43 protein-coding genes and 2 pseudogenes (1 of these 45 only partly in view) are annotated in these 57,671 nt (G+C 64.5%); 27 read left to right on the forward strand and 18 right to left on the reverse strand.

The window, feature by feature from the left end:
- The 4 genes from ACCQ05_RS05445 to ACCQ05_RS05460 form a co-directional block, all read right to left on the reverse strand.
- On the reverse strand, window positions 1-2,710 hold the 5' portion of the coding sequence (locus tag ACCQ05_RS05445) for a DUF4329 domain-containing protein (protein ID WP_372393156.1). 1,847 nt of this gene lie to the left of the window's left edge; 2,710 of the gene's 4,557 nt are visible here — the first part of the coding sequence; the start codon lies at window positions 2,708-2,710; its stop codon lies off the left edge, out of view.
- 218 nt (window positions 2,711-2,928) lie between these two features.
- Entirely contained in the window at window positions 2,929-3,570 is a 642-nt protein-coding gene (gene coaE, locus ACCQ05_RS05450) for a dephospho-CoA kinase (RefSeq protein ID WP_228963906.1), read from the reverse strand.
- 13 nt (window positions 3,571-3,583) lie between these two features.
- Window positions 3,584-4,447: a prepilin peptidase gene (locus ACCQ05_RS05455; protein WP_338339698.1), complete on the reverse strand. Its 864-nt coding sequence runs from the start codon at window positions 4,445-4,447 to the stop codon at window positions 3,584-3,586.
- Window positions 4,448-4,453: 6 nt separating this feature from the next.
- Complete coding sequence (locus ACCQ05_RS05460) at window positions 4,454-5,710, reverse strand: type II secretion system F family protein (protein ID WP_372393157.1); 1,257 nt, start codon at window positions 5,708-5,710, stop codon at window positions 4,454-4,456.
- A 431-nt stretch (window positions 5,711-6,141) separates the two neighbouring features.
- Between ACCQ05_RS05460 and ACCQ05_RS05465 the strand changes: the two genes are divergently transcribed.
- The 6 genes and pseudogenes from ACCQ05_RS05465 to ACCQ05_RS05490 all read left to right on the forward strand — a co-directional run.
- Window positions 6,142-6,603 (forward strand): pilin, encoded by a 462-nt coding sequence (locus tag ACCQ05_RS05465; protein ID WP_372393158.1) that lies wholly within the window; start codon window positions 6,142-6,144, stop codon window positions 6,601-6,603.
- A 74-nt stretch (window positions 6,604-6,677) separates the two neighbouring features.
- Window positions 6,678-7,307: a methyltransferase family protein gene (locus tag ACCQ05_RS05470; RefSeq protein WP_372393159.1), complete on the forward strand. Its 630-nt coding sequence runs from the start codon at window positions 6,678-6,680 to the stop codon at window positions 7,305-7,307.
- Window positions 7,308-7,345: 38 nt separating this feature from the next.
- The gene (locus tag ACCQ05_RS05475) at window positions 7,346-8,437 is read left to right on the forward strand and encodes a hypothetical protein (RefSeq protein ID WP_372393160.1); all 1,092 of its coding nucleotides are present in this window, start codon (window positions 7,346-7,348) and stop codon (window positions 8,435-8,437) included.
- Between the two features lie 53 nt (window positions 8,438-8,490).
- On the forward strand, window positions 8,491-10,227 hold the full coding sequence (pilB, locus tag ACCQ05_RS05480; RefSeq protein ID WP_506191542.1) for a type IV-A pilus assembly ATPase PilB: 1,737 nt from the start codon (window positions 8,491-8,493) through the stop codon (window positions 10,225-10,227).
- Window positions 10,228-10,292: 65 nt separating this feature from the next.
- Window positions 10,293-10,412 (forward strand): pilus assembly protein, encoded by a 120-nt coding sequence (locus ACCQ05_RS05485; RefSeq protein WP_372393161.1) that lies wholly within the window; start codon window positions 10,293-10,295, stop codon window positions 10,410-10,412.
- A gap of 1,408 nt (window positions 10,413-11,820) precedes the next feature.
- A pseudogene (locus ACCQ05_RS05490) lies at window positions 11,821-12,182 on the forward strand (transposase); the annotation flags it as partial.
- A gap of 55 nt (window positions 12,183-12,237) precedes the next feature.
- Here the strand turns inward: ACCQ05_RS05490 and ACCQ05_RS05495 are convergent.
- A complete protein-coding gene (locus ACCQ05_RS05495; RefSeq protein WP_228962908.1) occupies window positions 12,238-13,632 on the reverse strand; it encodes a sigma-54-dependent transcriptional regulator in 1,395 nt (464 codons plus the stop codon).
- A gap of 324 nt (window positions 13,633-13,956) precedes the next feature.
- Complete coding sequence (locus tag ACCQ05_RS05500; RefSeq protein WP_372360354.1) at window positions 13,957-15,570, reverse strand: sensor histidine kinase; 1,614 nt, start codon at window positions 15,568-15,570, stop codon at window positions 13,957-13,959.
- A 231-nt stretch (window positions 15,571-15,801) separates the two neighbouring features.
- Between ACCQ05_RS05500 and sucC the strand changes: the two genes are divergently transcribed.
- Both sucC and sucD read left to right on the forward strand, forming a co-directional pair.
- A complete protein-coding gene (gene sucC / locus ACCQ05_RS05505; RefSeq protein ID WP_104539102.1) occupies window positions 15,802-16,971 on the forward strand; it encodes an ADP-forming succinate--CoA ligase subunit beta in 1,170 nt (389 codons plus the stop codon).
- 24 nt (window positions 16,972-16,995) lie between these two features.
- Entirely contained in the window at window positions 16,996-17,871 is an 876-nt protein-coding gene (sucD, locus tag ACCQ05_RS05510) for a succinate--CoA ligase subunit alpha (RefSeq protein WP_104539103.1), read from the forward strand.
- A gap of 92 nt (window positions 17,872-17,963) precedes the next feature.
- On the opposite strand, the gene ACCQ05_RS05515 is transcribed toward sucD, so the two are convergent.
- Complete coding sequence (locus ACCQ05_RS05515) at window positions 17,964-18,134, reverse strand: hypothetical protein (RefSeq protein ID WP_372393162.1); 171 nt, start codon at window positions 18,132-18,134, stop codon at window positions 17,964-17,966.
- 147 nt (window positions 18,135-18,281) lie between these two features.
- Window positions 18,282-19,202: an IS110 family transposase gene (locus tag ACCQ05_RS05520; RefSeq protein ID WP_372360273.1), complete on the reverse strand. Its 921-nt coding sequence runs from the start codon at window positions 19,200-19,202 to the stop codon at window positions 18,282-18,284.
- 325 nt (window positions 19,203-19,527) lie between these two features.
- On the opposite strand from ACCQ05_RS05520, the gene ACCQ05_RS05525 reads away from it, so the two are divergent.
- Window positions 19,528-19,920: an endonuclease domain-containing protein gene (locus tag ACCQ05_RS05525; protein ID WP_372393945.1), complete on the forward strand. Its 393-nt coding sequence runs from the start codon at window positions 19,528-19,530 to the stop codon at window positions 19,918-19,920.
- A gap of 1 nt (window position 19,921) precedes the next feature.
- Window positions 19,922-21,562: an NAD+ synthase gene (locus tag ACCQ05_RS05530; protein WP_372393163.1), complete on the forward strand. Its 1,641-nt coding sequence runs from the start codon at window positions 19,922-19,924 to the stop codon at window positions 21,560-21,562.
- An 18-nt stretch (window positions 21,563-21,580) separates the two neighbouring features.
- Here the strand turns inward: ACCQ05_RS05530 and ACCQ05_RS05535 are convergent, their stop codons facing one another.
- The gene (locus ACCQ05_RS05535; protein ID WP_372393164.1) at window positions 21,581-22,552 is read right to left on the reverse strand and encodes a hypothetical protein; all 972 of its coding nucleotides are present in this window, start codon (window positions 22,550-22,552) and stop codon (window positions 21,581-21,583) included.
- Window positions 22,553-22,874: 322 nt separating this feature from the next.
- Window positions 22,875-23,756: an outer membrane protein assembly factor BamD gene (locus tag ACCQ05_RS05540; protein ID WP_228962719.1), complete on the reverse strand. Its 882-nt coding sequence runs from the start codon at window positions 23,754-23,756 to the stop codon at window positions 22,875-22,877.
- A gap of 120 nt (window positions 23,757-23,876) precedes the next feature.
- On the opposite strand from ACCQ05_RS05540, the gene rluD reads away from it, so the two are divergent.
- The 5 genes from rluD (at window position 23,877) to ACCQ05_RS05565 (ending at window position 27,987) form a co-directional block, all read left to right on the forward strand.
- Window positions 23,877-24,872, forward strand: coding sequence for a 23S rRNA pseudouridine(1911/1915/1917) synthase RluD (gene rluD / locus ACCQ05_RS05545; RefSeq protein ID WP_228962720.1), 996 nt, complete (start codon window positions 23,877-23,879; stop codon window positions 24,870-24,872).
- A 1-nt stretch (window position 24,873) separates the two neighbouring features.
- Window positions 24,874-25,689: a peptidoglycan editing factor PgeF gene (gene pgeF, locus ACCQ05_RS05550; RefSeq protein ID WP_372393165.1), complete on the forward strand. Its 816-nt coding sequence runs from the start codon at window positions 24,874-24,876 to the stop codon at window positions 25,687-25,689.
- Window positions 25,674-26,216 carry a DUF4166 domain-containing protein gene (locus ACCQ05_RS05555; protein ID WP_372393166.1) on the forward strand — a complete coding sequence of 181 codons (543 nt, stop codon included), beginning with the start codon at window positions 25,674-25,676 and terminating at the stop codon, window positions 26,214-26,216. The genes pgeF and ACCQ05_RS05555 overlap by 16 nt, the downstream gene beginning before the upstream one ends.
- Window positions 26,203-26,637, forward strand: a complete 435-nt coding sequence (locus ACCQ05_RS05560; protein ID WP_228962723.1) for a thiol-disulfide oxidoreductase DCC family protein — start codon at window positions 26,203-26,205, stop codon at window positions 26,635-26,637. Before ACCQ05_RS05555 ends, ACCQ05_RS05560 begins: the two co-directional genes overlap by 14 nt.
- Before the next feature lie 378 nt (window positions 26,638-27,015).
- Window positions 27,016-27,987 (forward strand): IS110 family RNA-guided transposase, encoded by a 972-nt coding sequence (locus tag ACCQ05_RS05565; RefSeq protein WP_104544391.1) that lies wholly within the window; start codon window positions 27,016-27,018, stop codon window positions 27,985-27,987.
- A gap of 40 nt (window positions 27,988-28,027) precedes the next feature.
- Here the strand turns inward: ACCQ05_RS05565 and ACCQ05_RS05570 are convergent, their stop codons facing one another.
- The 6 genes from ACCQ05_RS05570 to ACCQ05_RS05595 all read right to left on the reverse strand — a co-directional run bounded on the left by ACCQ05_RS05570 (window position 28,028) and on the right by ACCQ05_RS05595 (window position 40,109).
- Window positions 28,028-29,896 carry a methyl-accepting chemotaxis protein gene (locus ACCQ05_RS05570; RefSeq protein ID WP_372393167.1) on the reverse strand — a complete coding sequence of 623 codons (1,869 nt, stop codon included), beginning with the start codon at window positions 29,894-29,896 and terminating at the stop codon, window positions 28,028-28,030.
- A 517-nt stretch (window positions 29,897-30,413) separates the two neighbouring features.
- The gene (locus ACCQ05_RS05575) at window positions 30,414-32,849 is read right to left on the reverse strand and encodes a membrane-bound PQQ-dependent dehydrogenase, glucose/quinate/shikimate family (protein ID WP_372393947.1); all 2,436 of its coding nucleotides are present in this window, start codon (window positions 32,847-32,849) and stop codon (window positions 30,414-30,416) included.
- A gap of 538 nt (window positions 32,850-33,387) precedes the next feature.
- A complete protein-coding gene (gene otsA / locus ACCQ05_RS05580; RefSeq protein WP_104539111.1) occupies window positions 33,388-34,755 on the reverse strand; it encodes an alpha,alpha-trehalose-phosphate synthase (UDP-forming) in 1,368 nt (455 codons plus the stop codon).
- The gene (locus tag ACCQ05_RS05585) at window positions 34,752-36,530 is read right to left on the reverse strand and encodes a glycoside hydrolase family 15 protein (protein ID WP_372393168.1); all 1,779 of its coding nucleotides are present in this window, start codon (window positions 36,528-36,530) and stop codon (window positions 34,752-34,754) included. The genes otsA and ACCQ05_RS05585 overlap by 4 nt, the downstream gene beginning before the upstream one ends.
- Before the next feature lie 46 nt (window positions 36,531-36,576).
- Window positions 36,577-37,335 (reverse strand): trehalose-phosphatase, encoded by a 759-nt coding sequence (gene otsB, locus ACCQ05_RS05590; protein ID WP_372393169.1) that lies wholly within the window; start codon window positions 37,333-37,335, stop codon window positions 36,577-36,579.
- Window positions 37,336-37,673: 338 nt separating this feature from the next.
- Window positions 37,674-40,109, reverse strand: coding sequence for a TonB-dependent receptor plug domain-containing protein (locus ACCQ05_RS05595; protein ID WP_372393170.1), 2,436 nt, complete (start codon window positions 40,107-40,109; stop codon window positions 37,674-37,676).
- A 209-nt stretch (window positions 40,110-40,318) separates the two neighbouring features.
- On the opposite strand from ACCQ05_RS05595, the gene ACCQ05_RS05600 reads away from it, so the two are divergent.
- The 5 genes and pseudogenes from ACCQ05_RS05600 (at window position 40,319) to ACCQ05_RS05620 (ending at window position 45,658) form a co-directional block, all read left to right on the forward strand.
- Entirely contained in the window at window positions 40,319-40,792 is a 474-nt protein-coding gene (locus tag ACCQ05_RS05600; protein WP_372393171.1) for a DUF3574 domain-containing protein, read from the forward strand.
- Window positions 40,759-41,682: an XAC2610-related protein gene (locus tag ACCQ05_RS05605; protein ID WP_372393172.1), complete on the forward strand. Its 924-nt coding sequence runs from the start codon at window positions 40,759-40,761 to the stop codon at window positions 41,680-41,682. The genes ACCQ05_RS05600 and ACCQ05_RS05605 overlap by 34 nt, the downstream gene beginning before the upstream one ends.
- A 135-nt stretch (window positions 41,683-41,817) precedes the next feature.
- The gene (locus ACCQ05_RS05610; protein ID WP_228962731.1) at window positions 41,818-43,419 is read left to right on the forward strand and encodes a hypothetical protein; all 1,602 of its coding nucleotides are present in this window, start codon (window positions 41,818-41,820) and stop codon (window positions 43,417-43,419) included.
- A pseudogene (locus ACCQ05_RS05615) lies at window positions 43,416-44,581 on the forward strand (lysozyme inhibitor LprI family protein). Before ACCQ05_RS05610 ends, ACCQ05_RS05615 begins: the two are co-directional and overlap by 4 nt.
- A 261-nt stretch (window positions 44,582-44,842) precedes the next feature.
- Window positions 44,843-45,658, forward strand: coding sequence for a DUF3014 domain-containing protein (locus ACCQ05_RS05620; RefSeq protein ID WP_228962733.1), 816 nt, complete (start codon window positions 44,843-44,845; stop codon window positions 45,656-45,658).
- Between the two features lie 216 nt (window positions 45,659-45,874).
- Here the strand turns inward: ACCQ05_RS05620 and ACCQ05_RS05625 are convergent, their stop codons facing one another.
- Together ACCQ05_RS05625 and ACCQ05_RS05630 are read right to left on the reverse strand one after the other, a co-directional pair.
- Window positions 45,875-46,582 carry a glutathione S-transferase gene (locus ACCQ05_RS05625; protein WP_372393173.1) on the reverse strand — a complete coding sequence of 236 codons (708 nt, stop codon included), beginning with the start codon at window positions 46,580-46,582 and terminating at the stop codon, window positions 45,875-45,877.
- A gap of 46 nt (window positions 46,583-46,628) precedes the next feature.
- Entirely contained in the window at window positions 46,629-46,937 is a 309-nt protein-coding gene (locus ACCQ05_RS05630) for a GIY-YIG nuclease family protein (RefSeq protein ID WP_104539118.1), read from the reverse strand.
- Between the two features lie 257 nt (window positions 46,938-47,194).
- Between ACCQ05_RS05630 and ACCQ05_RS05635 the strand changes: the two genes are divergently transcribed.
- The 7 genes from ACCQ05_RS05635 (at window position 47,195) to clpB (ending at window position 57,474) form a co-directional block, all read left to right on the forward strand.
- On the forward strand, window positions 47,195-49,450 hold the full coding sequence (locus tag ACCQ05_RS05635) for a TonB-dependent receptor (protein ID WP_372393174.1): 2,256 nt from the start codon (window positions 47,195-47,197) through the stop codon (window positions 49,448-49,450).
- A gap of 67 nt (window positions 49,451-49,517) precedes the next feature.
- A complete protein-coding gene (locus tag ACCQ05_RS05640; protein ID WP_372393175.1) occupies window positions 49,518-50,846 on the forward strand; it encodes an LLM class flavin-dependent oxidoreductase in 1,329 nt (442 codons plus the stop codon).
- Window positions 50,847-50,862: 16 nt separating this feature from the next.
- Window positions 50,863-51,903: an L-glyceraldehyde 3-phosphate reductase gene (gene mgrA / locus ACCQ05_RS05645; RefSeq protein ID WP_372393176.1), complete on the forward strand. Its 1,041-nt coding sequence runs from the start codon at window positions 50,863-50,865 to the stop codon at window positions 51,901-51,903.
- Window positions 51,904-51,914: 11 nt separating this feature from the next.
- Window positions 51,915-53,027 (forward strand): aliphatic sulfonate ABC transporter substrate-binding protein, encoded by a 1,113-nt coding sequence (locus ACCQ05_RS05650; RefSeq protein WP_372393177.1) that lies wholly within the window; start codon window positions 51,915-51,917, stop codon window positions 53,025-53,027.
- Window positions 53,028-53,073: 46 nt separating this feature from the next.
- Window positions 53,074-53,868 (forward strand): aliphatic sulfonate ABC transporter permease SsuC, encoded by a 795-nt coding sequence (gene ssuC / locus ACCQ05_RS05655; RefSeq protein WP_372393178.1) that lies wholly within the window; start codon window positions 53,074-53,076, stop codon window positions 53,866-53,868.
- A complete protein-coding gene (locus ACCQ05_RS05660) occupies window positions 53,865-54,698 on the forward strand; it encodes an ATP-binding cassette domain-containing protein (RefSeq protein WP_372393179.1) in 834 nt (277 codons plus the stop codon). Before ssuC ends, ACCQ05_RS05660 begins: the two co-directional genes overlap by 4 nt.
- 190 nt (window positions 54,699-54,888) lie before the next feature.
- Complete coding sequence (clpB, locus tag ACCQ05_RS05665) at window positions 54,889-57,474, forward strand: ATP-dependent chaperone ClpB (protein WP_372393180.1); 2,586 nt, start codon at window positions 54,889-54,891, stop codon at window positions 57,472-57,474.
- Window positions 57,475-57,671: the final 197 nt, after the last annotated feature.

The following is a 57,671-nucleotide window of genomic DNA, read 5'->3' on the forward strand; positions in this document are numbered from 1 at the left end:
TGGTATTGCTGCGCGCATCGGTCTGGGTGGCGCGGTTGCCGGCGCTGTCGTAGGTGTAGCTGGTGACGCCGGTGTCCGGGCTGGTGAGCTTCACCAGATCGCCGAAGCCGTTGTACTCGTACTTGGTGTCCAGGCCCTTGGGGTCGGTGACCTTGGTCAGGTTGTCGAGCGCGTCATAGTCGAAGGTGGTGTCGGCCTTGATACCGGCGACATCCTGCAGCGTGCGCGACAGGCGATTGAGCGGGTCGTACTCGCTCTGCGTGGCGGTTGCCAGCGCGTCGGTCACCTTGGTGGCGTTGCCGTTGGCGTCGTACTCGAAATCGGTGGGGTCGCTGGCCGCGGTAGCTTGGGTCTTGAGTTGGCCAAGCTGGTTATAGACACGCGAGAGCGTGCGCTTGAGCCTACCGGCCACGTCCTTGGTGTCTTCCTTGACGCGATTGCCGGCGTTGTCCAACGTGTAGTGGACGGTATTGCCCGCGTTATCGGTGATATCGGTCAGCCGATGCGCCGCATCGTAGGTGAAGGCAGTGAATCCGCCATCAGGCTGGGTGACCTGCTTAACCAGACCGGTGGGCCAATAATCGATGCGGGTGATGCGGTCATCGGCCTCGCTGGACGCATCGGTGCCCCGCACCTTGGTGCCGGTCAGCCAACCACGCGGGTGGTAGGTGTAGTCGGTGACGACGCCGTTGGCGTCCTTGATGGACAGCGGGCGGCCGGCGCCGTCGTAGGCGAGGTATTCGGTGACGCGGCCTAGGGTGTTGGTGACTTTCCACAAGTCGCCTTTGCGATGCGCACAGGTCGTAGGTGCTGCGGCGCAGCTCGCATCATCGCTGAGGTAGTAGCTGTAGCTCGTTCTGTCGGCAATATCGATGCGCGGGCCATCGCTGGAGAGCAGTACGCCCATCAGCGGACAGGTGCCGGTGGCGATATCGGCTTCTTCGCAATAACGTTGCGTGACGACCCGGGAGAGACTTCCAGCTGGGTCGAGTTGCGAGATGGTCAGTGCCTGGCCTCTGGCGTTGTAGGTCCAGGTTGTCCTGGCCACCAGCGCATTGGCGGCGTCATAGCTGCGGCGGTCTACAGGTTGACGCAAACTAGCGTGCCAGTCGGTTTGCACCGTGCGCTTGCGGCCGGCGGTATCGTTGGCTGCATCGATCTTGCTGGTCAGGAGGCCGCGATGGTTGTAGTTCCAGTCGGTGGAGACGCCGGCAAAATCGACCTCCAGATCGGGATAGCCATTGCCGTCATAGCTGCGGGACTGGAACGACGCACCTGTGCATTCCGGGCACAGCCCTTGGACAGCTGCCACCTTGGCCTGGCCGAGCTTGGACAGGCCAGTGCGCGTAATGGTGTTTCCTGTTGGCGTTGTGACGGTAGAAGCGGTACCTGCATAGGCAATCGTGAATTGGTCGATCGCGCCGGCCGGATTGCCATGCACGCTGCGGGTCACGCGTTTTTGCGCATCGTAACTCCATGACGCATAGACCTGGCCTTGTGCATCGCGATGTGTCGTCAGCGCATCCGGAAAGCGTGAATCGCCATATCCATAGCTGGCCACCATCGAGGAGGCCGATGCCCCTGCCGCCTGCAAGGCCACCGAACTCAAGCGTCCTTGGGTGTCATAGCCATAACCGAGGGTTGCACCATCGGGTAGCGTGACCTGGGCGATCCTGCCGGCTTGGTAGGTAAATACGATCTGCCGGCCGCGCAGGTCCCGCACCGACTGCAATTGCGCGCCGGTATAGGTCAGCGTCAGGCGCTCGCCATCCGGATAGGCCATGCCGGTCAGTTTGCCGTCGGGGCCAAAGGTTTCTTGCGTATCGTCTGCAGCGGTAACTTGCCAGCCGGTCCGCACGCCGTTGTCGAGGAGTTCGGTCAGTACTTCGCGCACGTCCCAGTCGGGTGTCCAGGTCCCGCTGGCAGACTTCTTGAAGGTGTAGAAATTGCCGTTGGGACGGGTCAGGAGCACGGTTTCTGCATCGGCCACCGTCAACGCACGTGCGTAGCTATGCCGCCATGTGGAACCGAGTGCGGTAACGGGTTGCAAGCCAGCGGCGCTACTGTAATAGCGTACGAACTCCAGATGTCCAATCGGGGCGCGGTAATCGACTGCGGTTTCGAGTTTTGCCCCGGTGAATACGTTAGCGGGGTTGCCGGCCGTGGTCGGCCCGGTGGTGGCATCGCAGCAGCCGTTGTTCTTGCCGGGATCGATCGGTGGAGGGGAGGAGCAGACTGCGCCGTTGGGCGTGGCGACTGGCTGGCTGCCGTTGGTGCCGACGCTGTACTCGCAGCCTTGCTGGCAGACCTTGCCGGTGCTGCCTGTTGCGGGGTTGATGGAGGGCCGAGCGGTGCAGGTGGAGGCGTAAAAGCTGCTGTCTAAATAGGAAACCCAAGTGTAGTTGTCAAATGCGCGATAGCATTCGACGACGGCTTCGTAGCGCTGATCAAATGTCCGGTCATTTACTTTTCCACTATGCGTGTTTATTGCCCCGAATCCACACACTGCTTCATCGCCTTCGCGCAATGCGTTCAGATATGCTTGCCCTTGGTCACATAGTCTGGTGCCCGCATTGCAAAGAACCGAGTCAACAGCGTAGGCCTTGTGGATTGGGATTGCATAACAAAGCATCGCAACGAGCCCAAGCAGAAGTCCAAACAAAGTGCCGCGAGGACTTTTTCCGGGCATCCAACGCTCAAGATTCTTCATCGCCTCAACTCTCCGTGTCGTGTGTTCTTTGTCAAGCCGCGGTAGCGGTGCATGTGTGGGCAAAGCATACCGAAAAAGAATTGCTCTCAATCGAGTATGCAGACCCTTTAATCCAGCCGTTGGTCGGAAGTGCTGCATGCCGTTCTTGCTCTTTGCCTGGCAGCCGGAATCTGATTCCGCTCGCTGGTATGGTAAGCGGGTTATAGCGTTTTAGCAGTTCAGGAATGCTGGAAGGTGGCTGCCGTGCCCCGCTTGGCCAACGCGCGTACGCGATAGTCCGCATCCAGCTTGGTGGACGCTTCCGCCAGGTGTTCTGCATGACCCTCGTTGCTCACGACATCATCGGCAATGGCCAAGCGCTGTTCGCGCGAGGCTTGTGCGGCAATCATTTGATCGGCCAATGCTGGTGTACTGCCGTCACGCTGAATCAGTCGCGCGTGCTGCACCGCAACCGGGACATCGACAGCCAGGATCCGGTCCAGCCAAGGATACGTCGCCCGCCCGCCGGCCTCGGCGAGCAGTGGGATCGCGACGATGGCGTAGAGGCTATCGGCCGCCAGTGCCGCACGTTGCAACTCGGCCCGAATTGCAGGATGGGTGATCGCTTCGAGCGCCCGCCGTTGCGTTGCGTCGGCGAAGACGATCTTGCGTAGCGCCTGGCGGTCCAATGTCCCATCCGGTAACAGGATCCCTTGGCCGAATCGCTCGGTGATGGCATCGAGAATGGGACCTGGCGCCACCACCTGCCGCGCAACGACATCGGCATCGATGACCGGCACACTCAGTTTCTCGAACTCGGCGGCGAGGGCGCTCTTGCCGGAAGCAATGCCGCCAGTGAGACCGACGATGAAGTCGCTCATCGTCTTGCCCCGGTCAACGCAGGCCTGCGAAGTGCAGGTAGCCGTCCACCAGATCGTTGCCCCAGAAGAACACCACCCAGCCGGCGATGGCGAGGTAGGGGCCGAACGGGATCGGGGTGGCGCGGTCGCGGCCCTTGGCGACCAGCCAGATCGAGCCGAGGATGGCGCCGACCAGCGATGAGATCAGGATGATGGGCAGGATGCCTTTCAGCCCGCACCAGGCGCCGAGCGCGGCCAGTAGCTTGAAGTCGCCGTGGCCCATGCCTTCCTTGCCGGTGAGCTGCTTGAACAGCCACCACACCGTCCATAGCGAGACATAGCCCACCGCCGCGCCGAGCAGGGCGGGCTTGGCCGGCATGTAGAGGTTGTCCATCGAGCCGACCAGCCCGAGCCACATCAGCGGCAAGGTTAACTGGTCCGGCAACAGCTTGTGGCGCAGATCGATGCCCGACATCGCCACCAGAAAGCAGCTCAGCACGATCGCGCCGAAACCCTGCCAACCGAAGCCGAACCGCCAGACGCTGGCCACGCACAGGAAGGCCGTGAGCAGCTCCACCAATGGGTACTGGATGGAAATCGGCTGGCCGCTGTAGCGCGACTTGCCGCGCAGCATCACCCAACTCAGAACCGGGATGTTCTCCCACCACTTGAGCTTGTCGCCTGTCACCGGGTCGTGCGAGGGCTCCACCACGATGCCTGGCGGTGGCGGCTCGTAGATGTCCGGCAGCTCCAGGATCTCGCGCGCATCGCGCCGCCACTGCCACTCCATGCGCTTGGGCAAGCGCAGGATCACCACGTTCAGGAAGCTGCCGATCAGCAGTCCCAGTCCGGCCGCGGCGGGAAAGCCGAGGCCGGGATGCTGGTCGAGGAATGCCATTACGTCTTATCCAACCACTGCGCCGAGTTTGAAGATCGGAAGATACATGCCGATGACCATGCCGCCGACGATGGTACCAATAAATACCATGATCATAGGTTCAAGCAAACTGCTCAATGCGTCTACCGCATTGTTTACTTCCTGCTCGAAGTACTCAGCAACCTTGAACAGCATTGCATCCAGTGCGCCAGCTTCTTCGCCGATTGCTGTCATCTGAATAACCATGTGCGGGAAGAGATTTACTTGCTTCATTGACATATTAACTGGGTAACCCACTGAAACATCATCACGCATTTTCAAAACGGCCTCTTCATAAACTTTGTTGCCTGTAGCCCCGGCTACAATGCCAAGGGCTTCCACAAGCGGAACGCCGGCTTTGAATGTTACCGCTGTAGTTCGCGCAAATCTTGCGATTGAACTGTTATGCATGATCTGACCAATGACAGGAAATTTTAAAATTAAACGATCCATGCCATGCTGCATTCTTGGGGAGCGTTTGTATGCGAAGATGAAGCCGGCTAGTGTGCCTGCTACCACTATCAGCAAAAGCCACCAATAGCTGACCATGAATCGAGAGGCGGCGACGATCATTTGTGTAAAAGCTGGGAGTTCTGCGCCAAATCCTTTGAACACGTCTTCAAATTGCGGCACCACAAATATCAATAGAATAGCGCTAACAATGATGGCTACCGCAACCACCATTGCTGGATAAAACAGCGCTTTCTTGATTTTCCCCTTTAGTGCTTCGATATTCTCTTTATAATTTGCTATTGTGTCTAAGACTGTTTCTAGAACACCTGCGCCTTCACCAGCTCTCACCAAGTTTCGATATAGTTCATCAAATTGAACGGGATGCCTGCTAATTGCCTCATGCAGGGAAGACCCGCCTTCAATATCGGAACGGATCTGTCCGACCATTTTTTTCATTCGGGGATTTTTATGCCCCTCGCCAATGATTTCAAGAGAGCCAACAATAGGGACGCCTGACTTCATCATCGTGGCCATTTGGCGGCTAAAGAACGCAATGTCTTTAGCGCTTATTTTCTTCCCTGCAGCTCCAAACAGCGGTTTGGGTTTTGGCTTGACAACATTAGGAGATATGCCCTGACGACGAAGTTCAGCCCTTAGCATATTCATGTTACGGGCTGTCTGCTCCCCCTTCATCTTGACGCCACGCTTATCCGTTCCTTCCCAAACGAATTGCTGCAACTGCGTGCTACGGTCAACTGGTTGTTTCTTAATGACGCTTCGTACCACGGACATGTTCAACTCCCCCATCGGCCATACCCAGGCCCTAACATATCACAATAACGTTTTTTCGCGCTGGTAGGCAAGCTAGGCCGTAGGTGCGCCTAATTTTGGCAATGTGAATCTTGAGAGTGCAGGGTTGGCGCAAGTAACAGTTGATCTCGCCAGTCGGCATAGAGTTCTACTCAGTTGAGTCTGGGGGGGGTAAATGGACGTATCCTGTACCTAAGTGACGCTGCACGGCATATTGGGGTAGGTGTCGCAGATGCGAAGATTAGTTCTTCTAACATCTTTGTGGTCTGACATCATGGAGCTAGGGAAGGTGTTGTTGGTGCAGCCACACTTGGCACGGAACCTGCTTTCCTTCGCTTGGAACACGCAACTGAACTGCTCACTTAACATTCAAACATCCAGAATTTAGAACTATTACCTCTAGGGGACTTATCATGAAAAAGCAGCAAGGTTTTACTCTGATCGAACTTATGATCGTCGTGGCGATCATTGCCATTCTGGCTGCGATTGCACTTCCGGCCTACCAAGATTACACAATACGCGCGCGCGTCACCGAACTAGCTGTCATCGCCGGTGCTGCAAAAAATACTGTCGCTGAGAATATCGCGAATAATGGAGGCACTCTTCCGGCAGATGCCTGCCAGGGAGTAGATACAACCATCCCTTCGACGTCGAAGAACACCGCTTCCATGACTTGCACTGCGGCTACTGGCGCTATTCAAGTTACAGGCAATTCGACAACGACCAAGGGCACCATCCTGACCTTCACCCCCACTGTTCCGACCGGCAACTCGGCAGTCGGCACCACTTGGGCTTGCGCTGGTAGCGGAAGCAATGCTAAGTACTATCCGGCCGAGTGTCGTGCTGTGGCTGCAGCTCCTGCCCCCGGCCCGTAATAGACCGTAAAAGTTTGAGTTTGATAAAACGGGGGCCACGCGCCCCCGTTTTACTTTTATTTGAGGGGTGGGGCGTGCGCTACGTCGGTACTTGGGGGATAAGGCTCTTCACCCTTTTAGCTTTATCAACGTTTTTTTATCGTGGTGCAAAAGAGTGGATGCACGCGCCTACGCTAACGCTAGCCCTGGTGCTTGTAGGTGAATTGATCACGTTTGCAATTTATCTAACCGCGCGTCAGGTATGGGATAAGAAGTCTTTTAAGCCTGTTGCTGTTGTCAGTACTATAGTTGCAACATTTTTCTTCTTTTTCGTAGTGCTTGGCTCGGGTTATGTGCTTGTCCCGGTCTGGATAAGCGCTTCTCTTCAGGTTGCTGGTATCATTTGGCAGATATATGCAAAGATCTCGTTGGGTAGATCTTTCGGGCTACTTCCGGCAAATCGAGGTATTGTTACCCGCGGGGCATACCGTGTCGTGAGGCACCCCATTTATTTAGGTTACGCGGTTGCCCACCTTGGGTTTTTGCTGGGTAGTTTTGAATGGAGAAATTTGGGTCTATTTTCTGCGCTTTGGTTCTTTCAAGCTCTTCGCATTTTGGAGGAGGAAAAATTTCTGTGTGACGATGAAAGTTATCTACTTTATATGGAAAAAACCAGGTATCGAATCATTCCAGGGATTATTTGGGTCTTAACAAGATGGTCGTAACCTCAGATGAGTTGAAGCAGTTGGGAAGGCATTCCGCCTTGAAAGGCCGATATCTATATGGCCCACTATTGGACCTCATTCTTCTAGGTGGAGGCTCTGCAGTTGTGTTATTGGGGATGTCTCTGTTCTGGCAGCCTAGCTGGGGCATGGAGAGGGTCGCCACTGCGATGTTGTTGATTGCAAATGTGATTAATCACCCGCATTTTGCGCACTCGTATCAAATTTTTTACCAGAATTTTGGAGGGCGTGCATTCGGGCGTCATTTTTCTACTGCGCTACGGCTGAGATATCTATTTGCCGGAGTTGTGGTGCCGCTGTGGTTAATTTTTTTCTTTGCATATTGCCTGTGGTTCCATGACCTTATCTTGCTTGGATACGCCGCCAATCTAATGTTTTTTTTGGTGGGGTGGCACTATGTTAAGCAAGGTTTCGGTATGTTGATGCTTGATGCTGCATTAAAACAAAATTATTTCAGTCAGAGAGAAAGAAAGTTTCTTTTGCTGAATGGATATCTTGTCTGGTTGATGTCTTGGGTTTTGTACAATAAGGTTTTTGCGAATCAGTCGTATTGGAACATTAAATATATAACTTTTGTTGTTCCTTCAGGTCTTTTTCAGGCTTTAGTTATTGCTACTATTGCAGGAGGTGTGGGACTTTTATTTCTTTTCTTGCGGAAATATGTATTGAATCGATCTGGAATGATCCCTTATAGCGGGTTGGTGGCTTATATGGTAAGCCTCTATCTATGGTTGCTTTTGACAAGCCCAGTGATGCTATTAATAATTCCCGCCTTTCACTCGTTGCAATATCTTGCGGTCGTGTGGCGATTTAAATTGAATGGAGAGCGTGATTTGCGGATGAGCGCAAAGCCTTATATTTTTAGCGGTAAGGGGCTTGGGGTGCGGTTGTCGTTCTTTGCATTATGTGGATTTATGCTTGGTTATATCGGATTTTGGGCGATCCCTGAGGCTTTAAGTGATCTTTTTCCGGTTCAGTCTGATGGTTATGGCGGGGCATTGTTCCTGTTCATTTTCTGGGTATTTATTAATATCCATCATTTCTTCTTAGACAACGTAATTTGGCGAAAGGATAACCCCGATACGAGGCGCTACTTGTTTGGCGTCGCCTGAGTGTATGGACTAATATTAAGAACAACGCCGGCCAGCCAAGGTTGAGAGAGCTTATGAATACATCGCCGAATTTCAATCTTGTGGGCATTACTGGCATAGCACGTCGCCTTGTGCAGGACGGTGTACTCGATGAGACCAATGCTCGTGCTGCAATGGAACAGGCCGCTATTGCCAAGACACCCTTGCCGCAGTGGTTTTCTGAGAAGAAATTGGTGACTGCGTCTCAGCTCGCCGCGGCCAACGCGGTCGAGTTCGGCATGCCTCTAATGGATGTATCCGTCTTCGACGCCAACCAGAGCGCGGTTAAGCTGGTCAGTGAAGAATTGCTTCAGAAGCATCAGGTACTGCCGCTGTTTAAGCGCGGCAACCGGTTGTTCGTGGGAGTGAGCAACCCGACCCAGACCAGGGCACTGGATGACATCAAGTTTCATACGAATCTGGTGGTCGAGCCGATCCTGGTCGATGAGGACCAGATCCGTCGCACCTTGGAACAATGGCACGCCAGTAACGCCTCGCTAGGCGCGTCGCTCGGTAACGACGACGAGGATGTGGGGGATCTGGATGTGTCGGCCGGGGACGAGGACATGGGCGCCGGCGGGGATTCCGGGGTCGATGCCAAGGGGGACGACACGCCGGTGGTGAAGTTCGTCAACAAGGTGCTGGTGGATGCGATCCGGCGGGGAGCCTCCGACATCCATTTCGAGCCCTATGAAGACGAATACCGGGTGCGCTTGCGCATCGACGGGTTGCTGAAGAATGTGGCCAAGGCGCCGGTGAAGCTGAATCAGCGCATCGCGGCGCGCCTGAAGGTGATGTCGCAGTTGGACATCGCCGAGAAGCGGGTGCCGCAGGACGGGCGTATCAAGCTCAACCTGTCCAAGACCAAGCAGATCGACTTTCGTGTCAGCACCTTGCCGACCCTGTTCGGCGAGAAGGTGGTGCTGCGTATCCTGGACGGCAGTGCGGCCAAGCTGGGCATCGACAAGCTGGGCTACGAGGCGGACCAGCAGAAGTTGTTCCTGGAGGCGATCCATAAGCCGTACGGGATGGTGCTGGTGACCGGTCCGACCGGTTCGGGCAAAACGGTGTCGTTGTACACGGCGCTGGGTATCCTCAACGACGAGACGCGCAATATCTCCACGGCCGAGGATCCGGTTGAAATCCGCTTGCCCGGCGTCAACCAGGTGCAGCAGAACAACAAGCGTGGCATGACCTTCGCGGCGGCCCTGCGTTCGTTCCTGCGCCAGGACCCGGACATCATCATGGTCGGCGAAATCCGCGACCTGGAGACGGCCGAGATTGCGATCAAGGCGGCACAGACCGGTCACATGGTGCTGTCGACGCTGCATACCAACGATGCGCCGCAGACCATCGCGCGTTTGATGAACATGGGCATTGCGCCGTACAACATCACTTCGTCGGTGACCCTGGTCATCGCGCAGCGTCTGGCGCGGCGGTTGTGCAACCACTGCAAGCGCAAGTCGACGCTGCCGGATAATGCGTTGCTGGCCGAGGGTTTTACGCCTGAGCAGATCGCTAGGGGGATCGAACTGTATGAGGCGGTCGGTTGCGATGAGTGCACCGAAGGCTACAAGGGGCGTACCGGTATCTATCAGGTAATGCCGATGACCGACGAAATTGGCGCGATCGTGCTTGAGGGCGGCAACGCAATGCAGATCGCCGAGGCGGCGCAGAAGATCGGCATCCGCGATTTGCGGCAGTCGGCGTTGATGAAGGCTGCGCATGGGGTGACCAGTCTGGCCGAGATCAATCGGGTGACCAAGGACTAGGCGCCCTCATCCGCCCTTCGGGCACCTTCTCCCGCAGGCGGGAGAAGGACGACGGCGGCAATGCGATGCAGATCGCCGAGGCGGCGCAGAAGATCGGCATCCGCGATTTGCGGCAGTCGGCGTTGATGAAGGCTGCGCATGGGGTGACCAGCCTGGGCGAGATCAATCGGGTGTCCAAGGACTAGGCGCAGATTGCGTCGCACACAGCTCCTGCGCTTGCTTAACCGACGCGCCGGAAACAATTCTAGGTCAATGCCGCGTTATGAGATCACAGTGCCATCGGCAGGGCGCCCGGCAATGCGGGCAGCCGCACGTTCCTCTGCAAATGTCCTGAATTCCATCATGTTACATTGACGGGCCTACGTCATAGGGCCGTTTGTGAGTGAGCGATCACAAATAATTCCTTGCTGAGTTTTTTGCATTGACAATAGCTAAGTCGCGTTCTGATAATCCTTTCAATCGCAGCTGGTTTTGCAAGCATTTTTTTCTGATCTAAGCTTTCTTCGATTCGCGTGGTCTTGAAGGAGTTGCGTAATGATTAGGCTGAAAGTCTGTGGTTTCGTTGCCCTGGTGTGCGGATTGGCCTGTTTGGGTTCGGTGAATGCCGCAGTTCAAACCATTACGGCCAGTGCTCGCAATGGTGGTTCAACACAAGGGAGTGCGATAGCGTCAACGCTATCGGTTATAACCTGCACACAGGCAACAGGAGGTGGACAGGCAGGCACCTTTTGCTCGGTGCAAGCTCCAGGCTGGAATGGCGTTCTGTCAGTAGGTGAATCCATAGGTACCAATGCACCAGGTAACGTCGTCCTTAATTGCATTGGGTCCTATGCAGCGAGTGGCGGTGGTTTGAACTGCGCAGCAAGGATTGATGACACCACTTGCTCACCGGAGCAAACGATCTTTGGCTCTGCACGTAATGGTAGTTCGTTCCGCGGCTTGGCTCCGGTCAAATCTGCAGCCATCATCCAATGCACTCAGGCGTCGGGCAGCGTTACAGGTACCACCTGCGGTATACAGTCCCCAGGCTACAGTGGAAGTTTGACTCCTGGTCAGTCAGTTGCGTCAAATGGCCCGGGAACCGTGTCGCTATCGTGCGGCGGGCAATATTCGGCGAATGGTGGAGGTTTGTCCTGCTCTGCTCAGGTGAGCCAAGTTTGTCCTTGATCCAAGAGTGGAGCTTGCTGTAAGCGCCCTCAAGATGGTTGATTCGCCAAGGTCATCTTCATTCACTACGAATGCAGGGCGTAGTTCATAGGAGCTCAGGGCTTGTTGCGCTTGAGCTCCAATCCTTGAATTGTGCCGACATCAACTGAATCACACGATGTGGCCCGCGTGCCAGCGGTTGATCGATGGTATTGCTGGTTGGGCAGGAGTTTACTAGCCTGCATCAACGGCTCGATAGTGCTCCCCGCTGAGCAGTCTGCAGCGCCTCGTTCGTATCATGTGCAATAGACTCAAAGCGTTTTGCGCCCGAGATTCACGCGAAGGTATTGTGGTGTAACTGCTCGCCTTGTAGCTCCAGGGCCTGTCATCAGTTGTCAGAATAGGCGATGCTTGTCTCCCGTTCCTCCTTCATTTTTACCTTCCACCGATGCGCTGGGTAATCCAGTGGTCTTTCATCTGACCGCAGGCCAGGCATCGGATCTGGAAGGGGCAGATGCGTTGTTGCCGGACCTGTCAGTGGGTGCCTTGCTCGCCGATCGCGCCTACGACGCCCGGGCACGTGTCATCGAGCCGATGCAGCGGCTTGGCGCGCAGATCGTCATCCCCTCCCACCCGACCCGTAAGGTGCAGCGCGACTACGTCCGGGTGCTGTACAAGGATCGGCACCTGATCGAGAACTTCTTTGCCAAACTCAAGCAATACCGGGCCATCGCTACCCGATACGACAAGATGGCCTGCAGCTTCTTGAAGCGATCTGTTGGATCGCATCGGTCATCCTGCTCAATTGATGACGCGCCCTAGCGGCGGAATCGTTTGGAAGCAGACATCGCCATAAAGCGGCAGCTACTCCATCCCCAGCTTCTTGAGCTTGTAGCGCAGCGCCCGGAACGTGATGCCCAATTGGGCGGCAGTCTTGGTCTTGTTCCAGCGGTTTTCCTCCAGCGCTTTCTGGATCGCGGCACGCTCCAGTTGTTCGATGTAGGAGGGTAGGGCGGCCGAGGCAGGGTCGATGTCGACCACGGCTTCGCGTGGCTCGACTGCGGCGGCGCCGGGGCTGGCTGCCAGGCGGTGGCCGCCGTGGGCGGGCAGGCGCAGGTCGCTGGCGCTGATCTGGTCGTCCTCGGCCAGGGCCAGGGCGCGTTCGAGGATGTTTTCCAGCTCGCGGACGTTGCCGGGGAAGCCGTACTGGTCCAGCGCATCGAGTGCGGAGGGCGTGAGCAGGGGGATCGGGCGGCCGTGGCTATGCGCCAGCCGCGCGATGATGGCGGCGGCCAGCTGCGGCAGGTCGCCGCCGCGTTCGCGCAGCGGCGGCACGCGCAGTTCGATCACGTTGATGCGGTAGTACAGATCGTGCCGAAAGCGCCCATCGGAAACCAGGTCGCCCAGATCCTTGTGGGTGGCCGACAGGATGCGCACGTCCACCAGGGTTTCGCCGGAGGCGCCGACCGGGCGCACCGATTTTTCCTGGATCGCACGCAGCAGCTTGACCTGCATCTGCAGCGGCAGTTCGGCCACTTCGTCCAGGAACAAGGTGCCGCCATGCGCGGCCTGGAACAGGCCGGGTTTGTCGGCATGGGCGCCGGTGAAGCTGCCCTTCTTGTGGCCGAAGAACTCGCTTTCCATCAGTTCGGCAGGAATCGCGCCGCAGTTGACCGGCACGAAGGGGCCGGCGGCACGTGCGCCCTGTTCGTGGATGGTACGCGCGACCAGCTCCTTGCCCACGCCCGATTCGCCGACGATATAGACAGGTGCCTGGCTGCGCGCCACCTTGCCGATGGTGGCGCGCAGGCCTTCCATCGCCGTCGAATCGCCGAGCAGGCGGCTGGCCTGCTCCGGTGGCGGCGCAGGTGGGGCGGGACGGTCGCGGTTGTTCAATTCCAGCGCGTGTTTGACCAGGCCGCGCAGCACGCCGATGTCCACCGGTTTGCTGACGAAGTCGAAGGCGCCCGCCTTCAGGGCTTCCACTGCCAGGTCCATGCTGCCGAAGGCGGTGATCATCGCCACCGGTGTCTGCGGGTACTGCTTGGCGATCTCGGTGACCAGTTCGATGCCGTTGCCATCGGGCAGGCGCATGTCGGTCAGGCAGAGATCGTAGGGATTGTTGGCCAGCAGCTCGCGCGCTTCGGCCAGGTTGGCGGCGGTGCTGATGCGCAGGCCCATGCGGCCCAGGGTGAGAACAAGCAACTCGCGGATATCACGCTCGTCATCGACAACCAGGGCGCTTTTGGGTTCGTTCATGCTGCGCACGATAGCCCAGCGTGATGACTGTCGACAATTACCGCCTGGGTTGGAGGCCAACCATTCACCCACAGCGCGCGTGCATCGATACGGCGTTTCACCTGGCAGCAAGGGCGGGTGGCGGCTGGCAAAAAGGCGATGCCGAGGTGCTGCGCGCCGGAACGCATCCGCCTGTGCCAGCCTTGCATGTGCGGACCCTGCGCGATGGGCAAGCTGCGTGTTCTGCGGCGTCTGCGAGGTCGGCTACCGCGACCTGCTGCGGTCGATCGGCGCGTGCGGTCGATCTGATTGACCACCTGCCAGACCCCGCCAGCGGCCGCGCATCTACTTGCCAAGCAAGCCGTTTGGCCCCTGCAGCGAAATCCGGAAACACGCGCCGCCGCCGGGAACCGACACATACTCCAGTTGTGCCTGGTTGGCGCGGCAGAGTTCCTGGGCGATGTACAGGCCGAGCCCGGTGCCGTGCTCGGAGGTGGTGTAGAAGGGGCGGAACAGCTGCGCGGCAACCGTGTCCGGGATGCCGGGGCCGCGGTCGATCACATCGATGACGGCCATGCGGTCCTGCCGCTCCACCCGCAGCTTCACCCGCGCCGGCTCGTCCATCACCCGGCCATACTTGAGCGCGTTGTGGACCAGTGCGGTGAGGATCTGGTGCAGATGTTTCGGGTCGACCAGCGCGTGCACGGCGCTGCCCTGGATGCTGGCTTCCAGGATGTCGGTCTCCATCGACAGGGTCTGCCGATACTCGACCACGAAGCGGCGTACGAAGGCGGCCAGGTCCAGGTTTTCGGGATTGGCGCGCTCGCGGCGGGCCAGCCCGAGCACGCTTTCGACGATGCCGTTGGTGCGCTGGCACTGCTGGTTGATGATCTGCAGCAGGCGGCGGTCGGCATCGCCGATGTCCGGCGATTCTTCCAGCAACTGCGAGGCGTAGCTGATCGCCGCCAGCGGGTTGCGGATCTCATGCGCCAGGCTGGCCGAGAAGCGGCCCATGGCCGACAAGGTCAACGATTCGGCGCGGCGCGACACCACCGTGGCGTCATCCAGGAACACGAGCGCCAGGTCGCTGTCGGCCAGCAGGCGCACGAAACGGGGCTGCACCTCCGGGCGGTCCGCGCCCAGTTGCAGCGGGACTTCTTCCTGGCGCCAACCGCTGCGCCAGCGCTGCAGCCGGCGCGCCAGCTCCGGGGTGAGCGCCACCAGCGACAGGTCCACCGGCGTATTGCGCTGGTCGCCATCGCCCAGCAGGGCCACGGCCGCCTCGTTGGCCAGCGAGATGCGGTTGTGGGCATCCACCACCAGCACGCCGGTACGCATGCGCCGGATGATCAGCTCGTTGATCTCGTAGAGGTTGGCGACCTGGGCGCCGCGCTCTTCGGCCAGGACCTGGTTGCGCCGCGCGCGCGCGGCGATCTGTTCGCAGATGAAGGCCACCGCGACGTAGCTGGTGACGAACATCGCCAGCTCCGCCACCGGCCGATTGGCGCCGCCGCCTTCCAGCAGGGTCCACAGGTATTCCAGCACGATGGCGGCGCTGGCCAGTAGCGCGATGCTCATGCCGTAGCGCAGCCGCAACAGGGTTGCGGCGGCGGCCACGTTGAACAACAGCATCATCGCGATGCCGGCGCTGGCGCCAGGCAGGGCGTGCGTGGCCAGGGTTGCGGCCAGGATGTCGGCGACCACGGCGCATAGCACGGTGGCGGTGAGCCGGCGCTCGCTGCGCCCCCAGAACAGCAAGGGGATGGCCATGCATAGGTAGCCGATCGCCACTGCCGCCGCCAGGCGCGGGTAGCGTGGTTCGGGAATGGCATCGGACAAGGGGCTGAACACCAGGGCGGCGATCAGGCCCGCCACCAGCACCCGGTACAGCGAAAAGAAGTACAGCTCGCGCTGCGGCGCGGACTGGACCCGGGCGATGAGCGATGCGATGGATGTCAAGCCGATTTCCCGCCGGGACAAGCCGCGAGTATAGGCAGGTGCGGGGGATGCACAGTGCGTGGGCACATTGTCCGGCGGTGCGCAAGCGTGGCGATGGGGTGACCAATTCCGGCCAATTTTGCGCCGCAGGGCGTGGTCGGCCACAATAGGCGGCCCGTTCGCGTCCTGAGACGTGCCGCCCCGGCGGTCTGCGTTGCACGCAGCGGTCGTTTCCTTTTCCCACGGTGACGCATGAATTTCCACGAATACCAGTCAAAACAGCTGCTTGCCGAGTACGGCATCCCCGTTCCGGCCGGCAAGGTCGCGGCGACCCCGGACGAAGCGGTTGAAGTCGCCAATTCTCTGGGCCAGGGCCCCTGGATGGTGAAAGCGCAGATCCACGCGGGCGGCCGCGGCAAGGCTGGCGGCGTCAAGTTCTGCAAGACCACCGACGACGTGAAGGCCGCAGCGGCCAAGATGCTCGGCACCAAGATGTCGACCTACCAGACCGCCGGCGTCGAGTTGCCGGTCAACCTGGTGCTGGTGACCACCGCCGGCGAGATCGTCAAGGAGCTGTACCTGTCGATCCTGGTCGACCGCGGCACCAAGACCATCACCTACATCGCTTCGTCCGAAGGCGGCGTGGAGATCGAGCAGGTCGCGGCCGAAACGCCGGAGCTGATCCACTCGCTCAACGTCGATTTCGTCGAAGGCGTGCAGGGCTACCACGGCCGCGATTTCGGCTTCAAGCTGGGCCTCAATGCCAAGCAGGCCGGCCAGTTCGCCAGCATCATGGTGAACCTGTACCGCCTGTTCAACGAAAAGGACCTGGCGCTGGTCGAGATCAACCCGCTGGCGATCCTGGACGACGGCAACCTGTACGCGCTGGACGGCAAGTTCGACAGCGACGACAACGCCGCGTTCCGTCAGAAGCAGCTGGTCGCCATGCGCGACAAGACGCAGGAAGACGAGACCGAAGTGACCGCCTCGGAGCTGGACATCAACTACGTCACCATGGACGGCAATATTGGCTGCATGGTCAACGGCGCCGGCCTGGCCATGGCCACCATGGACGTGATCAAGCTCAATGGCGGCGAGCCGGCGAACTTCCTGGACGTGGGCGGCGGTGCGAACAAGCAGCGCGTCATCGAGGCGTTCAAGCTGATCCTGTCTTCGGACAAGGTCGAAGGCATCTTCGTCAACATCTTCGGCGGCATCGTCCGCTGCGACATGATTGCCGAAGGCATCATCGCCGCGGTCAAGGAAGTGGGCGTCAAGGTTCCGGTCGTGGTGCGCCTGGAAGGCACCAATGTGGAAGAAGGCAAGCAGCTGCTGCGCGACAGCGGCATGGCCATCATCCCGGCCGACAACATCAACGACGGTGCCAAGAAGGTCGTCGAAGCTGTCAAGAACGCCGCCTGATTCACGACACCGAAGGAACTATCCATGTCCGTTTTGATTAACAAGAACACCAAGGTGATCGTGCAGGGCTTCACCGGCCAGCAGGGCACCTTCCACGCCACCCAGATGGTCGAGTACGGCACCCAGGTCGTCGGCGGCGTGACGCCCGGCAAGGGCGGCACCACCCATATCGACCTGCCGGTGTTCAACACCGTGGCCGACGCCGTGAAGGCTACCGGCGCCGATGCGTCGGTGATCTACGTGCCGCCGCCGTACGCGGCCGACGCGATCCTGGAAGCGGCTGCGGCCGGCATCAAGGTCATCGTCTGCATCACCGAAGGCATCCCGGTGCTGGACATGCTGCGCGTCAAGAACGTGCTGACCCGTTCGCATCCGGACACCGTGCTGATCGGGCCGAACTGCCCCGGCGTGATCACTCCGGGCGAGTGCAAGATCGGTATCATGCCGGGCCACATTCACAAGCCGGGCAAGATCGGCATCGTGTCGCGTTCGGGCACCCTGACCTATGAAGCGGTCAAGCAGACCACCGAAGTGGGCCTGGGCCAGAGCACCTGCATCGGCATCGGTGGCGACCCGATCAACGGCCTGAACTTCGTCGACTGCCTCAAGCTGTTCAACGAAGACCCGCAGACCGAAGGCATCATCATGGTCGGCGAAATCGGCGGCGACGCCGAGGAAGCCGGTGCCGAGTACATCAAGAACCACGTCAAGAAGCCGGTGGTCGGCTTCATCGCCGGTGCTTCTGCTCCGGCCGGCAAGCGCATGGGCCACGCCGGTGCGATCGCATCGGGCGGCAAGGGCACTGCCGAAGGCAAGTTCGCGGCGATGGAAGCGGCCGGCGTCAAGACCGTCCGTTCGCCGGGCGATCTGGGTGCGGCGATCGCTGCGCTGGTGAAGTAAGCACGTCGCCACGCGCGCAAGCGTGTGAGCGTGTGAGCGTTGGAGAGGCCGCCTTCGGGCGGCCTTTTTTGTGGGCGTTTGAGAGCATTCCCTCATCCGCCCTTCGGGCACCTTCTCCCGCAGGCGGGAGAAGGGAGCAACGGCAATATCGAGAGCAATAGCAGCAACAGCAGGAGCAACAGCAGGAGCAACAGCAGCAGGAGCAACAGCAGCAGGAGCAACAGCAGCAGGAGCAACAGCAGCAGGAGCAACAGCAGGAGCAACTGCTGAGATCCTGTTTCCTAGGAATGCCAGGTTGGTCATGGCCTGCTTGATCGAGCGATTGCGCCACGTTCGTGCAGCTACCGCTGCCCAAGCCCCCGCCGGCTGCGACATCCCCTCTCCCGCGTGCGGGAGAGCAACTGTCTTGATCAACCGGCGGCGTCAGCCGCCAGTTGATCTCGCATCTTGGCGTTGAGGATGACCAGCAGCTTGCGCATTGCCGCGACCAGGGCCACTTTGCCGGCCTTCCCGCGCTCACGCAGCCGTTGGTAAAAGTCGCGCAGTGCCGGGTTGAAGCGCACCGCCACCAGCGTCGCCATGTACAGCACCTGGCGCACGCAGGCCCGTCCACCCCAGATGTGGCGGACCCCGCGCATCAGGCCGCTATCGCGTGCCAGCGGCGCCACCCCGACCAGCTTGCCGATCGCCTTGCCGGTCAAGCGGCCCAACTCCGGCAACTGCGCCGCCAGGCTCGCCAACAGGACCGGGCCGACCCCTTTGACCTGACGCAGCACCTCCAGCTCCGCACGTGCAGCCACCTGCTGGGCAATGCGCGCGTCCAATTCACTTAACTGCTGCTGCCATTGCCGTAAACCGCAGTGCGCCTGCTCCTTGAGCCACGCATCGCTCAGTTGGGACACCTGCTGGCGCTGCTGCTGCACCAGCGCCAGGACCTGCATGCGGCGCTGCTGGTAGGCGCGCAACCTCCGGCGCCAGTCCTCCAGCGGCTGATAGCGCCTCAAGCTCAGCACTGCTGCCATCTGCGCCAGCACCCGTGCATCCAGCTGATCGGTCTTGGACAGTTGCCCGGTTGCCCGGGCAAAGTCGCGCCCTTGCCGAGGATTGATGCGCACCACCGGCAGGCCGGCCGCATGCAATGCGTCCAGCGCCATCTGCTCATAGTTGCCGGTTGCCTCCAGCACCACCTGATGCAGCTCCATGGATCCCAGCCAGGCGCACACCTGGCGCAGGCCCGCAGCGTTGTTGGCAAAGCGCCGCCCCTGACGCAGCTGGTGAATATGGACATCCAGCCACTGCTTGCAGACATCGATTCCTGCACTGTCGTTCATGGATAACTCCGCTATGCTCCAAGGGTCGAGAGCTCTCCTGTGCAGCCCAGCCTTATCGTTACGAGCGCCTACTCGAGCAACTGTTCGGGCGTTTGCCAGGAGATTCCGGCGTGGCGACCTCGCTCTCCCGCGGTCACTCAGACCTGTGGGCTATCGGTCGACCACGCCGGCTCTCGACGCCTAATCTGGCAGATCGCCAAGAGATAAGGGGTTGGGGTGAGGGCGCCTTCCACGCAGGGAACTCCGACGCCAAAGCGCCATCAACCCCGATAGTGCCACCGGACGGTACGAGCCAACCTTGACCATCCTCCTGCCGGGAATGTCCATGCGCCCTGCCGCCAAGACCGGATTCGCCAAGCATCTGCGTCGCGAGATGACCGCAGCCGAGCGCGCGCTCTGGTACCGGTTGCGAGATCGACGCCTGCTCGGCTTCAAGTTCCGCCGTCAGTGTCCCATCGGGCCCTATATCGTCGATTTCGTCTGCCTCGCCCGGGCATTGGTCGTCGAAATCGACGGTAGCCAGCACCTGCTGCCCGACGCGGACGCCGCGCGCGATGCCTTCCTGCGCAGCGAGGGCTTCCAGGTGCTGCGCTTCTGGAATAATGCAGTTCTGGCCAGCGGCGAGGACGTCTGCGAGATGATCGCGCGAGGTCTGCTTGCGGCTCGTTCCTCCCTTTCCGCTTCCGTGCTTCGGAAAACACACGCACAAGGCCGCTGACATGTCCCAGACGCTCCGCATCGCCATGGCCCAGTTCGACTTCCCGGTCGGCGCGGTGGCCCAGAACACCGGTCGCATCATCGACTTCATCGCAGCCGCACGCGACGAGTTCGATGCGGACATCGTGCTGTTTCCCGAGCTGGCGATCAGCGGCTACCCGCCGGAAGACCTGCTGCTGCGCCCGGGTTTTCTGGCCCATTGCGAGCAGGCGCTGGCGCGGATCGCGGCGGCCACGCGCGGCATCGTCGCCGTGGTCGGTTGGCCGCAGAGCGCCGGCAGCGTGGTGTACAACGCCGCCAGCGTGCTGCGCGATGGCCGGATCGAGGCGACCTACCGCAAGCGCGAGCTGCCCAACTATGCCGTGTTCGACGAACGCCGCTATTTCGACGTGGATCCGGAGGGCGACGACTGTGTGGTCACGGTCAAGGGCGTGCAGGTAGGGGTGGTGATCTGCGAGGACCTGTGGTTCGCCGAGCCACTGGCGAAAACCGTGCAGGCCGGTGCCGAGCTGGTGCTGGTGCCCAACGCCTCGCCGTACGAGCGCGGCAAGCACGCGCAGCGCGATGCGCTGCTGGCCGAGCGCACCCGCGAGAGCGGGGCGGCGATTGCCTATCTCAATGTGGTCGGTGGCCAGGACGCGCTGGTGTTCGATGGCGCCTCGGTGGTGGCCGACGGCAACGGCACCGTGCACCCGGCCGCTGCCGCGTTCGTGGACCAGTGGCTGGTGGTGGACTATGCCGCCGACGAGCGTAGCTTCACCCCGGTGGTCTGGGTGGACGATGGCGACGAAAGCATGGATGCGCTGGCCTGGCGCGCGGTGGTGCGGGGCCTGCAGGACTATTGCCGCAAGAATGGTTTCGGCAAGGTGTGGCTGGGTCTGTCCGGCGGTATCGACTCTGCCCTGGTGCTGGCAATGGCGGTGGACGCCCTGGGCGCCGACAACGTTACCGCGGTGCGGCTGCCCTCGCGCTACACCGCGAACCTGTCCAACGATCTGGCCGATGAGCAGTGCCGCGCGCTGGGCGTGAAGCTGGAAACCGTTGCGATCGCGCCGGTGTTCGAGGGGCTGCTTGCCGCACTGGGGCCGATGTTCGAAGGCACCCAGCCGGACATCACCGAAGAGAACCTGCAGTCGCGCAGTCGCGGGGTGATCCTGATGGCGCTGTCCAACAAGTTCGGCGGGCTGTTGCTGACCACCGGCAACAAGAGCGAATATGCGGTGGGCTACGCCACCATCTATGGCGACATGTGCGGTGGCTATGCGCCTCTCAAGGATCTATATAAGACCGAAGTGTTCGGCCTGGCCAAATGGCGCAACACGGTGGGTGGCGCGCCGGTGATCCCGCCGGCGGTGATCTCGCGGCCGCCGTCGGCCGAGCTGCGCGACAACCAGACCGACCAGGATTCGCTGCCGCCCTACGATGTGCTCGACGGCATCCTGTACCGCTACGTCGATCAGGAGCAGTCGCGCGACGACATCGTGGCTGCCGGGTATGCGGCCGACACGGTGGAGCATGTGTTGCGGCTGGTGCGCATCAACGAATGGAAGCGCCACCAGGCCGCGCCGGGGCCGAAGGTGTCGCGGCGTGCGTTCGGGCGTGAACGTCGCTATCCGATCACCAACGGCTATTTCGGGCAGTAGCCGGATCGGCGATTCCGCTCAGTCCTCCGGCGCATCGGCTACCGCTGCGGCGGCAGGTGGCTGGGCGAAGCGGGTGAGCAGGTCCAGCGTTGGCTTGGGCCGTGTCAGGTCGTACATCAGGCCGAAGTGGCCTTCGACGCCAGGGATGGTGGTTTGGTCCAGCAGCTCGTAGACGTTCACCTCGGCCACCACGTCGGCATAGCGGTCGCGCACGGTGCGTAACAGCTGGGCCAGGCTGTCGTAGCAGCCGCGGTCGCCTTCTGTGCCGCCGCTGACATTGCCGGTGTAGACCTCGGCGCAGTTGAGCTCGTTGAAGAACACCGGCGTGTTGTAGGTCTGCGCGGCTGCGCGCAGCTGGCCCAGATACAGCTCTGTCCAGTAGCCCGCATCGTGATGGAAGGCGTAATAGTGGAAGCTGATGTGGTCGAAGGCAAAGCCGGCCGCCCTGGCCTTGGCCAGGAACCAGAGTGAGCCGTTGCGATCGCCGGGGCAGCGCGCGGTGGCGCTGTGATCGTCGCTGTTGCAGGCGGTGATGTTGATGGTGAAGCGCAACCCGGCACCCAGCTCGTTGGATGCCTGCCGCATGCCCTGGTACATCGTGGTCATCGCCGCGATCCTGGTATCGGCCTCTGCACGCACCAGATCCTGCTCGTTGCCGATCTCCCAGACCTTGATGTCGGCGGCATAGCGGCGCGCCAACCGATAGCCGATCTCGCGCGACATCGGGTAGACCATCGGGCGCAAGGTGATGCCATACCTGCGTGCGAGCGGAACCAGTGCATCGAGGGTGGTGTAATCGCGCGGATCCACGTCGAAGCGGTAGCTGCGCAGGTTGCGCGCAGCCAGCAGCTTGAAGCGGGCCTCTGCCTGCGTCATGGCATAAGCGGGCCGGTTGTCGTGGGCATTGACGCCGTAGACGATGGGGGCGGCCTGGGTGGTCGCCGCCGATAGCAGCAGGCTGAGCGCAAACAGGATCCGGTGAGCAGACATGCAGCCTCCTTGTCGCGAGCCGGCAGGATGTCGAAGCGTCTTCGAGTCAGCAGTATAGGAAGCCTTGCCACGCCGTTCGGTGACCTGGTACCGGGTCCGGGACACGCGGCATGAAGCCGGCGCGGGATGCGATGCCCGCCTGGACCACGCCGCGCGACTGCGCGCACGCGGTGCGCGTACATGCATCTTCCGCCCAGAGCACATGGCGCCTGCCACGCGGAGTGGTCCTATCGATCAGGTGCCTGCATTGCACCGCCTGCCGGCACTGCAGCAATAAAAAAGGGGCCTTGCGGCCCCTTTCATGACATCGACGGCCGATGGCTCAATCGCGATTCATCTGTGCGTTGCGCTGCCCGGTGGCGGCGGACTTTTCGCCGGCAAACGGGTTGAGCTTGCGGATGGCCCAGGGATACTTCGGCCAATCGCCGCTCAGCCACGGGTGCTGCGGGCTGTTGAGTTCGAGCACGCGGCGCGCGTCGGCGGCCAGGGTCTTGTTGCCCAGATGGGTGTAGGCCTCGGCCAGCACCGCCACTGCGTCGTACTGGTAAGCGCTCTGAGGATAGGTTTCCAGCAGGTAGTTGGCGCGGCCGGCAGCCGACACCCAGGCATTGCGGCGCAGGTAGTACAGCGCGTTGTCCAGCTCGTGCTGGGCGAAGATGTCGCGCAGCTCGATCATCCGCTTGCGCGCATCGGCGGCGTAGCGGCTGTTCGGGTAGCGGTCGGTGACGGTGTTGAAGTCGTTGTAGGCCTGCTGCGGCGACGACAGGTCGCGGCGGCTCGGGTCCAGCGACCACACCCGGCGCAGGAACACCGTGTCGCGGTTACTGTTGGCCAGCCCGCGCAGGTAGTACAGGTAGGCGATGTTGCGATGGGTCGGGTAGGTGCGGATGAAGCGGTCGACGCTGGACACGGTGTCGTCGTGCTTGCCGGCCTTGTACTGCGCGTAGGCGCTTTCGATCATCGCCTGTTCGGTGTACGGGCCATACGGGTACTGGGCCTGCAGGCGCTTGAAGCTGGCTTCGGCGCCGGCCCAGTTGCCTTTCTCCATCAGCTCATGGGCCTTGCCGTAGAGTTGCTCGACCGGCATGCCCTCGTCGGGATTCTTGTCCTTGGCGCCGCGGTGGCAGCCGGTGACGACGAACGCCATGACCAGCATGAGGGCAATCAGGCGCGCAGGCGCGGAAAACGTGGACCGTCGGATCATGGGTCTGGGCAGGACGCATCAGGAAAACGAAAGGGCGATGATAGCCTAGTGGCCTGTCCGGCGACTGACTCCTGCCGCCCGGACCCTCAAATTCCCGTTTTTGCCCGAGTACCCGTGTCCATGTCCGACCCTTCTGCCGACCCCGCCGACCCGTCCATCCGTCAGGCCATCGTGCCCGACAGCGCCGCGGGGCGGCGTTTCGACGCGGTGCTGGCCGAGTTGTTCCCCGAATTCTCGCGCTCGCGGCTGGCCGAATGGATCAAGTCCGGCGATGCGCTGCTGGACGGCGACATGGCGCGTCCACGCGACACGGTGCGCGGCGGCGAGAGCGTACAGCTGCAGGTGGTGCTGGAAACCCAGACCCATGCCGCGCCGCAGGACATCCCGCTGAACGTGTTGTACGAAGACGAGCAGGTGCTGGTGATCGACAAGCCGGCCGGCCTGGTGGTGCATCCGGGCGCGGGCAATCCGGACGGCACCCTGGTCAACGCGCTGCTGTTCCGCGACCCGGCGCTGTCGGCAGTGCCGCGCGCCGGCGTGGTGCATCGCCTGGACAAGGACACCAGCGGCGTGATGGTCGTGGCGCGCACCGTGCAGGCGCAGACCGCGCTGGTGGAGCAACTGTCCGCGCGCGACGTGCATCGCCAGTATCTGGCGGTGGTGGTCGGGGCGCTGGTGTCCGGCGGCACCGCCAATGCGCCGATTGATCGCCACCCGCGCGATCGCCTGAAGATGGCGGTGCGCGACGATGGCCGCGATGCGGTCACCCATTACCGTCTGCGCGAGCGTTTCCGCGCGCATACCGCGCTGGAATGCCGGCTGGAAACCGGACGCACCCACCAGATCCGCGTGCACATGGCGCACCTGAAATCGCCCATCGTCGGCGACCCGCTGTATGGCGGCGCACTCAAGTTGCCCAAGGGCGCCACCGACGCGCTGGTGCATGAGCTGCGCACCTTCAAACGCCAGGCGCTGCACGCCGAGACGCTGGAATTCCTGCATCCGGTCAGTGGCGAGCCGGTGCGCGCCAGCGCGCCGGTGCCGGCCGATCTGCAGCGGCTGATGAGCGCGCTGCGCGAGGACAGCGCACGCGCGGCCGAATTGGCGCGTCGCTGAGGTGAGCGTGTCCGCCCCGTTCATTCTGCCTGCCCACTGGCCGGCGCCGCCGCGCATCCGCGCGCTGACCACCCTGCGGCATGGCCTGGGCGTGTCGCAGGCGCCGTTCGATACGCTCAATCTCGGCAACCGCAACAGCCCGGAAGGCGATACGCCGGAGCGGGTGGAGCGCAATCGCGCATTGCTGGTCGATGCGCTGGCCTTGCCCGGCCCGCCGCAGTGGCTGCGGCAGGTGCATGGGGTGGATGTCGTACGGCTGGAGGCGCTGTCGGCAGGCGCCGGCGCACAGGTGGACGCTGCCGGCGATGGTGTGCCGGGCGCGCATGAGCCTACCGCCGACGCTGCCGTGACCGACGTGCCGGGCCGGGTGCTGGCGATCCTCACCGCCGATTGCCTGCCGGTCGTGCTCGCTGCGGTCGATGGCCGCGAGATCGCGGCCGCACATGCCGGTTGGCGCGGCCTGGCCGATGGCGTGCTGGAGCGCAGCGTGGCGGCGATGCAGACACCGGCGCCGCAGCTGATGGCCTGGCTGGGCCCGGCCGCAGGACCGCAGGCCTATGAGATCGGCCAGGACGTCTTCGACGCCTTCGTCGACGAGGACGCACAGGCGCAGCACGCATTCGTCGCCACGCGAGCGGGGCATTGGCGCGTGGATCTGTACGCATTGGCGCGGCTGCGCCTGCAGCGTGCCGGTCTGCGGGCCGATGCGATCCACGGTGGCGGCCTGTGCACCATTTCCGACCCGGCGCGCTTTTTCTCGCATCGCCGCGACCGCCGCAGCGGACGCATGGCCACCCTGGCATGGATCGCGCCCTGAGCACGCCGTTGTTCGCGCAGGTGCTGGGACAGCAGGCGTTCGCGCAATTGCCGGCGCCGGTGCGCGCGCTGCATTCGGTACAGCAGCGGCAGACCTTTGCCGGGCAGGCGCAGATCCGGCGCGGCCGGCATGTGCTGGTGCCCTTGCTTGCGCTACTGAGCCGGCTGCCGCGCAGCGGCACGGTGGCGGTGGAAGTGGAGTTCCTGGTCAATGCGCAGGGCGAGCGCTGGCACCGGCGCTTTGCCGGTCTGCCGATGCATTCGCGGCTGTGGCGCGATGGAGCTGCCTTGCGCGAACACCTGGGCGCGGTACGGTTCGAGTTTGCGCTGCGTGCCGATGCCCAGTCCCTGTACTGGCAGGCCACCCGCGTGTGGGCGTTCGGCTGGATTCCGCTGCCTACGCGTTGGTTCGAACAGGTGCGTTGCCGCGAGCATGCCGATGCCGGCCGCTACGGATTTCTGGTCGACGTGCACCTGCCGCTGGTGGGGCCGTTCATTCGCTACGAGGGCTGGCTTGAACCGCGCTGATAGCTCGACTGCCGCTTCGCGTACCGCGCCGGCCACCATCGTGTTCGATGGGGTGTGCCTGCTGTGCAATGGCTGGGTCAAGTTCCTGCTGCGCCACGATCGACGCGGGCGCTATCGCTTTGCCGCGATGCAGGGCCAGGCCGGGCGTGCGCTGTTGCAGCAGCATGGGCTGGACCCGGACGATCCGTTGTCGTTCCTGCTGGTGGACCACGGCGGCGCATGGACCGACAGCGATGCCATCGTGCGCGTGCTGTCGGGTCTGGGCGGCTGGTGGCGACTGGCGGCCGTATTGCGCGTGATACCGCGTGGCCTGCGCGATATCGGCTATCGCCTGATCGCACGCAATCGGTATCGCTGGTTCGGACGCAGCGACCACTGCATGCTGCCCACCCCCGAGCAACACGCGCGGTTTCTGGACTGACGCACGGCGGCGTGGATGAGGCAGTTTCTATGCTGACGTCGGGCCGGCGCGATCGGGCACACCGATGCGCTGTTCGCAAGAGCGCGCCTGAGCGCGACTGGCATGATCGGTAACGCACCGTCGCGCCCTGGTGCGCTCCTTGTATCTGGACATGGCCGCATAACAGCGTTATGTCTTCCGACTGATCATCGGAGCAGATGCAAGAAGCCCATGCGCTCCTTAAGCCTCGAGCTTGTATCGTAGATCGGCTCTGCATCTGCAACTGCTGGCCCTCGGTGTCCGGACGGTATCAAGAGTCCGCCACAGGCGTGAACTCGCATCACAAGGCAGGACCTGGACCAGCGCTGATCGTCGTCCATCTGATTTCAGGAGGTTTCCATGTCCCCCATCGTGGGCATCGACGTCGCCAAACACAGCGTGGATCTGGCCATCGAGCTGGCCAATGGCAAGCACCGCACCAAGGCCAAGCTCGCCAACGATCCCAAGGGATTTGCTGCCCTGCACGCGTGGCTGCGCACCCACGCGCAGCCGGATAGCTGGGTGGTGATGGAGGCCACCGGCAGCTATCACGAAGCGCTTGCCGAGTTCCTGCACGAGTGCGGCTATCGGGTGTGCGTGCTTAATCCGGCGCAGGTGGCACTGTATGCGCGCAGCCAGTTGCGGCGGGTCAAGACCGACCGCAGCGATGCGAAGCTGATCGCCAGTTACGGGCTGCGCCATCGCGACCAGCTGCGCGCCTGGCAGCCCGATCCACCGGCCCTGAAGACGCTCAAGGCGCTGGTGCGTCGCCGCGATGACCTGCTGGAGATGCTGCTGATGGAGCGCAACCGGCTGGAGGTTGCCCCCGCAGACGTGCAACCCTCGATCCAGGGGCTGATCGCGCATCTACAAGCTCGGATCAACGAGATCCAGCAGGCCATCGACGATCACATCGACCAAGACCCGGACCTGCGTCAGCAGCGTCATCTGCTGACCAGTATCAACGGGATCGGCGACATCAGCGCTGCGCTGCTGTTGGCCGAGCTGGGCCCGGTAAGCCGCTTCGCCGACGCGGGCGCGGTGACGGCCTTCGCCGGCCTGAACCCGCGCCTGCACGAATCAGGCAGGTATCAGGGCAAGGTCTGCATCTCCCGCACCGGCTCGGCGCGGCTGCGCGCCGGACTGTACATGCCAGCCCTGGTCGCCATACGTCATAACCCGGTGATCACCGCGCTCAAACAGCGTCTGCATGCACGCGGCAAACACGGCAAGCAGATCGTCTGCGCCGCCATGCGCAAGCTGCTGCATCTGGTCTATGGCGTCCTCAAATCGGGCACCGCATTTGACCCACAGAAAGCCCTTGCCAGGTGAGGGGCAAGACGGTATCTACGAATCGCAGGATTTGCCGGGCTTACGCTGCGTTGTGGAAGCTGGCGCGCACGACAGTGGAGGTGCTGGGGTGGACGTCGGACTGCAGGCGGAAGATCGACACCGCATCGGCCAGTTCCACCGCCTGTTCTTCCAGGCTGCGTGCGGCGGCGGTGGCTTCTTCCACCAGCGCGGCATTGCGCTGGGTGACTTCGTCCAGCTGCGCCACGGTGCGGTTGACCTGTTCGATGCCGCTGGATTGCTCGGCGCTGGCCGCGGTGATCTCGCTCATGATGTCGGTGACATGCTTCACCGAGCCGACGATCTCGCGCATGGTCGCGCCGGCGCGGTGCACCAGGCCCGAGCCCAGTTCCACCTTGTCGGTGGAGTCGGCGATCAGCGTCTTGATCTCCTTGGCGGCATCGGCCGAGCGACGCGCCAGTGCGCGCACTTCCGAGGCCACCACCGCAAAACCACGGCCCTGCTCGCCGGCGCGCGCCGCTTCCACTGCGGCGTTGAGCGCCAGGATGTTGGTCTGGAACGCGATGCCGTCGATGACGCCGATGATCTCGCCGATCTTGCGCGAGGAGGTGCTGATCTGGCCCATGGTGGCAACCACATCGTCCATCACCTGGCCGCCGTTCTGGGCGACTTCGCCGGTGCCGACCACCAGGCGGTTGGCCTGCAGCGCGCTTTCTGCGTTCTGCTTCACGGTGGAGGTGAGTTCCTCCATGGAGCTGGCGGTTTCTTCCAGGTTGGCCGCCTGTTGTTCGGTGCGCTCGGATAGGTCGGTGTTGCCGGCGGCGATTTCCACCGCGGCCTGGCGAATGGTGCCCGATGCGGCCTGGATGCCGCCGATGATTTCGGTCAGGCGGGCCACGGTCTGGTTGGTGTCCTCGCGCAGTCGCGCGAAGATGCCGTGCGCATCGCCGTCCACGCGCTGGGTGAGATCGCCTTCGGCCAGCGCGCCGATCACCCGCGCCAGTGCGGCCAGATGGGTTTCCACCGAGTCGTAGATGCGGTTGATGCCCTGGGCCAGCGACAGCAGCACGCCGTCCATGCCTTCGAGCTGCATGCGGCGGCTGAAATCGCCGGCCGAGGCGGCGTCGATGATCTGGATCAGCGCCTGCTCGGCGTTGACCTGGGCGGTGACATCCACCCACTGTGCAATGGTGCCCAGCTTGGTGCCGTCGGCGGCAATGATCGGGCTGTAGACGAAGTCGATCTGGCGGCCGAAGAACGGCGCGCGCACCGCCTTGGAAGCGTTCAAGGCGCGCATGCGGTCGATCGCGGCCTGGCTGTCGGGATAGATGTCGCCGATGCTGCCGCCGACGAAGCCTTCGGCGTGGAAGCCGGGGCGGAAGCTCTGCACGTCCGGCTCGATCAGCTTGAGCATCGCCAGCAACTTGCGGTTGGCGAACAGCACCTGGCCGTCGTCGTCGGCGATGCGGATCATGGTGTCCAGATCGTCGAGCGCCTTGATCACGAACTGGCCGTGGCGCAGGCCCTGTTCCATCACATCGAGGCGGATGGCGAGCTTGTCCTGGGTGTCCTGCAACGCGTGCAGCAGCGGTGCGAGTTCGCCGGCCGCGGTGCGCAGGTCCAGGCGCTGGAAGCGGCCTTGGCCGATCGCGGTGACTGCAGACAGCGCCTGCTGCAGCTGTGCGCTGCTGCGCCGACGCGTCCACCAGCAGAGGCCGGCGCTGGCTGCGCCCAGCACCAGCAGCGCGGGAAACAAGCTGGCCAAGGCGCCGGCGACACCGCCGGGCATCCGCGTGGCGGCATAGACCGTCAGCAAGGCCAGCAGCCCGATCTGTGCGGCGGCGGGCAGCCATGCAGTCCAGGCGCTACGCGCAACGTTTGCGCCCGGCGATGGGCGGGAAACGGGGGCGACATCGTGTGAAGGCGACATAGGCTGAGTCCAACTGGTGTTCTGGAAGGGAGATCGGCGAGCGGCAGGAGGTGGGCTGCAATGGGGTATCGGCGGCCGAGGCCGAATCATGATGGTGTGAATGCACCGTTTGTCGGAACGTGACGGAGACGCAGGTAAAAAACCGATGTAGTTGATTTGGAAGCGGTTTCAGTAGGCGCCGTGGCGTGTCGGCCGCGCCTGCAGTCATTCAATGGCCGCAGCTGAATGTGAATTTCATGTGATGAAAGGCGGCGCGTGGCCGCCATGCAGATCAAACCGCAGAGCATCGATCTGCTCCTGGCAGCGGGCGGCATGGTTATCCAGGCAGCGGCCATGACGGTGCTCGGGCCCGCTTGCGCCAGCAGCGCGTTGCGCGGGGTGCGGCTCACTGGGCATTGGTGGCGGTGCTGCCGGTCTGCCATGCCTCGCCCAGCAATCCCCTGTGCTGCAGGCACAAAAAAACCGGCCGTCTCGCGACGACCGGTTTCATCGATCACTCTACAGCCAGGCGGCTGGATTATTTCGCCGGCGTCGCCTGTGCATCGTCCGGCAGCGTCCATGCGATCACGCTGTCGCCCGACTTGGTTTCCATGCGGTCGTGTCCACCCACCGCGGCCACGATGTATTGCTTGCCGTCGATGGTGTAGCTCATCGGTGCGGCCTGCGGACCGGCCGGCACGCGGGTTTCCCAGACCTGCTTGCCGGTGCGGGTGTCGAAGCCGCGCATGAAGTCGTCCAGGGTCGCGCCGATGAAGGTCACGCCGCCGGCGGTGGCCAGCGAGCCGCTGTTATTGGGCGTACCGATCTCGAACTTGGTCTTGGACGGGATGCCCATCGGGCCCTGGTCGTAGCCGGTCCCCAGCGGACGGCGCCACAGCACCTGCTGGGTGCGCAGATCCACGCCGGCGATATAGCCCCACGGCGGGGCGACGCACGGGGTGTTGAGCGGCGACATCCACGGCTCCTTGCGGGCGCCGTAGGCCAGACCCTTCTGCGCCATGTAGCCGGGGGTCTTGCTCTTGCCTTCGAACACCGACACCACGCCCAGCTCGTTCATCTTTTCGCGGGTAAAGACCTGCAAGGTGTACGGCAGGCGATTGCTGTTCATCACCATGATGCCGCGCTGCAGATCCACCGAGACGCCGCCCCAGTTGACGCCGCCATGGTTGCCGGTGAAGGCCAGCGAGCCCTGCAGAGTGGGGGGAGTGAACATGCCTTCGTAACGCAACTGCTTGAACTGGATACGGCAGGCCAGTTGGTCGAACGGGGTCATGCCCCAGGCATCGGATTCGACGATGGTTTCGACGTCGTGGCTGGGCGCGCCCACGGTATTGGGCATGCCCGGCGAGACCGGCTGGGTGGCGGCGGTCCAGTCGCCATGATCGGTGCCCTGCGGCACCGGGATCTGCTTGACCGGCATCAGCGGCGCGCCGGTGGCACGGTCGAGCACGAACACCTGGCCGGACTTGGTGGCCTGGATCACGGCAGGACGGGTACCGCCGCCGGCCACCGGCCAATCGACCAGGTTCGGCTGCGGGCCGATGTCGTAGTCCCACAGATCGTGGTTGACGGTGCGGAAGTGCCAGCGTTCCTTGCCGGTGGCCGCGTCCACGGCTACCAGCGAGGCGGTGTACTCCTCGTCCTGCGGGGTGCGGCCCTTGCCGAAGAAGTCGCCGGAGGCATTGCCGGTGGGCAGATAGACCAGGCCCAGCTCATCGTCGGCGGCCATCAGCGACCACACGTTCGGGGTGGAGCGGGTATAGGTCTGCCCGGCCGGGGGTTCGGCGGTGATCGCCGGGTTGCCCAGGTCCCAGGCCCAGCGCAGCTGGCCGGTGAGGGCATCGAAGCCACGCACCACGCCGGACGGCGCATCGCCTTCCTGGCCGTCGCGCACCTGGCCGGTGGGCTGGATCACCACGCCGCGCATCACCACCGGCGGCGAGGTCGGGCCGACGAAGCCCGGCTTGGTGTTGCCGGTGCCGGCATTGAGGTCCACGTAGCCGTTGTTGCCGAAGCTGGTGCACAGCTTGCCGGTCTGCGCATCCAGTGCGCCCAGGCGGCCATCGACCATTGGCCAGAAGATCCGCGTCGGGCACTCGGCGGTGCCTTGCGGTGCCTGGTAGTACGACACGCCACGGCAGGTGGTCGCGGCCACGCCGGCCATTGCCTTGGGGTTGGTCTGCGGGTCGAAGCGCCAGCGCTCCTTGCCGTTGGCCGCTTCCACCGCGATCACCTTCTGGGTGGGCGTGCAGATGTACAGCAGGTCGCCGACCTTGAGCGGGGTGTTCTGGAAGGCGTAGCCCAGCTTGGAGCCGGCCGGCTTCAGGTCCCCGGTGTGGAATTCCCAGGCGATCTTCAGGTTCTTCACGTTGTCCGGGGTGATCTGCGCGCCCGGGGTGTAGTGATTGGACAGGTTGGAGCCGGCATAGGCGGTCCAGTTGCTGGCGTCGTGGTTGGCGGCCACGTTGCCGTCCGGGCTGGGCACGGTGGCGCGGCTGAAGGCGGCGGGGTTGTCAGCCTGCCTGGACGCATCGGCCAGTTCGACGTTGCGTGGCACGAACAGCGGCCACAGGATCAGTGCTGCGCCCAGCACCGGCAGCACGCCGGTGACCACCACATAGCCTGCACCGGACAGCGGCTGCATGCGCCGACGCGCCACGCCCCAGAACGGCAGCAGCACCAGGCCCAGCACCGAGATCCAGGCCAGACGCGGGACCAGGCCCCAGCCATCCAGGCCCACTTCCCACAGTGCCCAGGCAATGGTGGCGGCCAGCGTGGCGCCGAACAGCCACAGGCCCGCGCGCTTGCCCGCCGCCAGCAGCACGCCCGCCAGCAGCAGCGCGATACCTGCCAGCAGGTAGTACCAGGAACCACCGACGGCCACCAGGCGCCCGCCTTCGTAGGCGAGCACCGCACCGAGCACGGCGATCACCACGGCATAGGCCACCAGCAACCAGGCGCCTAGCCCACGTTTTGAGGATTGATCAGTCATTTTGAGATGTCAGGAAGGACTTGGGCCGCAGCGGGCGACAAGTCGTGGAGGGAGAAAGGTCGCTCGGTGGCAAAGACTGCCGGCAACCTGGACATGAACGCGCAGCCCCTCCCAGGGTCCTTCAGCACTAATCATCGCGGCATTTTAGACCCTTGCTCCTGTCGCGTCCGTGACGGAATAGGAACCAGCGTTCCAACCTGTGAGCATGGAACGCTGAAATTGTTCAAATTCAGAGGGAATGTGAGTCTGCGGTGGATGCCCGTGGGTTCGGGCGGCATTCGCATGTGGCGGCGAATGCATGATTCTGGGGTAGCTCTATTTCGCTATTGACTCAAACGATGAAGCGGGAATTTTGGGATTTGAAAATCGGGATCTGTAGACGCTGAGATCTTTCATGCTTACATGCACACGTACCCTCATCCGCCCTTCGGGCACCTTCTCCCGGCGGGAGAAGGATGCATTGCCCGATCGCGGTGCGTCTGGGCGCGCCGAGCCTGGCTCAGACCTCGGCCAGTGCCTGTAGGTAGCGTTGGCGCCAGTGACCGATGTTGTTCTTGCGCAAGTGGTCCATCATCCCGTGCCAGCGCTCGATGCGGCTTGCCAGCGGCATGCTCGCCGCGGTTGCGATCGCATCGGCCACGCCGTCCAGATCGTGCGGGTTGACCAGCAGCGCTTCCTTCATTTCGTCGGCCGCGCCGGCCAGCAGCGACAACACCAGAACGCCCGGATTTTCGGGGTCCTGCGCAGCAACGAACTCCTTGGCCACCAGGTTCATGCCGTCGCGCAGCGGCGTCACCAGGCCCACCGATGCGGCACGATAGAAGCCGGTCAACGTGGCGTGGCTGAAGTTCTGGTTGACGTAGCGCAGCGGCGTCCAGTCCGGCTCGGCATGCCCGCCGTTGATATGGCCGGCGATCTGCTCCAGCTGACCGCGCAACTGGCGGTATTCGGTGACATCGCCGCGCGAGACCGGCGCGATCTGCAGATACGTGAGGCTGCCGGATTGATCCGGATAGCGCTCCAGGTAGCGCTCGAAGCCCAGGAAGCGTTCGGGCAGGCCCTTGGAATAATCCAGCCGATCCACACCGATGGCGAGCTGGCGCCCACGCAGGCTCTCGCGCAGGTCGCGCACCGATTGCTTGCCGACCGAGGCCTTGGCTTGGTTGGCAATCAGGTCGGTATCGATGCCGATGGGAAACGCCGCCGCAGTGAAGCGACGCCCGCCGGGGCCTTCGACCAGATCGCCGTCCAGCACGCGCCCGCCGCCGAACAGGCGCACGTAGGCCTTGAAGCGCTCGGCATCGCGCTGTGTCTGGAAGCCGACCAGGTCGTAGGCATAGAAGGTGCTGAACAGGCGCGCGTGATCGGGCATCGCCTGCACCAGATCCGCCGATGGCATCGGAACATGCAGGAAAAAGCCCATCTTGCAGCCCACGCCCAGCTCGCGCAGCATCGCCCCGAGCGGGATCATGTGGTAGTCGTGGATCCACAAGGTGTCGCTGTCCTTCAGCAGCGGCGCCAGTTTCTCGGCGAACAGCCGGTTGACGCGCATGTAGCCTTCGCGGGTGGCGCGGTCGTAATCGACCAGGTCCAGCCGGAAGTGCAGCAGCGGCCACAGCGTGCGGTTGGCGAAGCCGTTGTAGTACGAATCGATGTCGCGCTTGTTGAGGTCCATGGTGACGAAGGTGATGTCGCCTTCGCTCTGCTCGTGCATGCCGCCGCTGTCGCCGCGCACGGTCTTGCCGCTCCAGCCGAACCACATGCCGCCACGCTCCTTGAGCGCGGCCAGCAACCCCACCGCCAGGCCGCCGGCCCGGGTTTCGCCCGGGACCGCGACGCGATTGGATACCACCACCAAACGACTCATGACGCCTCCTGCCAGCTCCGCGACAAGCGCATCGCTGCGATGATCAAACCGACGTGCGAATAGGTCTGCGGGAAATTGCCCCAGGCTTCGCCGTCTTCGAACGATAGGTCTTCGGACAGCAAGCCCAGGTGATTGCGGCGCGAGAGAATACGCTCGAACAATTCACGCGCCTCGTCCTTGCGGCCGATCGCCGCCAGCGCATCGATGTACCAGAACGTGCAGATGGTGAAGCTGGTTTCCGGCTCGCCGAAGTCGTCCGGTGCGATGTAGCGGTACAGCGCATCGCCATGCTTGAGCACGCGGCCCACCGCTTCGACCGTGCGCACGAAGCGGCTGTCGTCGTTGGCGACGATGCCGATATCGGCCAGCAACAACAGCGAGGCATCCAGGCGATGGCCGCCGAGCGTGTCGGTGAAATGGCCGTGCTCTTCGCTCCAGGCCTCGCCCAGGACGCGCTCGCGGATGCTGTCGGCGCGCTGGCGCCAGTACGCGCTGCGTTCGGGCAAGACCAGGCGGTCGGCGATCTTGCACAAGCGGTCGCAGGCCGCCCAGCACATCGCCGCGGTGTAGGTATGCACCTCGGCGCGGCCGCGGAACTCCCATAGGCCGGCATCGGGCACGTTGTGCAGCGCGTAGGCGCGCTCGCCCAGCGGCTCCAGGCGGCGGAAGGTATCCGCATCGCCCTGATCCTTCAGGCGCAGGTCGAAGAACAGCTGCGTGGAGGCCAGCACCACGCTGCCATAGACATCGTGCTGCTGCTGGATCCAGGCCAGGTTGCCGCGGCGTACCGGGCCCATGCCGCGATACCCGGCCATCGTTTCGACTTCGTGTTCTTCCAGCTGCGATTCGAAGCCGATGCCGTACAGCGGCTGCATGGTGCCGTCGGTGGTGGCGATGTTGAAGATGTAGCCGATGAACTGCTCCATCGTGCGGGTGGCGCCCAGGCGATTGAGCGCGCGCACCACGAAGGCGGCATCGCGCAGCCAGCAATAGCGGTAATCCCAGTTGCGCGGGGTGTTGGGCGCTTCCGGAATCGAGGTGGTCATTGCGGCGATGATGGCGCCGCTGTCCTCGTACTGGCACAGCTTGAGCGTGATCGCGCTGCGGATCACCGCCTCCTGCCAGTCCAGCGGAATGGACAGATAGCGCACCCACTCGCGCCAGTATTCTTCGGTGCGTTCCTGCGCTTCCTGCACGTAGCCGGTGAGCGAGCGGGTCAGCGATTCGTCCACGCCCAGCACCAGGCTGACCGGGTGGCTGAGTACGAACGGCAATCCGTCGCGCACGAAGCGCACCGGCACGTCGGTGGTCAGGCGCAGGGTGAATTCCGGCAGCACCCAGCGGATATGGTTGCTGCCCCAGGTGGTCTCGGGCGTGCGGCCACCCCAGTCGGCCAGCGGGCGCGCGCGCACGATGATGCGCGGGTTGCCGGCCAGGGGGCGGATCTGGCGGATGATGCTCACCGGCCGATAGAAGCGGCCGTTATTGCGCCAGCGCGGTGCGAAATCGATCACCTCGATTTCGCCACCCTTGCTGTCGCGCAGCACCGTGCGCAGCACGGCGGTATTGGGCAGATAGTGCTGCTCGCTGCTTTCGAAATCCTCCAGTTCCACGGCGAAGTCGCCGCCCTCGGTCTTGGGCGACAGCAGCGTGCAGAAGGCCGGGTCGCCATCGAAGGCGGGCAGGCAACTCCACACCACGCGTGCCTGCCGATCCACCAATGCGCCGAAGCTGCAATTGCCGATGACGCCCAGGTCCAGGTTTGGCTCGGTCATGAAGTCCCAACACTCCTAATGCAATGACAAGGGAAAAAGTGGGCGCTCAGGCGCCGTGCGCGTTCTGCTGCAGCCACGCGTGGACGGCGGCAGTACCCGGCACGCGATAGCGCGCGCTGGTCTGGGCACGGTCGCCGACCAGCACGCTCCAGCCGCCGAGCCGGTTGGCGGCCTCGAAGCCGAATTCGTCGGTGAGGTCGTCGCCCACGAACACCGGCGTGCGACCGGCGAAGGCGCCTTGCTGCATCAGTTGTTCCACCGCCAGGCCCTTGTTGCTGCCTTCGGGCACGAACTCCACGACATGATCGCCCGGCTGCAGGCGATAACCGGAGAGCCGGGCGATTTCATCCTGCGCGAAGGCGAGCACGTCGGGCCCGGCCAGCGGCTGCGCGCGCCAGTGCAGTGCCACGCTGACGCCCTTGTCTTCGACCAGCACCCCGGGATGCCGGTGGGTGAGCGCAGCGGCGCGTCGATGCAGGCCATGCAGCCACTCGGACGTGTCCTGCGGCATCGCTGCGCGCGCGGCTGTGTCGGTGCGCAGCTCGTGGCCGTGCAGGCCGGCGGCCGGGAGGATCAGGGGATGGAACAGGGCATCGAGCTGCGCCAGCGGCCGCCCGCTGACCAGGGCGATGGCGCCATCCAGGCGCGCGCTGAGGCGGCCGATGGCCGTACGCACCTCAGGCAGGAGCCGCACCGCTTCGGGGCTGTCGGCAAAATCGATCAGGGTGCCGTCCACGTCCAGGAACAATGCGCAGGCATCGTCCAGCAATGGCGGCGACGGGAGGGGGGGATGCACGTCTGCCATCGCGGCAGTGTGCGCAAGGCGGTGTGAGATTCAGGTTATGGAACGGCGGGGATTGGGGAGTCGGGATTGGGGATTCGTGCAAAGCAGGGCGCGCCATTCCCGATCCCGAACCGCCTTTGATGGAGTGCGCCATGGCCCTGCCAGTCAGTCCGCTACTGCCTTGAGCACCGGGTATGCATGGCAGGGCCACGCCTGCCAATCTCGAATCTCCAATGCCAACGAGTGCCGATTGCCTGGACGATGTCATCGTGCGGGCGAGGCGAATCTGGATTGGGGGATTGGGGATTCGTGGCAATGCTGCTCTTGCCAATCCCAAATCCCGAATCCCCAATCCCGGCTCAAAACGTATACCGCACCCGCCCATACCAGTACGCGCCGTTGCTGCCGATGGGCGACAGCACGTCGTAGGGCAGGTTGCCGAAGTAGGCGATGTCGTCGATTGAGCGGTCCGAATAGTTGTCCAGGATGTTCTGCCCGCCGATGGCCAGCGTCCATTGCGTGCCCAGGTGATATTCGGCTTCCAGGTCCAGTTGCCATTCCGCGCCATAGGTCTGGCGCGGCACGAAGCCACCGCCGAAGTCGAACACGCGGGTGGCGCTGCCGTAACGGTTGACGCGCGTCTGCAGGTTCCAGCGTTGGTTGCTCCAGTTGGCGGCAAGCGCGGCGCGGGTGCGCGGCGCGGCATCGGTGAGCGTATTGCTTTCTTCCACGCCGAACAGCGCATAGTCCGGGTTCAACGCCAGCACCTGCGCCGGGGTGGCGATGATGTTTTCCAGTTCGGTCTTGGCGTAGCTGTAGGTGCCGGTGAGCAGCAGGTCGCCGCCGAAAGCGTATTGACGCCAGTTGGCCACCAGCTCGGCGCCGCGCGTGCGGGTGTCGGCGGCATTGAGGAAGTAGCTGGCGCTCTGCACGCCGGTCACGCCGAAGTTCTGCTGCACGAAGCTGGTCAACGCATCGCCGGTGATGTCTTCGGACAACGCGATGCGGTCGTCGATGTCGATCTGGAAGAAATCCAGCGACAGGTCGAAATGGTCGCTCAGCTGGCTGGTGAAGCCCAGGCTGTAATTGAGCGATTTTTCCGGCTTCAGGTCGGTGGCGCCCAGCGCACGGGCGATCGGGTTGTTGACCGACAGCAGGCGGCCCTGGGTCAGCCGGCCGGCGGCGTCGTAGCCGGTGGAGGTGGCTTCGTAACCGATCTGGCTGAGCGAGGGCGCACGCACGTTGTTGGAGATGGCGCCACGCAGCGCGAACGCCGGGGCGAACGCGTAGCGCGCGGCCAGCTTGCCGGTCCACTGGCTGCCGAAGTCCTGGTAATGCTCGTAGCGGCCGGCCAGGTCGGTGGAGAGCTTGTCGCCGAACTGGCTGGAGACATTGGCATAGGCGCTGGCCACGTTGCGCGACAGGTCGGCCTCGTCCTGCGGGGTGAGGCCGCCGCCGGCCTGCGAGCCGGTGGGGCGGTCGGTGAACGGGCCGGCGGCGTAGCTGGCCGGGTCGCCGGCGTGGGTGCGGTACTGCTCGCGGCGGAATTCGGCACCGGTGCCGAAGGTGTGGGTGGCGCCGGCCGCATCGAACACGCGGGTCAGGTCGACATTGCCCACGGTCTGCGCGAAGGCGAAATCGCCGGTCTTGAAGCGCGTGGTACTGGTCGGCCCCAGCGAGGCGTTGAGCGAATTGCGCAGCCGGTAGGTGAAGTCGTTGCGGCCATAGTTGACGCTGGCATCGTAATCCCAGCTGCCCCATTGCCCGCGCGCGCCGGCGACCGCCTGCAGATCGCGGTTCTCACCTTCGGAAATCGGCCGGTAGCCGTTGGGATAGAGCTCGCGCCAGTTGGCGCTGCTGTCCGGGTAGCGGAAATAGTTGGCGCCTTGGGTATCGCGCTGGTTGTAGGTGGCGAAGGCGTAGAACTCGCCGCTGTCGCTGAAAGGCACCTTGGTGTTGAGCCAGGCGTTCAAGCCCTTGGTGGCGCCATCGCCGAGCACGTAATTGCGCCGGCCGGCCAGCGCCAGATTGGCCGGGGTCTGCTCCTCGAACGGCGGAATCTGGTCCAAGCCGGCACGATTGGTGGCCTCGCGATTCTTCAGCTCCAGGCCGACCTTGAAGAAGCCGCCGTCATCGCCCAGCAGCGAGCCGACCTTGGCGCTGGCGTAGCTGGTCTGGCCATCGGTGACGCGGCGGCCGATCGGTTCCACATCGGTGTTGTAGGCGCCGAAGCTGGCTTCCAGTTCGCCGCGCTCGGGGTTGTCGTCCAGGATCACGTTGATGACGCCGGCGATCGCGTCGGAGCCGTACTGCGCGCCGGCACCGTCGCGCAGCACTTCGATGCGCTTGATGGCGTTGATCGGGATGGAGTTGAAATCCACCGGCGTGGTGCCCTTGCCGATCTTGCTGTCGGTATTGACCAGCGCCGAGGTGTGGCGGCGCTTGCCGTTGACCAGCACCAGCACCTGGTCGGGCGAGAGCCCGCGTAGCTGGGCGGCGCGGATATGGTCGGCGCCGCCGGAGTTGGACTGGCGTGGGAAGTTGAACGAGGGCAGCAGGGCCTGCAGTGCGCTGCCCAGCTCGCCATTGACCACGCCCGCCTTGCGGATGTCTTCGGCGGTGAGCACGTCCACCGGCACGGTCGATTCCAGCACGGTGCGATCGCTGGCACGGGTGCCGGTGACGATCACGGTGTCCAGGGTGGTGGCGCCGGTATCGGCTTGCTGGGCCTGCGCGCTGGCGCTCAACACCGTGGCCACGGCCAGGCCGATCACCGAAAGGGTGGGGCGGGTCATGCTGTTTCTCCTGCACTGCGACTTCGAGGCGCCACTCGCTCGGCATCCGGCCGGGCTGGGCGCTGGGGGCGGATTGTCCACATTCATCCGGATGGAGAGATATTATCGCGTTGTTCAGGCCTGTGCGAGATGCCACAGTGCGCGCATGGCGGCATCAGCTGATGCCCGGGCCGCATGAGCCTGCCCCCGAACCTGTTGTGGAGAAGTCGATGAAGTCGTTGCCGTCCTGCCTGTTTGCCGTCGTGCTGGCCCTGAGCGCCTGCGCGACCACGCCCGCCGGCGCACCGGCCTCCACCACCGCCAGCCTGCAGGGCGATGCGGCGCGGCCGGCCGCAGCGCAGGGTTGGGTGCGCAGCGAGCTGTACTTCGGTGTAGGCGAGGAAACCGGCCCGGCCGACCGCCCGCAGACCCGCACCATCGGCGAGGCGCAGTGGCGCGCATTCCTGGACAAGGAAGTGACCCCGCGCTTCCCGGACGGGCTGACCGTGTTCGATGCCTATGGCCAGTGGCTGTTCCGCGGCGCCAAGGAGCCGAACCGGCTGGGCACCAAGGTGCTGGTGATCCTGCACGAGGACACCCCGCAGCGGCGCAACGACATCGAGGCGATCCGGCTGGCCTGGAAACAGGCTACCGGTCACCAGTCGGTGCTGTGGTCGCGGCAGCCGGTGGAGGTGTCGTTCTGAGCCTGTCGATACGCGTGCTAATTCGGCACTGGCTGCCGAGGTGTCTTGGCGCTGCGCTGCGCATGGCCTTGGGTGCCGCGCTCGGCATGCAGGGGGATGTCGCGGCAGCGGCAGACGGCCCTGTGCGCGTCGCGATCGACGCGAACACGCACGCAATCGCCGACCTCATCGGCGCGCGCCTGCATGTGGTGCTTTCGCCCGGTGGCAGCGAGCAATGGCTGGACGCGGATGTGGATGATGGTGAGGGCGGGGGACGTGTCCGCAGCGACGATTACAACTTCGACGGGCACCGCGATCTGGCGGTGACCGCGATGCTGGGTCAGGTCAATGAAGCGACGCTCGTGTTCCTGTTCGACCCGACGCAACGGCGCTTCCAGCCGTTGACCGCGCCTGCGCGCCCGGCAGTGCAATGCGAGGGCTTCTGGAATCTGACCCCGGAGCCGCAGCAGCGCAGCCTGAGCAGTTCCTGTCGCAGCGGCCCGATGTGGTACGCCGATGTCTATCGCTACGGCCCCGATGGGCGCTTGTATGTATACACGACCCAGCAGCGCATCGAGTCGCCCGCCATCCAGGAGCTGCTGGGCCCGGGTAGCGAGGATGGCATGCCGTTCTCGGTGTGGCCGCGCTTCGATGCGCACGGTGCGGTGATCGACACGGCCATCGGGCAGAGCCTGGACGCGCCCAGGCCGGCCACGTTCCAGGTGCAGGTGCCGCGGCTGCCGTTGTATGCCACGGCCACGGCGGCCACCACGCGGCGTTATGTGATCGAGGGCGATCGCCTGCAGGCGCTGGACGTGAGCGCGGACCAGTCGCGGGTGCGGGTGCGTTATCGCAGTGCCAGCCACGCGATGATCGAGGGCTGGATCCGCGCCGACGAGGCGATGCGGTAAGGCAACGCTGGCCGGTCGCTGCGGCAGGCGCCCGGCGCCAGCGTGGCCGCGGCGGCATGCCCTGATCCACCGCGGCGCTGTCGCGGCCGGGAGGCAGCGGCTACCATCGGCCGACCCCCACGCTCCCTGGTTCTCATGTCGGTTCCCTCTTCGCGTCCTGCGGCAGCGCCGCGCTGGTTCGTCGCCGGCGACCTCAATGGCTTCTTCGGCCTGGTGGTCGACAATCTCTCCATCCTGGGCTTCATTGCGATGGCGCTGGTGGGCATCTTCCAGTTTCCCGCCGAGGTGGTGTTCGGGCGCATGTTCCCCGGTACCGCGTTCGGGGTGCTGGTGGGCAACCTGCTGTACACCTTGATGGCGCGGCGGCTGGCTGCCCGCAGCGGGCGCGACGACGTCACCGCCATGCCGCTGGGGCTGGATGCGCCCACCAGCATCGGCATGGCGCTGCTGGTGCTGGGCCCGGCGTTTGCCGGCTTCAAGGCACAGGGGCTGGACCCGCAGGCGGCGGCGATCGCCACCTGGAAGCTCGGCATGGCCGCACTGGTGGTGATGGGCCTGCTCAAGCTGGTGCTGTCGTTCGTGGGCGAGGCGGTGACCCGCGCGCTGCCGCGTGCGGCGCTGCTCGGCTCCATCGCCGGCATCGCGCTGGTGCTGATGGGCCTGCTGCCGCTGCTGGAAACGCTGCGCTCGCCGGTGGCGGGCTTCGTCACCTTGGGCCTGTTGCTGTACGTGCTGCTGGCCAAGGGCCGCTTGCCGACCAAGCTGCCGGGCGTGCTGGTGGCCTTCGTGATCGGCACCGCGCTGTATTACGGGCTTGGCCTGGCCGGGCTGGGCGCGCCGGGCTTCACCGTGCCGGCGTGGACGGCGCCGCAGATCGTGCTGCCGCTGCCGAACCTGGGCTTCATCGATGGATTGCCGGCCACGGTGGCGTATCTGCCGTTGCTGCTGCCGTTCGGCCTGTTGATGGTGGTGGGCGGCATCAACGTCAGCGAAAGCGCGCGCGCGGCCGGCGACGATTACCGCACCCGCGACATCCTGCTGGTGGAAGCCTTCGCCACATTGGTGGCCGGGGTCTGCGGCGGCGTGGCACAGACCACGCCCTACATCGGACAGCCCGCGTACAAGCACATGGGGGCGCGCTCGGGCTACACCTTGCTGACGGGGCTGTTCGTCGGCATCGGCGGCATGCTGGGCATCATCAGCGGGCTGGTGCAGTGGCTGCCGCTGGCGGTGCTGGCGCCGATCATCGTGTATGTGTCCATCGACATCACCACCCAGGCGTTCCAGGCCACGCCCCGGCAGCATGCCGGTGCCATGGTGCTGGGGTTCCTGCCATCGGTGGCGTACCTGCTGACCATCAAGGCGCCGGGCTGGATGGCGCAGGATCAACTGGTGGCGCTGACCACGCAGGTGGACGGCCATGGCCTGCCGGAACTGGCGGTGATCTTCGCGCTGGGCAACGGCTTCATCATCACCGCGATGCTGTGGATCGCCACGGTGGCGGCAATGATCGATGGCCGCCTGCGACGCGGCGCGGTATTCCTGCTGGTCGCCGCCGGGTTGACCCTGTTCGGGCTGATCCACTCGGTGGACCCGCGCGGCGGCATCTATCTGCCCTGGTCGCTGCAGGGGCTGGCGCGGGTGATCAGCTGGCAGTTCGTCGGCGCCTACGTCGCGCTGGCAGTGACCTTGTTGCTACTGTCGCTGCTGCCGGCGCGCAAGCAGGCTGTGCAATGACGCGCCGGTCCTGCGCGCTGCAATGGTTGCTTGGCGCTGCGTTGGCACTGGGTGCCAGCGGCGCGTGGGCAGCGTCGTTCGACTGCAAACGGGCGAGCACGCCGGTAGAAGAACGCCTGTGTGCGGTGCCTGCGCTTGGCCTGCTGGACGAGCAGCTGGACGAGCGTTACCAGGAGCTGGTGCTGACCACGCCGCGCACCGCGGTGGCCGGCGTGCGCGAGCAGCAACGCGCCTGGCTGCGGCAGCGCAATGCCTGCGCGCAGCCAGGCCGGACGACTGCCTGCAACGCAGCCTCACCACCAGGGCCGATGTGCTGGCCAAGGCCCTCGCTGCCCAGCAACAGGTGCTGGACCGCAGCATCGCCAGCATTCCCGCCAGGCCTGCAGAGGCGGCGCGCCAACTGCAGGCGTACGACGCTCCACTGGCCTCGGCGTGGCTGGCATATCTGCATCGGTTCGTGCCGGCCGCCGGCGTGGATGCCGCGCTGGCGACCGCGCGCTTCGAGCGCGCGCGCAAGGCCTTGCGCAAAGTCGACGAGTTTGCCGCCTCGATGCTGGACGATGCCGGAGCAGGCCCTGATGCGCAGAATCCGGAGAAGGTGCTCACGCTGCTGCGCATGTGGATCGAGCGCGATGGCAGTGGCAACCGGCCCTACGTGCATTGTTTTGTCTTCGCGGCGGTGGGTGAGCCGGCGTACGTGGCATTCGGGCCGTTGTACGGCTCCACGCGCGATTCGTTCGCCCCGGTCTGCGAGGCGCCGGGCGGGCTGTTCGCGTTGCCCAGCTGGAAGCAGCTGGACGAAGGCTTCGATTCCTTGATCGAAGCCCTGAGCAAGGACGCCGGCACCATCCGCTATGCCAGCTACGCCGAGTGGAGCGTGATTGCGTTGCGTGCATCGGTGTCGCCGCTGCTGTATCTGCAACCGGCCTTGCGCAAGCGCTACGGAGATGACCCGGACAAGGCGATTGCCGCCTGGAGTGGCGAAGACAGCGAGTGGCCGGCCGCAGATCGCAAGGCGGTGCGCGCGCTGTTGCCGAAGGTGCGTGCAGATACCGCCGCCTGGCTGGTGCGCGAGAAGCGCTTGCCGGAACACCAGGCCCAGCAGGCGGCGGCTGCGATCGTGGCGGCATGGGTGAATGCGCGACTGAACTTCGCCGGTTGACGGCACGGCGAATGGCGCGTGGTGCTTCGCAACGTGCGCCATTGCTTCGGATTGCGCGGTAGAGCGTGGGTTGGGGTGCTTGCCTGAGGGCGCGCGCGTTCGGAGGGAGCGCCCCTGCGGAATTGGCCAGACGTTTTCGGCGCTCATGCGCATCGCGTCGCCATGCACGCGCGATGAATGCCGCTGCGGCGGCAGATCGATGGAACCCTTGCAACATCTGATGGTCATATCCTGGATGTTGTCGATGCAAGGAGTTCCATGATGCAAACCAAGCCGTCGCGCTGGCCGTGGCTGTTGGCCGTACCATTGATTGCCGGCGCCGCCTGGTGGCTGTTCAGCGGGCCACGCCAGACATCGGGTGCGCTGCCAGCACCCATCAGCCAGACCGCCAGCGCGGTGGCTGCTGCGGTCACTCCATCGCCTGCCACTCCCGCTGCGCCGCGGCATCCGGTGCAGGCGCCATCGGCCGATGCCGCCGATGCGGCAATTCCCGCATTGGCGCAGAGCGATGACGCCGCATGGCAGGCGCTGCTGGATCTGGTGCCCGACGATGCGGCGCTGTCGCTCGTGTTGCGGCCACACCTGATCGAGCGTGTGGTGGTGATGATCGACAACCTCACCCAGCCCAGCATCAGCCGCCGCGCCTCGGTGCTGCAGCCGGTCTCGGGCGAACTGCTGGTGAGCACCGCTGCCGATCGCACGGTCATCGATCACGCCAATGCCAGCCGCTACACACCGTATGTCGCCGCATTCGCCGGCGTGGATGCACAGGCGCTGGTGCGCAGCTATGTGCGCTTCTATCCGTTGTTTCAGCAGGCCTACGCCAACCTGGGCGCACCGGACCGTTATTTCAACGACCGCGTGGTGGACGTGATCGACCACCTGTTGCGCACACCGGACCCGGCGCAGCCGGTTGCGGTGGTGCGCGACGAGCGTGGCCGTTATCGCTTCGCGGACCCGGCGCTGGAAGGATTGTCGGTCGGGCAGAAGGCCATCGTACGATTGGGTCCGGAGCAAGCGCGTGCGGTGAAGGCGCAGCTGCAGCGCATTCGTGCGGCCTTGTTGCAGACGCGTTGATCCCATGTCTGGCGTGGACCGGACCTGCGCACCTGTGGTCATGCAGTCGCGTCGGTGGTGGTGCGTGGCATCGGCCGTTGCGTCTGTTGGCATGCACAGCCCGCCGGATCATCCAGGACCATGCGATTGGCGTGAGCGCCAGTTACGAGGCATCGCACCGTCAGCCATTCCGGCAGGCGGTGCACCGGCCAACATTGCCGAATGCAGTTCCAAGACCTACGCAGCATCAAGCTCCGGATAGTGGCGGAAGATGCCGTTGGTGTTGAACGCCACGCGCCGTTCGGAGGCGAGGTAGGCGGCAATGCGTGGGCGCGTTGCTACGCGCTGCTGCACGGTGCGCAGACCCGGGATATCCTTCGCCAAGGTCGCCATCCGCTGCGGGAACATGTAGTCCAGCCCGCCGAGCAGTTGAAACAGCGACAGATCCACGTACGAGTGCACGTCCAATGCGGATGTCCCGCCGGCCTGCTGTACCACCTGTTCGAAATAGCCGAGGAACTTGGGCAGGCGATTGTTGCGCAGATCCCCGGCACGCTTGGCGGCTTCGGCCTTCTGGTCTTCGTAATACAGGCCGGTGGCGATCGGATGATGGGTGTCGTGCACCTCGGCCACCAGGTCGGCGATGGTCATCTGCAATTGAAGCGCCTGCAGGCGCTGCGCGTCGTCGTCGGGGACCAGCTGCAGTGCCGTACCCAGAAAATGCAGGATCGCTGCCACCTGCGCCACCACGACTTCGCCTGCCCGCAGAAAGGGCGGGGCGAACGGCTGCGCGCCCGGCTGCTTGCCTTCCAAGAAGGGGGGCATGACCTCGTCGCCCTCCACGCGCGCCACGTCGGTATAGGCGGCGCCGGCATCTTCCAGGGCCAGACGGACGAATTCGCCGCGGCCCTGCAGGCCGGTCCAGTAATAGAGCTGGTAATGCATGCGCTGCTCCGCGGTTGCATGGCATTGCAGCGTAGGAAAGGCGTGGCTAGCCGGGCGTGATCGAGGTGTCAGCAGGCTGTGACCCGGCGATGCCCTGCGGCTGCGTCAACAGCCAATCCAGCTTGCGTGCGCGTGGCTGCCGCTTGAGTGCGCACTCGGCGCGCGAGGCGCTGGCACGGTCCGGATACCGGTGGCTGGCCAGCAATTGCAACGGCGGATTGGCGCGCGTGTAACGCGCACCGGTGCCACGCACATGCGCCTGGAAGCGCCGCTCCAGGTCGTTGGTGATCCCGGCGTAATAGCTGCCATTGCGACACAGCAGCAGATAGAGATACCAGGGCTTGGGTGCATCCATCGGCGCATTATCGCCGGTCGGTGGCAGACGCGCAGCGATCGCGGCAGTGCTGGCCCGGCGGCACCTGCAATCCACCCCGCACTGCCTGGGGAATAAGCACCCAAACATTGGTTATTTGACGCTCGCAGCGCTGGCAAACAGCATGCCGGAGCGCCATGCATGGTCGAGATGGCTTCGCCGCAGCGGGCCATGCCCGGATGCTGCAACAGCGTGCCCTTGAGCACCCAACCCCCATCGCCGTAAGACAGAGGACCTACATGCCCGTGCACCACCGGCTCCCTGCAAGGAGCGCTTCTGCATCGAGGTTGTTCGCAAGGCCGCAGGTGCTGGCGTGGAGCCTGGCCCTGGCATGTACACCGGCCCTTGCGGACGACGTGGGCGAAGCCGCTGCCGCGCCGGAGGGAGCTGCGCAGACCCTGGGTGCGGTGAAGGTGACCGCCACACGCCGCGAAACCACCTTGCAGCAGGTACCGGTAGCGGTCTCGGTGGTCCAGGGCCAGACCCTGGAGCGCGAGAATCGCAACAGCGTGGCCGACCTGCCGGCCCTGGTGCCCAGCCTGACGTTCCGCACCGGTGCTTCCAACAAGGACACCTCGCTGTTCCTGCGTGGCGTGGGCACCATCTCCACCTCGCCGGGCGTGGAGCCCAGCGTGGCCACGGTGATCGATGGCGTGGTGCTGGGCCGCCCCGGCCAGGCCACCCTGGATCTGCTGGATGTCGAACGCATCGAAGTCCTGCGCGGGCCGCAGGGCACCCTGTTCGGCAAGAACGCATCGGCCGGCGTGCTCAATATCGTCAGCAAACCGGCGCCGGAGGCATTGGGTGGCTACGTCGATTACGCGCATTTCGGTGGCGGCGGAGAAGACCGCGTCCGCGCCAGCGTCGGCGGCGCGTTGGTGCCGGAAGTGCTGAAGGCGAACGTGTCCGCGTTGTGGGCCGACTACGGCGGCAATGTGCGCAACATGGCCGATGGACAGACCGTCAACGGCTACCGGCGTGCCGGTGCGCGGCTGCGGCTGGACCTGACCCCGACACCGGACTTCAGCGCCACCCTGCTCGCTGACTATTTGCGCGCGCATGGCGATGCGCCCAGCGGCGTGGTGGTGGCCAGTACGCGCGCCGACTTCGCCGCCGCGCTCGCGCCGGTGCGTGCCGGTGCCGACAACCGGCAGATCAATAGCGATTACCGCACGTTCCTGGACGACACCAACAAGGGCGCCTCGCTGCAGCTGGACCAGCACATCGGCGAGGTGCTGCTGACCTCGATCAGCGCATGGCGGCAATGGGACAACACCCAGTTCCAGGATGGCGACCGCACCGCCCAGCGCAGCGCCGCGTTTCCGTCCTCGCACGACCGTGGCGACCTGGGCTATACGCAGTATTCGCAGGAGCTGCGCGTGCAGACTCCGCGCGATCGCGCGGTGGAGGCCGTGGCCGGCCTGTACTACCTGCATGCGCGCAACGACGAGACCTATCGCCGCACCGTGACGACGCCGACCGCCAGCAATGTGGGCGTGGCCGATTACGCAACGCGGGCAGCCACCTATGCGGCGTTCGGCGAGGCGACCTGGCATTGGCGGCCGGACCTGCGCGCCTTGCTCGGCGCGCGTGTCACCCGCGATACGCTGGATTACCGCCACCAGCGCGTGTCCAGCTCCGCCACCGCGGTCACCGGCATCCAGCCGGCCACCGCAAGCAATGGCAGCACCGCCGAAGATGGCGTGTCCGGACGTGCCGGCCTGCAGTACGACATCGATGCGCGCGCCACCGGCTATCTCACCTATTCGCGCGGCTACAAGGGCCCGGCCTACAACGTGTTCTTCAACATGCAGCCGCGCGACACGCCGGCGTTGAAGCCGGAAACCTCCAACGCCTGGGAGCTGGGCCTGAAGGCGCGTGCGCTGGACGACCGGCTCAGCGCGAACCTGGCGCTGTTCCATACCGACTACGCCAATTACCAGGCCAATTTCTTCGACACCGTGGCCGGGCAGGTGGTGACGCGGCTGATCAATGCCGGGCAGGTCCGCACGCAGGGCCTGGAGCTGGATCTGGAGTATCGGCCCACCGAGCGGCTCAGTCTGGCCTCGTCGCTGGCCTACACGCAGGCCCGCATCCAGCGCTTCGCCTGCCCGGCAGCGGCGGCGGCCAACTGCAATGTCGATGGCCGGCCGCTGCCGTTCTCGCCGGACTGGAAGGGCAACCTGCGCGCGGCCTACCGCGTGCCGCTGCGCGGCAGCCTGGCGTTGGAGGTGAACGGTGATGTGAGCTGGCAGGACAGTGTGCAGTACGACCTCAGCCAGACCCCCCAGACCATCCAGGGCCCATATGCGATCTGGAACGCCAGTGTCGCGCTGGCCGACGACGCGCATGGCTGGCGGGTGGCGCTGCTGGGCCGCAATCTGGGCGATCGGTCTTATGCGCCGCTATTGGCCAATGCCACCGGCAATGTCTACCGGCTGGTGCCGCGCGATGACCAGCGCTATGTCGGCCTGCAATTGCACAAGGATTTTTGAGGATGCGTTGGATGCAGTGGCAACCAGTGTTCGATCAAAGCAGGCAGCCAACCTGCGGTGAGTGGCGATGAGCGCGCCGCGTCAGCTGTCGCTGGGGGCCTTCCTGATGGCGACCGGCCACCACGTGGCGGCATGGCGTCACCCGCAGGTGAGCGCAGACACGCTGGATTTTGCGCAGTACCGCGAGATGGTGCGCATCGCCGAGGCGGCGAAGTTCGATGCGGTGTTCGTCGCCGACAGCCTGGCCGCGGCCGGCGGGCCGATCGCGCCACGCATGGCGCGTTCCAGCCTGTTCGAGCCGCTGACCCTGCTCAGCGCCCTGGCCGTGGCGAGCGAACGTATCGGGCTGATCGCCACCATGACCACCAGCTACAACGAGCCGTATCACGTGGCGCGCAAGTTCGCCTCGCTGGATCATCTGTCCGGCGGGCGTGCCGGCTGGAACCTGGTCACCTCCGATGCCGCCGACGAAGCGCTGAACTTCAATCGCGACGCGCACTACGTGCATGCCGAGCGCTATGCGCGGGCGCGCGAATTCCAGCAGGTGGTGGCCGGGCTGTGGGACAGCTGGGACGACGATGCCTTCATCGCCGACCAGGCCGCCGGCCTGCATCACGACCCGGCGCGTGCGCACGTGCTCGACCACCGCGGCGCGCATTTCCAGGTGCGTGGACCGCTCAATATCGCGCGTGCGCCGCAGGGGCACCCGGTGCTGGTACAGGCCGGCTCGTCCGAGCCGGGGCGTGCACTGGCGGCAGAGACCGCCGAGGTGGTGTTCACCGCGCAATCCTCGCTGGCCAAGGCGCAGGCGTTCTATGCCGACCTCAAGGGGCGGCTGGCGCAGTTCGGCCGGCCGCGCGATGCCTTGAAGGTGCTGCCCGGGGTGTTCATCGTGGTGGGGCAGAGCCAGGCCGAAGCGCAGGAAAAATTCGAGCAGTTCCAGCAGCTGGTGGAGCCGGAGGTGGGCATCGCGCTGCTCTCGCGCATGCTGGGCAACTTCGATCTGTCCGGCTACCCGCCCGATGGCCCGCTGCCGGAGCTGCCGCTGACCGAGACCGGGCAGCGCAGCCGCCAGCAGCTGTTCACCGAACTGGCTGGGCAGGAACAGTTGAGCATTGCCCAACTCGGGCGGCGCATCGCCGGCGGGCGCGGGCACTACAGCCTGATCGGCACGCCCACCCGGATCGCCGACGAGCTGCAGGCCTGGTTCGAGCAGGACGCAGCCGATGGCTTCAACGTGCTGGTGCCGCACCTGCCGGCGGGGCTGGCCGACGTGGCCACGCACGTGGTGCCGGAATTGCAGCGGCGCGGCCTGTTCCGGCGTGAGTACCAGGGGCGCACCTTGCGCGATCATCTGGGGCTGCAACGCCCCGTCAATCGCTTCAGCGCACGCTGACTTAGCGGACACTGTCATGAGCTATCTCGCACATCCCGATCGTTACGACCGTATCGCCTACCGCCGTGTCGGCCGTAGCGGCCTGGTGCTGCCCGCATTGTCGCTGGGCCTGTGGCACAACTTCGGCGACAGCACGCCGATCGATACCCAACGTGCGTTGTTGCGCACTGCATTCGACCTGGGCATCACCCACTTCGACCTGGCCAACAACTACGGCCCACCCTATGGCAGCGCGGAACGCAACTTCGGCCGCCTGCTGCGCGAGGATTTCAAGCCGTATCGCGACGAGTTGATCATCTCCACCAAGGCCGGTTGGGACATGTGGCCGGGCCCGTACGGGCAGGGCGGCAGCTCGCGCAAATACCTGCTGTCCAGCCTGGACCAGAGCCTGCAGCGGTTGGGCGTGGACTATGTGGACATCTTTTATTCGCACCGCTTCGATGCGGACACGCCGCTGGAAGAAACCGCAGGCGCCCTGGCCAGTGCGGTGCAGCAGGGCAAGGCCCTGTATGTGGGCGTGTCGTCGTACTCGTCGGCGCGCACGCGCGACATCGCTGCGCTGCTGGGTGAGTGGAAGGTGCCGTTGCTGATCCACCAGCCCGCCTACAACCTGTTCAACCGCTGGCCGGAACAGGACCTGCTGGACACCACCGCCGACCTCGGCGCCGGCGTGATCGCCTTTACGCCGCTGGCGCAGGGCCTGCTCACCGGCAAGTACCTGCAGGGCGTGCCGGCCGATGCGCGGGTCAACCGCCCCGGCGGTCAGTCGCTGCGCCCGGAGCATCTGTCCGAGGACAATCTGCAGCGTGCGCGCGGCCTGGACGGCATCGCGCGCCAGCGCGGGCAGAGCCTTGCCCAGCTGGCACTGGCCTGGGTGTTGCGCGATGCGCGCGTGAGCTCGGCGCTGCTGGGTGCCAGCCGCCCGGAGCAACTGGTGGAGAACGTGGCGGCGCTGCAGAACCTGCAGTTCAGCCCGGAAGAGTTGGCCGAGATCGATCGCCATGCGGTCGAGGGCGGTATCAATCTCTGGGAAAAACCGTCCACCGATTGGCAATGAGGAAGCTGCCGATGCGTCACTGCGTTTCAGCAACGACAATCGAAACGGCCACACAGCTGTTGGCCGCACGTGGCGGTGAAACGCAGGCGGCGCGTACGGCAGGCGCAATGCGCTGGCTGCGTGCGGCGCGCCGGCGGCTGACAGTTGCGCGCCCGGGCTGGGTGGCGGTGTGTGTGTCTGCGTTGCTGTTCTTCAGCATCGTGTCGGTGCAGCCTGCGCTCGCAACCGAGCCGGTGCAATTGCGCATCGGTTATCAAAAGGCGGTGTCGAGTTTGGTGCTGGCCAAACAGCATCGGCTGCTGGAGCAGCGCTTTCCGCGCACCAGGATCACCTGGGTGGAATTTCCTGCCGGCCCGCAGCTGCTGGAAGCCTTGAACGTGGGCAGCATCGATCTGGGCGGTGCCGGCGATATCCCGCCGCTGTTCGCCCAGGCGGCCGGCGCGGATCTGCTGTACGTGGGCTGGGTGCCGCCCACGCCCAAGGCCGAGACGATTCTGGTGCCGGCCAGGAGCACGCTGCGGCGCGTGGCCGACCTCAAGGGCAAGCGCGTGGCTTTCCAGAAGGGCTCGAGTGCGCACAACCTGCTGCTGCGGCTGTTGGCCAGGTCCGGGTTGAGCATGCGCGACATCACCCCGTTGTACCTGTCGCCGGCCAATGCGCGCGCCGCATTCGCGGCCGGGCAGGTGGACGCCTGGGCGATCTGGGATCCGTGGTATTCGGCCTTGACGCTGGATGGCAGTGCGCGCCTGCTCGCCAATGGCGAGGGGCTGGGGCTGACCGGCGGTTTCTTCCTGTCGTCGCGGCGTTATGCGACGGCGTGGGGGCCGTTCGTGCAGCAGGTGATGGGCACGCTCAACCAGGCCGATGGCCTGCTGGAGCGCGACCGTGCCGGCAGCATCAAGACACTGGCGCAGGTCAGCGGGCTGTCGCCGGCGGTGGTGGAGCGCACGCTGGCGCATCGCCCGCCGGCCAGCGTGCAGCCGCTGAGCGCGCAGGTGATCAAGGCGCAGCAGGCCACCGCCGATCTGTTCTTCGCACAGCGCCTGTTGCCCAAACGCGTGCTGGTGGCACCGGCGGTGTGGCGTGCGCCCGCCAGCGTTGCCGCACAGGCGGCGGGAAAATGATGCGCGTGCTGACTTCGACACGGTGCTGCAGCCGGCCGGTGCACGCATGAGCACGCCGCTGCGCCAGTGGAGCGGCCGGCTGGTGCCGTGGCTGTTGCCGTTGGCGGTGCTGACCGTCTGGCAGATCGCCGCGTCCACCGGCTGGCTGCCCGAGCGCATTCTCCCGGCACCCGATGCGGTGCTGCGCGCGGCAGCCACGCTGGTGCAAAGCGGCGAGCTGTGGCAGCACCTGGCCATCAGCAGCTGGCGCGCGGCGCTGGGGCTGGCCATCGGCGGTGGCATCGGGCTGGCGCTGGGCCTGCTGACCGGCGTGTCGCCGGTGGCCGAGCGGTTGCTCGACAGCAGCCTGCAGATGCTGCGCCACGTGCCGCATCTGGCGCTGATTCCGCTGGTAATCCTGTGGTTCGGCATCGACGAGGGCGCCAAGCTGTTCCTGGTGGCGCTGGGCACGTTCTTCCCGATCTATCTCAATACCTATCACGGCATCCGCAGCGTGGACCCGGCACTGATCGAGATGGCGCGCAACTACGGCCTGCGCGGGCCGCAGTTGTTCGTCGACGTGCTGTTGCCCGGCGCGCTGCCGTCGATCCTGGTCGGGCTGCGCTTCGCCTTGGGGCTGATGTGGCTGACCTTGATCGTGGCCGAAACCATTTCGGCCAGCTCCGGCATCGGCTACCTGGCGATGAACGCGCGCGAGTTCCTGCAGACCGATATCGTGGTGGTGGCGATCGTGTTGTACGCGCTGCTCGGCAAGCTGGCCGACCTGGCCGCGCGCGTGCTGGAAGCCTGGTGGCTGGGTTGGCATCCGGCACAGCAACGGCGTGCGGAGCTGCGCCGATGAGCGCGGTCGACACCGGCCTGCCGCTGCGCTTGCGCGGCATTGGCAAGCGCTATGGCGACAGGGAGGTCTTGCGCGGCATCGACCTGGAGATCGCGCCGGGTGCCTGCGTGGCAGTGGTCGGACGCAGCGGCTGTGGCAAGAGCACCTTGCTGCGGGTGATCGCCGGACTTGAGGCGGCCGATACCGGCAGCGTCGACAGCGCTGATGCAGCGCTGGCGGCGCAGCGCGATGCGGTGCGGCTGATGTTCCAGGATGCGCGGCTGCTGCCGTGGAAGCGCGTGATCGACAACGTGGCGCTCGGGCTGGGCCGCGCCGGGCGTGCGCAGGCGCAGGACGCGCTGGATGCCGTGGGCCTGGGCGCGCGTGCAGGCGACTGGCCGGCGGCGCTGTCGGGCGGCCAGCGGCAGCGGGTGGCGCTGGCGCGTGCGCTGGTGCATCGGCCGCGGCTGTTGCTGCTGGACGAGCCGCTGGGCGCACTGGATGCGCTCACCCGCATCGAGATGCAGCAACTGATCGTGCAGCTATGGCAGCAGTACGGGTTCACTGTGGTGCTGGTGACCCATGACGTTGCCGAAGCCTGCGCGCTGGCCGACCGCATCGTGGTGATCGAGCATGGCCAGATCGGCCTGGATCTTGCGGTGCCGGTGGCGCACCCGCGCACCCCGGGCATGTCGGCACTGGCGGCACTCCAGGCGCAGGTGCTGTCGCGTCTGCTGGCCGGCGGGGCGGTGGAGGCAGCGGTGCTTGCCGGCGAGGCCGCTGCCGGCCAGGACGCTGCCAGCCGCACCGCCTCGATGCGGGCAGGGGCACCGCTGCGGCGGATCGGGTAGCGCCCGGGCGCTGCGATCCCGGCCGGTGCCGCCCGCACCGCGCCGCCTGGGCTGCATCACGCCCGGCCTGGTGCAGGAACGGCGCGCGCTGGCGCGACCTTCGTGTCGCAGCACACCTTGAAACGCCGCCTGGCAACCGCATCTGCTCGGTATCGCCGGACATGCCGGCCACCCGTTCAGAGGAATTCCCATGCGGATGGACAAACTCACCTCGCGGTTTCAGCAGGCCTTGGCCGACGCACAGTCGCTGGCCGTGGGACGCGACCACAACATCATCGAACCGGTACATGTGCTCACCGCGCTGCTCGACCAGAGCGGCGGCAGCACGCGCCCCTTGCTGTCGCAGGCCGGCGTCAACGTGCCGCTGCTGCGCGAGCGCCTGGGCGAGGCGCTGGAAACCTTGCCCAAGGTGTCCGGGCAGGAAGGTAATCTGTCGATCGGCAACGATCTCAATCGCCTGCTCAATCAGACCGACAAGCTCGCCCAGCAGCACGGCGATGCCTTCATCGCCAGCGAGTGGTTCGTGCTGGCCGCCGCCGACGATGCCAGCCCGCTGGGCGTGGCCTTGCGCGCGGCCGGTGGCGACAAGAAGAAGATCGAAGCGGCCATCGACAAGCTGCGCGGCGGCGAGACCGTGCAGTCGGAAAACGCCGAAGAACAGCGCCAGGCGCTGGAGAAGTACACCATCGACCTGACCGCGCGTGCCGAAAGCGGCAAGCTCGATCCGGTGATCGGCCGCGATGAGGAAATCCGCCGCACCATCCAGGTGTTGCAGCGCCGCACCAAGAACAACCCGGTGCTGATCGGCGAGCCCGGCGTGGGCAAGACCGCCATTGTCGAAGGCCTGGCCCAGCGCATCATCAATGGCGAAGTGCCCGAAGGCCTGCGCGGCAAGCGCGTGCTGTCGCTGGACATGGGCGCGCTGATCGCCGGCGCCAAGTTCCGCGGCGAATTCGAAGAACGCCTCAAAGCGGTGCTCAGCGACCTGTCCAAGAACGAAGGCCAGATCATCCTGTTCATCGACGAGCTGCACACCATGGTCGGCGCGGGCAAGGCCGATGGCGCGATGGACGCCGGCAACATGCTCAAGCCGGCGCTGGCGCGCGGCGAGCTGCATTGCATCGGTGCCACCACGCTGGACGAATATCGCAAGTACATCGAAAAGGATGCCGCGCTGGAGCGCCGCTTCCAGAAGGTGTTCGTGGGCGAGCCGACGGTGGAAGACACCATCGCCATCCTGCGTGGTCTGAAGGAGCGCTACGCGGTGCATCACGGCGTGGAGATCACCGACCCGGCCATCGTTGCCGCCGCCACGCTATCCAACCGCTACATCACCGACCGCCAGCTGCCGGACAAGGCCATCGACCTGATGGACGAAGCCGCCTCGCGCATCCGCATGGAGATCGACTCCAAGCCGGAGGAGCTCGACCGCCTGGAGCGCCGCCTGATCCAGCTCAAGATCCAGCGCGAGATGCTCAAGAAGGAAAAGGACGAGGCCTCGCGCCAGCGCCTGGCCGACCTGGAAAGCGACATCGACAAGCTCGAACGCGAGTTCTCCGATCTCAATGAGGTGTGGAAGTCGGAGAAGGCCGCGCTGCAGGGAACCACCAAGATCAAGGAGCAGATCGAGCACGCCAAGCTGGAGCTGGAAGCCGCGCAGCGGCGCCAGGACTACGCCAAGATGAGCGAGATCCAGTACGGCGTGCTGCCACAACTGGAAAAGCAGATGCTGCTGGCCAACGAGGTGGAGCACCACGACTTCAAGCTGGTGCAGGACCGCGTGACCGCCGAGGAGATTGCCGAGGTGGTGTCGCGCTGGACCGGTATTCCGGTCAACAAGATGCTCGAAGGCGAGCGCGACAAATTGCTGCGCATGGAAGACGAACTGCATCACCGCGTGGTCGGCCAGAACGAGGCGATCAAGGTGGTGTCCGATGCAGTACGTCGTTCGCGCGCCGGCCTGTCCGACCCCAATCGTCCCAGCGGCTCGTTCCTGTTCCTGGGACCCACCGGCGTGGGCAAGACCGAGTTGTGCAAGGCGCTGGCCGATTTCCTGTTCGACAGCACCGAGGCGATGATCCGCATCGACATGAGCGAGTTCATGGAGAAGCACTCGGTGGCGCGGCTGATCGGTGCGCCTCCGGGTTATGTGGGTTATGAGGAGGGCGGTTATCTCACCGAGGCGGTGCGTCGCCGTCCGTATTCGCTGATCCTGCTGGACGAGGTGGAAAAGGCGCATGCCGATGTGTTCAACATCCTGTTGCAGGTGCTCGACGATGGCCGCCTCACCGATGGCCAGGGGCGTACCGTGGACTTCCGCAACACCGTCATCGTGATGACCTCCAACCTGGGCTCGCACCAGATCCAGGAGCTGTCCGGCGACGGCAGCGCCGAGGCCTATACGCAGATGAAGGCGGCAGTGATGGGCGTGGTGCAGGCGCACTTCCGCCCGGAGTTCATCAACCGCCTGGACGACATCGTGGTGTTCCATCCGCTGGACAAGGCGCAGATCAAGTCGATTGCGCGCATCCAGTTGCAGGGCCTGGAAAAGCGCCTGGCCGAACGTGGCCTCAAGCTGGACCTGGACGATGCCGCGCTGGAGCTGCTGGGCAATGTCGGCTTCGACCCGGTGTACGGCGCGCGCCCGCTCAAGCGCGCGATCCAGGCGCAGGTGGAAAATCCGCTGGCCCAGCAGATCCTGTCGGGCCAGTACGCCAGCGGCGAGACCGTGCGCGTGCGTGCGCAGGGTGGGCATCTGGAGTTCGGCAAGGGGTGATCGACGCTCTGGCACCACCGATCGGGCGCGGCTTGCGCGGCCGATCGGTGCCTGCCTTTCCACAGATCTGCTGCCGGTTGGACGTGGAGCAGAATGCTCCGATGATCGGGTTGAATGCGGGTGGTCTGCGATGCACCGGCTGTCGGCCCTGCAGCGGTAGGCAAGGGTCGGAAGCGCCGATTAGTCGCCTGGCCATC

This window comes from Xanthomonas sp. NCPPB 3582 (genome assembly GCF_041475735.2).
GTDB lineage: Bacteria > Pseudomonadota > Gammaproteobacteria > Xanthomonadales > Xanthomonadaceae > Xanthomonas > Xanthomonas codiaei.

Bases quoted from the DNA above. Each gene is read 5' to 3' on its own strand.
- coaE (WP_228963906.1), bottom strand. From the start codon at position 3,570: ATGAGCGACTTCATCGTCGGTCTCACTGGCGGCATTGCTTCCGGCAAG.
- ACCQ05_RS05455 (WP_338339698.1), bottom strand. From the start codon at position 4,447: ATGGCATTCCTCGACCAGCATCCCGGCCTCGGCTTTCCCGCCGCGGCC.
- ACCQ05_RS05460 (WP_372393157.1), bottom strand. From the start codon at position 5,710: ATGTCCGTGGTACGAAGCGTCATTAAGAAACAACCAGTTGACCGTAGC.
- ACCQ05_RS05465 (WP_372393158.1), top strand. From the start codon at position 6,142: ATGAAAAAGCAGCAAGGTTTTACTCTGATCGAACTTATGATCGTCGTG.
- pilB (WP_506191542.1), top strand. From the start codon at position 8,491: ATGAATACATCGCCGAATTTCAATCTTGTGGGCATTACTGGCATAGCA.
- ACCQ05_RS05485 (WP_372393161.1), top strand. From the start codon at position 10,293: ATGCAGATCGCCGAGGCGGCGCAGAAGATCGGCATCCGCGATTTGCGG.
- ACCQ05_RS05495 (WP_228962908.1), bottom strand. From the start codon at position 13,632: ATGAACGAACCCAAAAGCGCCCTGGTTGTCGATGACGAGCGTGATATC.
- sucC (WP_104539102.1), top strand. From the start codon at position 15,802: ATGAATTTCCACGAATACCAGTCAAAACAGCTGCTTGCCGAGTACGGC.
- sucD (WP_104539103.1), top strand. From the start codon at position 16,996: ATGTCCGTTTTGATTAACAAGAACACCAAGGTGATCGTGCAGGGCTTC.
- ACCQ05_RS05520 (WP_372360273.1), bottom strand. From the start codon at position 19,202: ATGAACGACAGTGCAGGAATCGATGTCTGCAAGCAGTGGCTGGATGTC.
- ACCQ05_RS05525 (WP_372393945.1), top strand. From the start codon at position 19,528: ATGCGCCCTGCCGCCAAGACCGGATTCGCCAAGCATCTGCGTCGCGAG.
- ACCQ05_RS05530 (WP_372393163.1), top strand. From the start codon at position 19,922: ATGTCCCAGACGCTCCGCATCGCCATGGCCCAGTTCGACTTCCCGGTC.
- ACCQ05_RS05535 (WP_372393164.1), bottom strand. From the start codon at position 22,552: ATGTCTGCTCACCGGATCCTGTTTGCGCTCAGCCTGCTGCTATCGGCG.
- ACCQ05_RS05540 (WP_228962719.1), bottom strand. From the start codon at position 23,756: ATGATCCGACGGTCCACGTTTTCCGCGCCTGCGCGCCTGATTGCCCTC.
- rluD (WP_228962720.1), top strand. From the start codon at position 23,877: ATGTCCGACCCTTCTGCCGACCCCGCCGACCCGTCCATCCGTCAGGCC.
- ACCQ05_RS05555 (WP_372393166.1), top strand. From the start codon at position 25,674: ATGGATCGCGCCCTGAGCACGCCGTTGTTCGCGCAGGTGCTGGGACAG.
- ACCQ05_RS05565 (WP_104544391.1), top strand. From the start codon at position 27,016: ATGTCCCCCATCGTGGGCATCGACGTCGCCAAACACAGCGTGGATCTG.
- ACCQ05_RS05570 (WP_372393167.1), bottom strand. From the start codon at position 29,896: ATGTCGCCTTCACACGATGTCGCCCCCGTTTCCCGCCCATCGCCGGGC.
- otsA (WP_104539111.1), bottom strand. From the start codon at position 34,755: ATGAGTCGTTTGGTGGTGGTATCCAATCGCGTCGCGGTCCCGGGCGAA.
- ACCQ05_RS05585 (WP_372393168.1), bottom strand. From the start codon at position 36,530: ATGACCGAGCCAAACCTGGACCTGGGCGTCATCGGCAATTGCAGCTTC.
- otsB (WP_372393169.1), bottom strand. From the start codon at position 37,335: ATGGCAGACGTGCATCCCCCCCTCCCGTCGCCGCCATTGCTGGACGAT.
- ACCQ05_RS05595 (WP_372393170.1), bottom strand. From the start codon at position 40,109: ATGACCCGCCCCACCCTTTCGGTGATCGGCCTGGCCGTGGCCACGGTG.
- ACCQ05_RS05600 (WP_372393171.1), top strand. From the start codon at position 40,319: ATGAAGTCGTTGCCGTCCTGCCTGTTTGCCGTCGTGCTGGCCCTGAGC.
- ACCQ05_RS05610 (WP_228962731.1), top strand. From the start codon at position 41,818: ATGTCGGTTCCCTCTTCGCGTCCTGCGGCAGCGCCGCGCTGGTTCGTC.
- ACCQ05_RS05620 (WP_228962733.1), top strand. From the start codon at position 44,843: ATGCAAACCAAGCCGTCGCGCTGGCCGTGGCTGTTGGCCGTACCATTG.
- ACCQ05_RS05625 (WP_372393173.1), bottom strand. From the start codon at position 46,582: ATGCATTACCAGCTCTATTACTGGACCGGCCTGCAGGGCCGCGGCGAA.
- ACCQ05_RS05630 (WP_104539118.1), bottom strand. From the start codon at position 46,937: ATGGATGCACCCAAGCCCTGGTATCTCTATCTGCTGCTGTGTCGCAAT.
- ACCQ05_RS05635 (WP_372393174.1), top strand. From the start codon at position 47,195: ATGCCCGTGCACCACCGGCTCCCTGCAAGGAGCGCTTCTGCATCGAGG.
- ACCQ05_RS05640 (WP_372393175.1), top strand. From the start codon at position 49,518: ATGAGCGCGCCGCGTCAGCTGTCGCTGGGGGCCTTCCTGATGGCGACC.
- mgrA (WP_372393176.1), top strand. From the start codon at position 50,863: ATGAGCTATCTCGCACATCCCGATCGTTACGACCGTATCGCCTACCGC.
- ACCQ05_RS05650 (WP_372393177.1), top strand. From the start codon at position 51,915: ATGCGTCACTGCGTTTCAGCAACGACAATCGAAACGGCCACACAGCTG.
- ssuC (WP_372393178.1), top strand. From the start codon at position 53,074: ATGAGCACGCCGCTGCGCCAGTGGAGCGGCCGGCTGGTGCCGTGGCTG.
- ACCQ05_RS05660 (WP_372393179.1), top strand. From the start codon at position 53,865: ATGAGCGCGGTCGACACCGGCCTGCCGCTGCGCTTGCGCGGCATTGGC.
- clpB (WP_372393180.1), top strand. From the start codon at position 54,889: ATGCGGATGGACAAACTCACCTCGCGGTTTCAGCAGGCCTTGGCCGAC.